Source organism: Corynebacterium sp. HMSC067D03 (assembly GCF_001811185.1).
GTDB lineage: Bacteria > Actinomycetota > Actinomycetes > Mycobacteriales > Mycobacteriaceae > Corynebacterium > Corynebacterium coyleae.
Genome location: NZ_KV803831.1, coordinates 1 through 44374, shown reverse-complemented (window position 1 = coordinate 44374; position 44374 = coordinate 1). Strand labels below are relative to the sequence as shown.

At 62.8% G+C, this 44374-nt stretch carries 45 protein-coding genes; 22 read left to right on the top strand and 23 right to left on the bottom strand.

Annotated elements, in window-relative coordinates:
- Nucleotides 1–566 precede the first annotated feature (566 nt).
- The 5 genes from HMPREF2785_RS11600 to HMPREF2785_RS07895 form a co-directional block, all read right to left on the bottom strand.
- On the bottom strand, nucleotides 567–668 hold the full coding sequence (locus HMPREF2785_RS11600) for a 30S ribosomal protein bS22 (RefSeq protein ID WP_003855542.1): 102 nt from the start codon (nucleotides 666–668) through the stop codon (nucleotides 567–569).
- 211 nt (nucleotides 669–879) lie between these two features.
- Entirely contained in the window at nucleotides 880–1071 is a 192-nt protein-coding gene (locus HMPREF2785_RS07910) for a helix-turn-helix domain-containing protein (protein ID WP_070421497.1), read from the bottom strand.
- Nucleotides 1072–1252: 181 nt separating this feature from the next.
- A complete protein-coding gene (proC, locus tag HMPREF2785_RS07905; protein WP_070421580.1) occupies nucleotides 1253–2065 on the bottom strand; it encodes a pyrroline-5-carboxylate reductase in 813 nt (270 codons plus the stop codon).
- Nucleotides 2066–2076: 11 nt separating this feature from the next.
- Nucleotides 2077–2934 carry a hypothetical protein gene (locus tag HMPREF2785_RS07900; protein WP_070614803.1) on the bottom strand — a complete coding sequence of 286 codons (858 nt, stop codon included), beginning with the start codon at nucleotides 2932–2934 and terminating at the stop codon, nucleotides 2077–2079.
- Nucleotides 2935–3888, bottom strand: coding sequence for a Ppx/GppA family phosphatase (locus tag HMPREF2785_RS07895; RefSeq protein WP_070421581.1), 954 nt, complete (start codon nucleotides 3886–3888; stop codon nucleotides 2935–2937).
- Nucleotides 3889–3921: 33 nt separating this feature from the next.
- Here HMPREF2785_RS07895 and HMPREF2785_RS07890 point away from each other — a divergent pair, with 33 nt between their 5' ends.
- Entirely contained in the window at nucleotides 3922–4821 is a 900-nt protein-coding gene (locus HMPREF2785_RS07890; RefSeq protein ID WP_070453181.1) for a DUF3109 family protein, read from the top strand.
- Here the strand turns inward: HMPREF2785_RS07890 and HMPREF2785_RS07885 are convergent.
- The 3 genes from HMPREF2785_RS07885 to HMPREF2785_RS07875 are packed head-to-tail and all read right to left on the bottom strand — an operon-like array spanning nucleotide 4803 to nucleotide 7430.
- Nucleotides 4803–5492, bottom strand: coding sequence for a response regulator transcription factor (locus HMPREF2785_RS07885; protein WP_070421500.1), 690 nt, complete (start codon nucleotides 5490–5492; stop codon nucleotides 4803–4805). The genes HMPREF2785_RS07890 and HMPREF2785_RS07885 overlap by 19 nt on opposite strands.
- Nucleotides 5489–6673, bottom strand: coding sequence for a sensor histidine kinase (locus tag HMPREF2785_RS07880; RefSeq protein WP_210386104.1), 1185 nt, complete (start codon nucleotides 6671–6673; stop codon nucleotides 5489–5491). The genes HMPREF2785_RS07885 and HMPREF2785_RS07880 overlap by 4 nt, the downstream gene beginning before the upstream one ends.
- A 10-nt stretch (nucleotides 6674–6683) precedes the next feature.
- Nucleotides 6684–7430 carry a phosphoglyceromutase gene (locus HMPREF2785_RS07875; protein ID WP_070421582.1) on the bottom strand — a complete coding sequence of 249 codons (747 nt, stop codon included), beginning with the start codon at nucleotides 7428–7430 and terminating at the stop codon, nucleotides 6684–6686.
- A 40-nt stretch (nucleotides 7431–7470) separates the two neighbouring features.
- On the opposite strand from HMPREF2785_RS07875, the gene HMPREF2785_RS07870 reads away from it, so the two are divergent.
- The gene (locus HMPREF2785_RS07870; protein ID WP_070614801.1) at nucleotides 7471–8571 is read left to right on the top strand and encodes a chymotrypsin family serine protease; all 1101 of its coding nucleotides are present in this window, start codon (nucleotides 7471–7473) and stop codon (nucleotides 8569–8571) included.
- On the opposite strand, the gene mshA is transcribed toward HMPREF2785_RS07870, so the two are convergent.
- Nucleotides 8568–9830: a D-inositol-3-phosphate glycosyltransferase gene (gene mshA / locus HMPREF2785_RS07865; protein ID WP_070614799.1), complete on the bottom strand. Its 1263-nt coding sequence runs from the start codon at nucleotides 9828–9830 to the stop codon at nucleotides 8568–8570. The genes HMPREF2785_RS07870 and mshA overlap by 4 nt on opposite strands.
- 33 nt (nucleotides 9831–9863) lie before the next feature.
- Nucleotides 9864–10157 carry a type II toxin-antitoxin system prevent-host-death family antitoxin gene (locus HMPREF2785_RS07860; RefSeq protein ID WP_246815475.1) on the bottom strand — a complete coding sequence of 98 codons (294 nt, stop codon included), beginning with the start codon at nucleotides 10155–10157 and terminating at the stop codon, nucleotides 9864–9866.
- 69 nt (nucleotides 10158–10226) lie between these two features.
- Between HMPREF2785_RS07860 and HMPREF2785_RS07855 the strand changes: the two genes are divergently transcribed.
- Entirely contained in the window at nucleotides 10227–10496 is a 270-nt protein-coding gene (locus HMPREF2785_RS07855; RefSeq protein WP_070421505.1) for a type II toxin-antitoxin system RelE family toxin, read from the top strand.
- Here the strand turns inward: HMPREF2785_RS07855 and HMPREF2785_RS07850 are convergent.
- Nucleotides 10493–11488, bottom strand: coding sequence for a MinD/ParA family ATP-binding protein (locus HMPREF2785_RS07850; RefSeq protein ID WP_246821201.1), 996 nt, complete (start codon nucleotides 11486–11488; stop codon nucleotides 10493–10495). The two genes, HMPREF2785_RS07855 and HMPREF2785_RS07850, sit on opposite strands and share 4 nt — an antisense overlap.
- 147 nt (nucleotides 11489–11635) lie before the next feature.
- Between HMPREF2785_RS07850 and HMPREF2785_RS07845 the strand changes: the two genes are divergently transcribed.
- Both HMPREF2785_RS07845 and HMPREF2785_RS07840 read left to right on the top strand, forming a co-directional pair.
- Nucleotides 11636–13330, top strand: a complete 1695-nt coding sequence (locus HMPREF2785_RS07845; RefSeq protein ID WP_070614797.1) for a long-chain-fatty-acid--CoA ligase — start codon at nucleotides 11636–11638, stop codon at nucleotides 13328–13330.
- A 24-nt stretch (nucleotides 13331–13354) separates the two neighbouring features.
- A complete protein-coding gene (locus HMPREF2785_RS07840; protein WP_070614796.1) occupies nucleotides 13355–15076 on the top strand; it encodes a long-chain-fatty-acid--CoA ligase in 1722 nt (573 codons plus the stop codon).
- A 155-nt stretch (nucleotides 15077–15231) separates the two neighbouring features.
- Here the strand turns inward: HMPREF2785_RS07840 and HMPREF2785_RS07835 are convergent, their stop codons facing one another.
- A complete protein-coding gene (locus HMPREF2785_RS07835) occupies nucleotides 15232–16233 on the bottom strand; it encodes a UDP-N-acetylmuramate dehydrogenase (RefSeq protein ID WP_141750670.1) in 1002 nt (333 codons plus the stop codon).
- Nucleotides 16234–16257: 24 nt separating this feature from the next.
- Between HMPREF2785_RS07835 and HMPREF2785_RS07830 the strand changes: the two genes are divergently transcribed.
- The 3 genes from HMPREF2785_RS07830 to HMPREF2785_RS07820 are packed head-to-tail and all read left to right on the top strand — an operon-like array spanning nucleotide 16258 to nucleotide 18330.
- Nucleotides 16258–16749 (top strand): DUF2505 domain-containing protein, encoded by a 492-nt coding sequence (locus HMPREF2785_RS07830; protein ID WP_070421584.1) that lies wholly within the window; start codon nucleotides 16258–16260, stop codon nucleotides 16747–16749.
- Nucleotides 16750–16808: 59 nt separating this feature from the next.
- A complete protein-coding gene (locus HMPREF2785_RS07825) occupies nucleotides 16809–17561 on the top strand; it encodes a class I SAM-dependent methyltransferase (RefSeq protein ID WP_371326028.1) in 753 nt (250 codons plus the stop codon).
- Nucleotides 17562–17571: 10 nt separating this feature from the next.
- Nucleotides 17572–18330, top strand: coding sequence for an LmeA family phospholipid-binding protein (locus HMPREF2785_RS07820; protein WP_070421508.1), 759 nt, complete (start codon nucleotides 17572–17574; stop codon nucleotides 18328–18330).
- A gap of 40 nt (nucleotides 18331–18370) precedes the next feature.
- On the opposite strand, the gene HMPREF2785_RS07815 is transcribed toward HMPREF2785_RS07820, so the two are convergent.
- The 7 genes from HMPREF2785_RS07815 to HMPREF2785_RS07785 all read right to left on the bottom strand — a co-directional run bounded on the left by HMPREF2785_RS07815 (nucleotide 18371) and on the right by HMPREF2785_RS07785 (nucleotide 24629).
- Nucleotides 18371–18685, bottom strand: a complete 315-nt coding sequence (locus HMPREF2785_RS07815) for a DUF2516 family protein (RefSeq protein ID WP_083284891.1) — start codon at nucleotides 18683–18685, stop codon at nucleotides 18371–18373.
- An 11-nt stretch (nucleotides 18686–18696) separates the two neighbouring features.
- Complete coding sequence (locus HMPREF2785_RS07810; RefSeq protein ID WP_070614793.1) at nucleotides 18697–19200, bottom strand: CGLAU_01105 family protein; 504 nt, start codon at nucleotides 19198–19200, stop codon at nucleotides 18697–18699.
- Nucleotides 19201–19215: 15 nt separating this feature from the next.
- Nucleotides 19216–20493 carry a DUF445 domain-containing protein gene (locus HMPREF2785_RS07805; protein ID WP_244268664.1) on the bottom strand — a complete coding sequence of 426 codons (1278 nt, stop codon included), beginning with the start codon at nucleotides 20491–20493 and terminating at the stop codon, nucleotides 19216–19218.
- 84 nt (nucleotides 20494–20577) lie between these two features.
- On the bottom strand, nucleotides 20578–20946 hold the full coding sequence (locus HMPREF2785_RS07800) for a hypothetical protein (RefSeq protein ID WP_070421511.1): 369 nt from the start codon (nucleotides 20944–20946) through the stop codon (nucleotides 20578–20580).
- A 66-nt stretch (nucleotides 20947–21012) separates the two neighbouring features.
- Complete coding sequence (locus HMPREF2785_RS07795; protein WP_070421512.1) at nucleotides 21013–21762, bottom strand: succinate dehydrogenase/fumarate reductase iron-sulfur subunit; 750 nt, start codon at nucleotides 21760–21762, stop codon at nucleotides 21013–21015.
- Entirely contained in the window at nucleotides 21762–23834 is a 2073-nt protein-coding gene (locus HMPREF2785_RS07790; RefSeq protein ID WP_070614791.1) for a fumarate reductase/succinate dehydrogenase flavoprotein subunit, read from the bottom strand. Before HMPREF2785_RS07790 ends, HMPREF2785_RS07795 begins: the two co-directional genes overlap by 1 nt.
- A 21-nt stretch (nucleotides 23835–23855) precedes the next feature.
- Nucleotides 23856–24629 (bottom strand): succinate dehydrogenase cytochrome b subunit, encoded by a 774-nt coding sequence (locus tag HMPREF2785_RS07785; RefSeq protein WP_070421514.1) that lies wholly within the window; start codon nucleotides 24627–24629, stop codon nucleotides 23856–23858.
- 257 nt (nucleotides 24630–24886) lie between these two features.
- Between HMPREF2785_RS07785 and HMPREF2785_RS07780 the strand changes: the two genes are divergently transcribed.
- On the top strand, nucleotides 24887–25351 hold the full coding sequence (locus tag HMPREF2785_RS07780) for an SRPBCC family protein (RefSeq protein ID WP_070421515.1): 465 nt from the start codon (nucleotides 24887–24889) through the stop codon (nucleotides 25349–25351).
- Between the two features lie 250 nt (nucleotides 25352–25601).
- On the opposite strand, the gene lpdA is transcribed toward HMPREF2785_RS07780, so the two are convergent.
- A complete protein-coding gene (gene lpdA, locus HMPREF2785_RS07775) occupies nucleotides 25602–27014 on the bottom strand; it encodes a dihydrolipoyl dehydrogenase (protein ID WP_070421516.1) in 1413 nt (470 codons plus the stop codon).
- Between the two features lie 78 nt (nucleotides 27015–27092).
- Between lpdA and HMPREF2785_RS07770 the strand changes: the two genes are divergently transcribed.
- From HMPREF2785_RS07770 to HMPREF2785_RS07715, 12 genes are all read left to right on the top strand, one after another.
- A complete protein-coding gene (locus HMPREF2785_RS07770; RefSeq protein WP_141750669.1) occupies nucleotides 27093–28550 on the top strand; it encodes an alpha/beta hydrolase in 1458 nt (485 codons plus the stop codon).
- A gap of 304 nt (nucleotides 28551–28854) precedes the next feature.
- Complete coding sequence (locus HMPREF2785_RS07765; protein ID WP_070421517.1) at nucleotides 28855–29964, top strand: alpha/beta hydrolase; 1110 nt, start codon at nucleotides 28855–28857, stop codon at nucleotides 29962–29964.
- A gap of 28 nt (nucleotides 29965–29992) precedes the next feature.
- Nucleotides 29993–31207, top strand: coding sequence for a M1 family metallopeptidase (locus tag HMPREF2785_RS07760; protein WP_070614790.1), 1215 nt, complete (start codon nucleotides 29993–29995; stop codon nucleotides 31205–31207).
- Entirely contained in the window at nucleotides 31204–32385 is a 1182-nt protein-coding gene (locus HMPREF2785_RS07755) for a hypothetical protein (protein WP_070614805.1), read from the top strand. Before HMPREF2785_RS07760 ends, HMPREF2785_RS07755 begins: the two co-directional genes overlap by 4 nt.
- A gap of 6 nt (nucleotides 32386–32391) precedes the next feature.
- Nucleotides 32392–33363, top strand: coding sequence for a dTDP-glucose 4,6-dehydratase (gene rfbB, locus HMPREF2785_RS07750; RefSeq protein ID WP_070614789.1), 972 nt, complete (start codon nucleotides 32392–32394; stop codon nucleotides 33361–33363).
- On the top strand, nucleotides 33363–34676 hold the full coding sequence (locus HMPREF2785_RS07745; protein WP_070614788.1) for a sugar nucleotide-binding protein: 1314 nt from the start codon (nucleotides 33363–33365) through the stop codon (nucleotides 34674–34676). The genes rfbB and HMPREF2785_RS07745 overlap by 1 nt, the downstream gene beginning before the upstream one ends.
- A 66-nt stretch (nucleotides 34677–34742) precedes the next feature.
- Nucleotides 34743–35603, top strand: coding sequence for a hypothetical protein (locus HMPREF2785_RS07740; protein WP_070614787.1), 861 nt, complete (start codon nucleotides 34743–34745; stop codon nucleotides 35601–35603).
- Between the two features lie 76 nt (nucleotides 35604–35679).
- A complete protein-coding gene (locus tag HMPREF2785_RS11595) occupies nucleotides 35680–37113 on the top strand; it encodes an ATP-binding protein (protein ID WP_070829323.1) in 1434 nt (477 codons plus the stop codon).
- 79 nt (nucleotides 37114–37192) lie between these two features.
- The gene (gene rfbA, locus HMPREF2785_RS07730; protein ID WP_070614786.1) at nucleotides 37193–38059 is read left to right on the top strand and encodes a glucose-1-phosphate thymidylyltransferase RfbA; all 867 of its coding nucleotides are present in this window, start codon (nucleotides 37193–37195) and stop codon (nucleotides 38057–38059) included.
- A complete protein-coding gene (locus tag HMPREF2785_RS07725; protein WP_070614784.1) occupies nucleotides 38059–38856 on the top strand; it encodes a glycosyltransferase in 798 nt (265 codons plus the stop codon). The genes rfbA and HMPREF2785_RS07725 overlap by 1 nt, the downstream gene beginning before the upstream one ends.
- A 14-nt stretch (nucleotides 38857–38870) precedes the next feature.
- Nucleotides 38871–39560: a glycosyltransferase family 2 protein gene (locus HMPREF2785_RS07720; RefSeq protein ID WP_070614782.1), complete on the top strand. Its 690-nt coding sequence runs from the start codon at nucleotides 38871–38873 to the stop codon at nucleotides 39558–39560.
- Nucleotides 39557–39952 carry a DUF2304 domain-containing protein gene (locus tag HMPREF2785_RS07715; protein ID WP_070614776.1) on the top strand — a complete coding sequence of 132 codons (396 nt, stop codon included), beginning with the start codon at nucleotides 39557–39559 and terminating at the stop codon, nucleotides 39950–39952. The genes HMPREF2785_RS07720 and HMPREF2785_RS07715 overlap by 4 nt, the downstream gene beginning before the upstream one ends.
- On the opposite strand, the gene HMPREF2785_RS07710 is transcribed toward HMPREF2785_RS07715, so the two are convergent.
- The 3 genes from HMPREF2785_RS07710 to HMPREF2785_RS07700 are packed head-to-tail and all read right to left on the bottom strand — an operon-like array spanning nucleotide 39949 to nucleotide 42503.
- Nucleotides 39949–40569, bottom strand: coding sequence for an MBL fold metallo-hydrolase (locus HMPREF2785_RS07710; RefSeq protein ID WP_070614773.1), 621 nt, complete (start codon nucleotides 40567–40569; stop codon nucleotides 39949–39951). The two genes, HMPREF2785_RS07715 and HMPREF2785_RS07710, sit on opposite strands and share 4 nt — an antisense overlap.
- Nucleotides 40570–41667, bottom strand: coding sequence for an S-(hydroxymethyl)mycothiol dehydrogenase (locus HMPREF2785_RS07705; RefSeq protein ID WP_070614771.1), 1098 nt, complete (start codon nucleotides 41665–41667; stop codon nucleotides 40570–40572).
- Between the two features lie 11 nt (nucleotides 41668–41678).
- Nucleotides 41679–42503: a GDSL-type esterase/lipase family protein gene (locus tag HMPREF2785_RS07700; RefSeq protein WP_070614769.1), complete on the bottom strand. Its 825-nt coding sequence runs from the start codon at nucleotides 42501–42503 to the stop codon at nucleotides 41679–41681.
- A 51-nt stretch (nucleotides 42504–42554) separates the two neighbouring features.
- On the opposite strand from HMPREF2785_RS07700, the gene HMPREF2785_RS07695 reads away from it, so the two are divergent.
- Nucleotides 42555–44156 (top strand): AMP-binding protein, encoded by a 1602-nt coding sequence (locus HMPREF2785_RS07695; protein WP_070614767.1) that lies wholly within the window; start codon nucleotides 42555–42557, stop codon nucleotides 44154–44156.
- Nucleotides 44157–44374 lie beyond the last annotated feature (218 nt).

Sequence of the window (44374 nt, the reverse complement as noted above, 5' to 3'; positions counted from 1 at the left end):
ATGCGGTTTAAGGGTGTTTTCAGCCAACACCCACCCTGCCGAATCGCGACCTGGGGAAATGCCGGAGCAACACTTCAAAACAGCCCTAAAACGGTCGGAAGGATTGTTCAACGACTGTGAAAACGGCTCGAAATGGGTGTGACGTGCGGATTGTTCAGCAATCCGCACCACCCACTTACCCCCGGAAATTACCCCCGTTTTCCGAGCGCACACGCCATAACAGGCCTCAAGACACGAAAACACCGTGTTTCAACCCCACGAACACACCAGTCCACCACCCCAACGCTCATCGTCTGGCACCCCGAAACACCAGCTAGACGATCAGCCCCATAACGACAAACAACCCCAACACCACCAGGGCAAACACAGAGGCCAAAACGAGACCGTCTAGCAGCATCACAAGCCCAGCTAGACGATCAGCCCACAGACCAGGAGAACACCACCCCACCATCCGCCCCAACCCCAATCCGACGCCACATCCCAGACACCCCACACCCCACCATCCGCTCCACGGAAGGCAAACAAAAAGCCCGCCTCCACAAAAACGGAGGCGGGCGGCGCTTGGCTTACTTGCCGAGCTTACGACGCTGCACACGAGTGCGGCGGAGCATCTTGCGGTGCTTCTTCTTCGACATACGCTTGCGGCGCTTCTTAATAACTGAACCCATAAGGCTTCCTCTTTTCTAACGTTGCTTCGTACGTACGTGGTCGGCACGACCGCTTGCGCGGAACAGTGGGAGGTGCACACTCCCACAGGTTGTGGCCAACCTGAACACGCCAAGCATACAGGCGTGCAGACCAGCAGCCAAAAACCGAAAACGCCCGTTCCCCCACTGAAATCAGGTGGGAACGGGCGTTTCGTAGGGGTCTGGAGTGGTTTTACCCCACGTCGTAGACGGAGGACTCCAGGTATTCGTTCACCGCGTTTTCGTTGACACGGAACGAACGGCCTACGCGGACGGCAGGCAGTTCGCCGGAGTGAACGAGGCGGTAGACGGTCATCTTGGAGACGCGCATAATCTCCGCGACTTCGGCGACCGTCAGGAACTTTCCTTTATCTTCATTAACCACTTAATTCTTACCTCTCGGCACGCAAACGCGCTGCAGGCTTCCCCTCCCGCAGGACGAACACGCACGTGCTCCAACCACCCTAACGTGAAACATGGGTTGAGTGCGACTTAAGGGAGAGAATTTTTTCAGAGTGCAGGTAGTGAACACACAGCATCAGTTGTGACGGGTGTGACTACCGGGGTTATTCCTCGCCAAGTTCCTTCGACCGGCGCGCACAGGCCTCCATCGCGCGGTAGAACGCACCACGCAGACCGGACTCCTCCAACTCGCGGATCGCACGCGCGGTTGTGCCTGCCGGGGACGAAACGTTGGCACGCAACTGCACGGGCCCATCCTCGCCTTCCAGCATCGCGCCTGCACCGGCCGCGGTGGCCTTAGCCAGACGCTCCGCAAGGTCGCGCGGCAGGCCGAGGGACACGCCCGCGTCCACCATCGCTTCGGTGACAAGGAAGAAGTACGCAGGGCCGGAGCCGGACACTGCGGTCACTGCGTCGATCTGCGGTTCGGTGACGGTGACAACCTCGCCGGCGGCGGCGAGCAGTTCATCGACGGTCTGCCGCTGCTCGTCGTCAACGAAACGCCCGTAGGTCACCGCAAGCACGCCCTTACCGACGAGCATGGGCGTATTCGGCATAACGCGCGCGATCGGGGCGCCTGCGAGCGCCACTGCCTCTTCCATCGCTGCCAGCGTGATACCTGCTGCCATGGAGACCAGGACCGGGGTGTTGTCGGCGTCGCCAAAGCCTTCGCCAATTTCGGCGATGACGTCGAGGATGCCCGCGGGTTTCACGCACAGGAACACGACGTCGGCGTGCTGTACGGCTTCGTGGTTGTCGTTGGTGGTGCGCACGCCGTAGCGCTCACGCAATACTTCGCTGCGTTGCGACGACCTATTCGTCGCCGTGATCTTCTCCGGGTCGTAACCGGACTGGATCAGACCCGACAGGAGCGCTTCGCCGATATTTCCGGCGCCAATAATTGCGATGTTTGCCATGGTTGCCATGTTTAGATCAACGCGGGCCCAAATGCCATAACTGCTGCAGCGATACCTGCAAGCGCCATGTTCAGACCATCACGTCCGGTGCGCATCGCACGCACACCGAAAACCACGCCGACCACTGCGACGATGCCAAGCAGCACCGCAACAACTGGGATGACGTGCGCCCACAGCCACTTGAATGCCAGGAACCCAAGCACACCCAGCAGCACGCCCAGGCCAACGAGCAGCACCATCAGAATCGGGTTGATGGAAGCGTCCTCGACTTCGATGTCGCGGACGTCCTCGTCAGGCAGGTCGTTCTCGAACAGGTCGAGCTCCGCATCCTGCTTATCGACGACTACCTCCTCTACCGGCTTCTCCTCCGACTGAGGAGCCGCCACAGCAGCCGCAGCTGCCGCAGGTGCCGTGGCCTGTGCTGCAGGCTTCTCCGCAGGCTTCTCTACCGGCTTCTCCGCCAGTTTTCCTGCAGGCTTCTCTGCCGGCTTTCCTGCCGGCTTGGCAGCGCCTTCGCGCACGACCGGAATGACGTGGGTGTCGTCCTCGGCAGGCGGAGCCTGAGTCGGCTTCGCCTTGGCCACTGCCTCTTCAGGCTTCTCCTGCTTGGCAGGCTTCTCCGCAGGCTTCTCCCCTGGCTTCTCCTGCTTGACGGTCTTTGCCGGTTCGGCGGGGGCGTCGATAGGCACGCTCGAGTGCTTCGCCTCGACAGGTTTGACGTTGACCTTCTTAAAGGAGTCGGTGAGCTCGGCGACCGAAACGCCACCGTCTTCGAGGCTGCGGCGGCGCCGGGGGCGTCGTGTGGCCGAAGGATTTTCCTTCTCGGCGCGCGCGAGGAGCTCGGCTACCGTGAGCTGCTTGTCGGCCATTTACTCGTCGTCTCCTTTATCGGCATTCAAACCGCCCTGGTCGATGCGTTTCAGAATCACGCCTTCACGCAAGGCCCACGGGCAGATCTCCAACTTATCAATATTTAGTGCGCGCATTGCAGCCTCGGCAACGAGGGCACCGGCGACGATCTGGTGGGATCGGTCCGCATTGATGCCTTCGAGCTCCGCACGGTCCGCTGCTGTCATGCGTGAAATGAACGCGATGAGCTGGCGCAAACCGGGTGCGGTGAGGGTGCGCTGCACGAACGGACCTGCCGACGATGGTGCTGCACCGGTAAGGCGGGCAAGGGAGCGGAACGTCTTCGACGTACCCACCGCCAGGCCTACCTCGCCGAGTGCTTTAAATTCTTCGGCGGGGCCGGCGAGTTCCGCGTCGATGTAGTCGCGCAGCATGTTGATCTTCTTACGCTCTGGCGGGTCGGTGTCGAACCACTCGTGGGTCAGACGGCCAGCGCCGAGGTCCAGCGACACTGCCAGGTCCGGCATTTCTTCGGTGCCTGAGGAAATCTCGAGCGAGCCACCGCCGATGTCCAGGTTGGTGATGCGGCCGGCGGACCAGCCGTGCCAGCGGCGGGCAGCGAGGAAGGTCAGGCGTGCTTCCTCTTCGCCGGAGAGGATCTCTAGGTCCACGCCGGTTTTCTTCTTCACCTGCTTCAGCACGTCCTCGGAGTTCGTCGCGGAGCGCACTGCCGAGGTGGCGAAGGCAAGGACCTCTTTGCACTTGAGATTGTTGGAGAGGTCGGCTGCTTCCTGGCAGGCGTCGACAAGTTTGTCGATGCCTTTTTGTTCGATGTTGCCTTTCTTATCCAGCAACTCGACAAGCCGCAGCGGCTGCTTCCAGTCACTCATCGGGGTGGGGCGTCCGCCACCGTATGCATCGACCGCCACAAGATGGACGGTGTTGCTTCCGACGTCTAATACACCTAATCGCACCACCTCAGCGTAACGGGTCTACGGTGTGCAAGTGTGAATCAACCAGCCCCGAATCCTGTTTTTCTTGGCTTTCCGGCAGATTCCCCGGCAGGTCGCTCCATTGCGGCAGGCAGGGAAACGGCCCAGGAATTCCCGCGCGAATGGTTTGAGTTTGTCCACCCGGAGGACCCTGACCACACGTTTTCGCTAGATCTGACCTGGCTCGAGTCCACCTGGTCGTGCCGCTTTGGCACGTCACAGTGCCTGGGTATCGACGAATCCAACCAGGCGGTCGGCTGCTGCATCCACGGCGCATACATTGCCGACGAAGAAGACCGCGACACCGTATATAACTCCGTTGCGTTGATGCCGGCGAAGTACTGGCAGTTGCGTCCGGCCGACACGGATGAGTTCTTCAAGGCCGACGACCCCACGTGGCTCGAGCCGTGGCTGGTGTGGGACGACAGTGACGAAGAGGACGACGGCCCACACATCAAGACGAAGGTGGTCGACGGTGCCTGCATCTTCGCCAACCGCCCCGGCCACCCGACCGGTGCGGGCTGTGCGCTGCACCAGTGGGCGATGGCGGAAGGCCACAACATCGTTGGCACTAAGCCGGAAGTGTGCTGGCAGGTGCCGTTTTCCCGCGAGGATGAATGGCAAGAGCGTAGCGACGGCCACGAGATCCTGCGCACCACCATCGGTGAGTACGACCGCCGCCAATGGGGCGACGGCGGCGAGGACTTCGACTGGTGGTGCACCGCCTCACCGCAGTGCCACACCCCGAACAACGGCAGCCTCAAGCCGATTTGGCAGTCCATGAAGGACGAGTTGATTGCGCTGATTGGTGAGGTCCCGTATGCGATCGTCGCAAAGCATTGCGAGGCTCGCGCGAACCTGCCGCGGGAGGCGAAAGCCACCCACCCCGCGACGGATCAGGCCTCGAACTTGTAACCCAGGCCGCGCACGGTAACCAGCTGGGTGGGGCGCTTCGGCTCAGCCTCGATCTTGGAGCGCAGGCGCTTGACGTGCACGTCCAGGGTCTTGGTGTCGCCCACGTAATCGGCGCCCCAGATGCGGTCGATCAACTGGCCGCGGGTGAGCACGCGGCCGGCGTTGCGCATGAGGTACTCGAGCAGGTCGAACTCTTTGAGCGGCATAGGCACCGGCTGGCCGTCCACCAGCACCGTGTGGCGGTCGATGTCCATGACCACCCGGCCGCCCTTCAGCAGCTGGTCGTCGGCCTCCTCCACACTTTCCGCCTCCGGACCGCGGCGCAGCACCGCGCGGATGCGGGCGACGAGTTCGCGGGTGGAGTACGGCTTGGTCACGTAATCGTCCGCCCCCAGCTCCAGGCCGACAACCTTATCGATCTCACTGTCACGCGCCGTGACCATAATGATCGGCACCGACGACTCCGCACGCAGCTTTCGGCACACCTCCGTGCCACTCATTCCCGGCAACATGAGATCCAGCAGAACCAGATCGATGTCTTCAGAGTCGAAGAGCTGCAGCGCCGTCGGACCGTCCGGCGCGATCTTGGTCTCAAACCCTTCCTTGCCCAGCAAAAACGCGAGCGGGTCCGATAAGTTCTCTTCGTCCTCGACGATAAGGATGGTCGTCACTGCTGCTCAAGTTCCTTTCTGCCAGCAGAGGCGTGAACAGATTCCGGGTCAAAGATCGGCAACTCAATGGTGAACGTTGAGCCGGTGCCGGGCCTAGACCACACGGTTATGTTACCGCCATGGTTGGCAACCACGTGCTTGACAATCGCCAGTCCCAGGCCAGTGCCACCTGTCGAGCGAGAACGGGCCTTATCCACCCGGTAGAACCGCTCAAACACGCGTTTTTGGTCCTCGGGCGCAATGCCGATGCCGCGGTCCGTGACACGAATCAGCACCGCTTTGTCGCGCACCGTTTTCTGCGTGATGCTCACCGGCTGCCCATCCGGCGAGTAGTTGATCGCGTTGGATATCAGGTTGGCCACCGCCACTGTGAGCATCGACTTGTCGCCGAGCACGTACAGCCCAGTGGGGGCGCCACGGTTGATCTCAATCTTGCGGTTTTCGGCGGTGACATGGTTGCGGATGACGGCTTCGTCGATGATGTCGTCGACACGCACTGGCGCCATGTCGGGCAGCGCTTCCGCGCCTTGCAACTTCGACAGCGCAATCAGGTCCGTGATCATCTCCCCCATGCGGTGCGCTTCCTTGTGCAGTTTCCCGCCGAAGTATTCGACCATCTCCGGGTCAGTCGGATCTTGTAGAAGCGCCTCCGCCAGCAGCGACATGCCACCGACGGGGGTTTTGAGCTCGTGCGAGACATTTGCGACGAAATCACGCCGCGCGTGCTCCATCCGCACATTCTCAGACTCGTCGGAGCCGTAAATGATCACCGACGAGTTATCCGTCAGCGTCAACGGAGCAACTACCGCGCGCACGTTACGGATGCGGTTACCGGTGGTGCGCTGTGGCATCTCCATGTCGATGACACGTTGCTCCGCATCGTCCATCACCTGCTCCGCAACGTCGAGTACGCGGGGGTTGACGGTGCCGTCGTGCACAAGCGACATGTCGTGGGCACGCGCGTTGGACAGTTGCACCTTGCCATTTCTTCCAACGACGACGATGCCGGTGGGCGATCCCTGTGTCACCAGGTGCAACATATCGCTGACAGTGCTCACGCCTGTGTGTTCATCGTGGTCGTCCGCACTGTTTCGGGCATACCAACGCAATGCCCGCCGCCCGAGATGGGCAGCGGGGACGGCGACGAGCGCGCCGAGAATAAACGCAAGAACTGGCGACACAGCCTAAGCGCTACTTCTTGCCCTGGTTAGCCACAGCGGCAGCGCCAGCAGCGGCAGCCTCCGGGTCGAGGTAGGTACCGCCCGGGTTGAGCACCTTGCCGCGCTCGCCGATTTCGTACAGCAGCGGCATGCCGGTCGGGATGTTCAGCGCCGCAATGTCCTCGTCGGAAATGCCGTCGAGGTACTTCACCAGCGCACGCAGAGAGTTACCGTGCGCTGCGACCATGACGGTCTTGCCCTGCAGCAGCTGCGGCAGGATTGCCTCCTCGTAGTACGGCAGGAAGCGACGCACAACGTCCTGCAGGCACTCGGTGCGCGGCACCTCCGGCAGGAACGCGTAGCGCGGGTCGTTGGTCTGCGCGTACTCGTTATCGATGTCAATCGCCGGCGGCGGAGTGTCGTAGGAACGACGCCACTCCATGAACTGCTCATCGCCGTACTTGTCGCGGATCTCCGCCTTGTTCAGGCCCTGCAGCTTGCCGTAGTGGCGCTCGTTGAGGCGCCAGTTGCGCACAACCGGGATCCAGTGGCGGTCCGCTGCGTTCAGCGCAATGTTGGCGGTGCGGATCGCGCGACGCAGCAGCGAGGTGAACACGATGTCCGGCAGGACACCCTTTTCAACCATGAGCTTGCCGGCGTTGACGGCTTCGCGCTCGCCCTGCTCTGTCAGGTCGACGTCCACCCAGCCGGTGAACTGGTTCGACTTGTTCCACTCACTTTGACCGTGACGTACAAGAATCAACTTTCCGTTACCCATGACTTTAAGCATGCCACGAAAGAGGTTTAGTGTCGTGGGCATGCTCAAGGTTTTTCGCTACGCCGCCGCGGTTGCTGTCGCCGCGGCACTGACCACTGCCCCATCTGCTGCCGCAGCGCCTGCGCTTGCCGCCCCCGGCGCGCCTGTGGCCACGCTGTTTCAGGGCTCTGATTCCTTTGCCAACACCTCGCGCTGCAGCCAGGGCCCTTCCGGTGTGGTGCGCACCCCTGACGGGCAGACGAAGCGGATCATGATCACCGCCGCGCACTGCTTCGACGTGGACGATAAAACGGTGCGCCCGGAGGTGTACGCGCCGGTACGAAGTGGTGGCGGGGTGCGCTACCCGCACGTGGGCACCATTGATACGCAGCGCAAGAAGTTCGAGCTGGGCAACGGCGAATTGATGGACTTCTACCGCATTATCGACGAGCCCGACTGGGCCATGGTCCGCCTCGACCCAGGCGTTTCTGCCTCCGGCTGGTCCGCCTCCCGCGACCAGTGGGGTTCTGCACCTTCCCGGAACGTGGCGATCACCGGGGTGAAGGACTACCGCAGCCTGGGCAACGAGCTGATCAGCTTTGACAACTTTGGCCAGCCCATCTGCAAAGACGGCATGCGCACCGGCCGCTCGTGCGGCACCCAGGTGTTCCGTACACAGAACTTCATCTGGCACGTCGGGTTGAACTACGCCTCGGGTGATTCCGGCGGCATCAACTACGACCCGCGCACGGGCGAGGCCATCGGGTTGACCGTCATTGGATACGGCCCCTTCGGCAACTCCCAGCAGATCGACCATGCGCTCGAGTCCGCCTACGGCATCCCCGACGGTCAGGTAAATCAGGCGTTTACTCCTGCTGAGCCGGCGCCGCGCGCGGAGTTTGCGACGCTTCGCGACGAAATCGCCCAGCACAACCCAGCCGCCGCCAACAAGCCCGCGCCGGCACCGTCGAAGTTCCACAAACTCACCGGCGCAGTCAACGGTGCCCAGGCTGATGCTGCTCGCCTCGCCGGGGAGGCGCAGCGTCTTCCCCAAGCAGCAGACCCGGTTGCCGCAGCGCAGGAGCTTGCCGGACGTGCGGGTGCCGCAGCCAACCAGCGTGCAGGTGAGATCAGCGCCGCCGTGAACGCGATCATCCGCTAGTTGCCGCCGGGGATCCGGGGAGCCTCACAGGGGTCGTAACCGTCGAGCGCTTGCTTATAGACGCCCGCGAGCTGGTCTGCCGACGCCGCCCAGCTAAACCGGGCCGCGTGGCGGACGGCGGATTCGCCCATGTGGATGCGCGTGGAGTCGTCGATAAGCAACCGCTCCAGCGCGTCCGCCCACTCGTTGGTGTCGTGACTGCCCGCCAGCAGGCCGGTCTCCCCGTCACACACCGCGATCGGGAGCCCGCCGACCTTCGCCGCCACCACCGGCGTACCTGTGGCCTGCGCTTCCACGGCGACCAGGCCGAAGCTTTCGTTGTAACTCGGCACCGCCACAATGTCCGCCGCCTGGTAGATGCTGACAAGTTCCTCCGGCGGGCGCGGGCCAAGGAAACGCACGGTGGCACCCAGCGCCTCCTCGTCCGCGATCGCACGGTAGTGCTCTACCGACGAACCGGACCCGCTCGCCCCACCACAGATGATCACGCGCAACGGACCTTCGACGCGAGCGCGGCGCACGACCTCCCCCATCGCACGCAACAACACCTGCGGACCCTTGAAGTCCTGCAACCTGCCCACGAACGCCACCACCTTCGCATGCAGCGGAATACCCAGGTGGCGGCGCGCAAGTTCCGTGTTGCGGTTCGTGCCAGGGGTGAACAGTTCCGTGTCCGCACCAGGGCTGACTACGTCGATCTTCGACGGGTCCACGTCGTAGAAGCGGGCAAGCTCGCTGGTTTCATCCTCGGTGTTGACCACGAGCGTTTCGGCGTTGTCCACGAGTTGCTGCTCACAAATACGGCGCGCCTCCGACTCCGAGCCACCCACACCGTAGGCGTTTTTCACCGCCGCCCACGTATGCCCGGTGTGCACCAGTGGCACCCCAGCAAGGTCGGCGAGCAACCACCCCACCTGGCCGGAGAGCCAGTAGTGGGAATGGATCAGGTCGTAGGAGCGCTCGTCTGCTCGGCAGAACTGCACCACCCCGCCGGCGAACGCCGCGAGTTGGGTGGGCAGGTCTTCTTTCTCCAGCCCCTCATACGGCCCGGCGACGATATTGATCACCCGGTAGCCTGGCTCGACCTCGACGATCTCGCCCTGGCTGGGCCGCGTCGCACGGGTGAACACATCCACCTGCGTGCCCTGGCGGGCCAGTTGGGTCGCAATGTTGTGAACGTAGACGTTCATGCCACCGGCATCACCGATTCCCGGCTGCTCGAGCGGAGAGGTGTGCATTGAAATCATGGCGACGCGCATGCGGGCCAGATTAGCGCGGCGCAAAACCCTGCGTCACTGCGCGTTGGTATGGCTTTGCAAGTCTTCCTCAGCGAGCTGTTTGAGAACCACCTCGAGCGGTGTCCTCGTTCCGTCGTCCTCCTCACGGGCACGGCGTAGCAGTTCGCGGTCAGCGACCTGCTCTAGCTCTTCCAACAGCACCAAGTCTTCAACCGGCACGATAGCTGCAGCAGACTTCCCGTTCCGGGTAATCAACACCCGCTCACCTGCATAATTCGCTCGGTCAACCGTCTCACCTAAGCGATTCCGCAATTCAACAAGCGCAATTGCGTCTTCCGGCGCTTTCACAGTGCACCACCCCTTCATCCATACTGTGTACAGTTGGTACACACTGTACACATTTTCTAGGGGGTGTCAATGAAATACCAAGTCGAGCTCACCAACCAAGCCAGTCGTGACCTCAGAAAAATTCGACGAAGCGACCGAAACACCTTCGAGCGAATTACCGAAGCCTTACAAGCGCTCTCCGCTAATCCATTCCCCGCCGGTTGTGTCCGATTAACCGGCTACGACGATTTCCGAATCCGGGTTGGCGGGTTCCGGATCATCTACTCAGTTCAGCAAAAAGTCGTTCTAGTGGAAGTACTGCGCATCGCGCCGCGTGGCGAGGTCTACAAAGGCCTTTAGTGCGCCGCGTGCCGGTGCCACGCACCGAAGTCCGCCGCCACCGTAGCCGCCAGGTGCTGATAGGACTTCAGGGTTGCCGGGGCCATGCGCTCCAAATCGACGACCGCACCTTCCGCCAGGTGCCTGTCGTACGGGATCGTGTGCACCGCCCGCGTGCGCGAGGCGAAGTGTTCGGTGACCTTGCCCATATCGATGGTCGGCTTGCCCGGTGCGGATGAGGAAACGACCACGACAGCGTTGGCGGCCAACTGGTCGTAGCCGTGGAGGTTGAGCCAGTCGAGGGTCGCGGATGCGGACTGCGCGCCGTCGAGAGCAGGTGAGGTGACCAGCACAAGCGCGTTGGCCAGGTCGAGCACGCCCGCCATCGCGGAGTGCATCAGGCCGGTGCCACAGTCGGTGAGAATGACGTTGTAGTGGTGCTGCAGGATGTCGATGGCGTGGCGGTAGTCGGCTTCCGAAAACGCCTCGGAGACCGCCGGGTCACGCTCGGAGCCGATCACCTCGAGCCGCGATGCTGCCTGGTTAGTAAAGGCACGGACCTGCGGGTAGCGGTGCGTTTCCGGCGCGTGGAGCAGGTCACGGATGGTGGCCGGTGGCGCGGTTGCTGCGCGTTGGGCAAGTGTGCCCAGGTCCGGGTTGGCGTCGATGGCGATGACGCGATCCCCGCGGGTCTGTGCAAACACGCCTCCAAGGGCAACGGTGGTTGTGGTCTTACCGACGCCACCTTTCAGGCTCATCACCGCAATGCGGTAGTCGCCGCGCAGGGGCGCACGGATGGCGTCGATAAGCTGCTGCTCCTCGAGCTCTTTGCGCGAACCGCCCGGGTTGATGCGACCACGAGTGGCGGTGTGGATCATTTTGCGCCAGCCCTGTTTCGGCGGCGATTTCACCGGATCCACCAGGTTGGTTTGATCGAGCACCTCAGGTGGTGTGAGTTCAAGCTCCGGCATGGCAACAGCGTCGCGAAGCGTGGCGTCATGGAACGTGGTCATGAAAAATCCCCCCGTATTTCCCCAAATATGTGATGCGGGCAAGTGTAGATGATCAATTTCTTGTGCGCACCCATTCACAACCTACGCAAGAGTAAGTTATACTCCGCAACACACTTGTATACACCTGACCACAACCGAGAGGATGCAATGGGCGCCGCAGACACACAGGCCTGGATTGAGCAATACGCCGAATGGACGAACCCGCGTCCCGAAATCGGCACAGATACGCTCGTGAGCTGGTTCAACCGGGCCGTGGCCACCCAACCGCGCAGCGCCGCAACATGGTTTATGGGCAAGGAGCTCACCTACGCCGAGCTCAACGATCACGTCGGCAGCGCGGCAGCCGGCTTGGCCAAACTCGGCGTCCAGCCTGGGGACCGCGTGGCGGTTGCGCTCCCCAACTGCCCGCAGCACGTCATCGCAGTCACGGCGATCCTGCGGCTGGGCGCGGTCGTCGTCGAACACAACCCGCTCTACACCGCAGACGAGCTCGAGCCACAGTTCAACGACCACGGAGCGAAGATTGCGATTGTCTTCGACCGTGAGGCGGACACCTTCCTCTCCCTGCGCGGACGCACCCCGCTGGAAACCGTTGTGGCCGTCAACATGATCGACGAAATGCCAACGCGCCTCAAGGCATTGCTCGCGCTGCCGATTCCGCCGGTAAAGAAGAAGCGCGCCGAGCTCAGCGCCCCCGCCCCCGGGGCAATGAACTTCACCGACCTACTGCGGACGCGTTCGCGCACGGTGCACTTGCCACCGATCGAACCGGAAACCACCGCCTTTATCCTCTACACCTCGGGCACATCCGGGAAACCGAAGGGCGCGCCGCTGACGCACCGCAATATCGTCTCGGTCCTCAAGGCGGGCATCGAGTGGCTGGAGGACTGGGGTGCGGTGCGCGAAAAGGTGCTCGCCGTGCTGCCGATGTTCCATATCTACGGCCTTGCGTTGAACTACGGCCTGCCACTGACGGTCGGCGGGCAGATCGTGCTCGTGCCCGCACCGCAGCCGCAGTTGTACCAGTCGGCGATCCTGAAAACGCGGCCTACGATGCTGCCGGGTGTGCCCACGCTGTACGCCAAAATCATCGAATGGGCGAAGAAAGACAACGTCGACCTTTCCTCGATTCACACGTCGATCTCCGGCGCATCCACCCTGCCTGCAGAGACGATCGAACTGTGGGAAAACACCACGGGCGGGCGCCTCATCGAGGGCTACGGCCTGACGGAAACCTCGCCGATCCTCGCCGGCAACCCCCTCGACGGCACACGTCGTCCGGGCTACATCGGTCTCCCCTTCCCCAATACGGAGATCCGCATCGCTGACCCGGACGACCCCTCTCGCACCATGCCCGACGGCGAGCCAGGCGAGCTGCTCGCCCGTGGCCCGCAGGTCTTCGCAGGCTATTTGAACAACCCGGAGGCGAACGAGAACGCGTTCCACGATGGCTGGTTCCGCACCGGCGACATGGCCGTCATGGAGCCGGACGGCTGGATCAAGTTGGTGGCGCGCATCAAGGAGATGATCATCACCGGTGGCTTCAACGTGTACCCGGACGAGGTGGAGGGCGTACTTCGCCGCCATCCGGATATCGACGACATCGCAGTCGTCGGCCGCCCCCGCGAGGATGGCGCCGAGGACGTTGTCGCGTGCATCACACTTGTCGACGGCGCCGCGCTCGACCCCGAAGGCCTCAAGGCCTACGCCCGCAAGCACCTGACGCGCTACAAGGTGCCGCGCGAGTTCTACCACTTCGAGGAGCTGAACCGGGACCAGACAGGCAAGATTCGTCGCCGTGAGGTTCGCGACACTCTCGTCAGTCTTCTTACCCAACCGTAGGTAGATGGGCGTAGGGTGGTCACCATGACTTCACCCTCCCCAACCAATGGAGACGCCCCCTGGCTGCAGTACTACCCCGAGTGGACCGCCCACTCGCTGGAGTACGGCAACCGCACGCTGAACGATCTTTACGACGACAACCTGGCCACCAACGGCAACAACACCGCCACCAGGTTCTTCGGCCGCACCCAGACCTTTAGCGAGCTCGACCGCGAGGTGCGCCGCGCCGCCGCAGGTCTGAAAGCCTTTGGCGTTCGCCCGGGTGACCGCGTGGCGATCATGCTGCCGAACTGCCCGCAGCACGTCGCCGCCTTCTTTGCTGTGCAGAAGATCGGCGGTGTTGTCGTCGAGCACAACCCGCTCTACACCGCCCACGAGCTGCGCCCACAATTCAAGAACCACGGCGCCCGTGTGGCAATCGTGTGGGACAAGGCCGCCGACACGCTCGAGCAGCTGCGCGCCGACACCCCGCTGGAAACCGTGGTCAGCGTGAACATGATCAAGGCCATGCCACGCGCCCAACAACTCGCGCTGCGCCTGCCGCTGCCGAAGGTGATGGAGGCCCGCGCAGCGCTCACCGGCCCGTGCAGCAACACGGTGCCATGGGAGTCATTGACCAGCTCCGCCATCGGTGGGCTGGGCACTGACCTGGAACCCCCAGCGGAGATCACTCCGGAAAGCCCCGCAGTGATCCTGTACACCTCCGGCACGACCGGCGCGCCGAAGGGCGCGGCACTGTCACACGCGAACCTGGTTGCCAACCCGCTGCAGGGCCAGGCGTGGGTAAAGGAACTCCAAGAGGGCAACCAGCGCATGTTGGCAGCCCTGCCGTTCTTCCACGCCTACGGCCTGACGTTCTCGCTGACACTGACCATGCTGATCGGCTCCGAACTCGTGCTCCTGCCTGCCCCGCAGATGCCTCTTGTGATGAAGGCCATCAAGAAAACCCCGCCAACATTCATTCCGGGTGTGCCCACCCTGTTCGAGCGCATCCTGCAGGCTGCGGAGAAGAAGAACATCGACCTGTCCCCGGTCCAGATTGGCTTCTCGGGTGCGTCGTCGCTGCCGAAGGAGATCATCGAGGAGTGGGAGCGCGCCACCGGCGGCCGCCTAGTGGAAGGCTACGGTCTGACGGAGACGTCACCGATCATCGTCGGCAACCCGCAGACCGCGGACCGTCGCCCCGGCTACATCGGCATCCCCTTCCCCGACACCGAGATCCGCATCGTCGACCCGGACAACCCGGACAAGGACATGCCCTACGGCGAGGACGGCGAAATCCTGGCGAAGGGCCCGCAGGTGTTCTCCGGCTACTTCAACAACCCTGAGGCCACCGAGAAGGTCTTCCACAACGGTTGGTTCCGCACCGGCGACATGGGTGTGATGGAGGAGGACGGCTTTATTAAGCTCGTCTCCCGCATCAAGGAGCTCATCATCACCGGCGGGTTCAACGTCTACCCTGCGGAGGTTGAGGAGGTCATCCGCACCCACAAGGACGTCGAGGATGTCGCCGTGGTCGGCCGTCCGCGCTCCGACGGTTCGGAGGATGTTGTCGCCTGCGTCGTGCTTCGCGACGGCGCCGCCCTCGACCCCGACGGCCTGAAGGACTTCGCCCGCGAGAACCTCACCCGTTACAAGGTGCCGCGCACCTTCTACCACTTCGAGGAGCTGGCCAAGGACCAGATGGGCAAGCTACGCCGCCGCGAGGTCCGCGAGGACCTGCTGTCCAAGCTCGAGCAGCGCTAAAGGCTCGGTCCGGACACCCGCGCTGCTTTGTTGGTCTCGCGGCGGCCATCCGCCGCTCCTCTCACAGATGGTGAGAACCAAATGGTGAGCTCGGCAAAATTTTGGCGTTCTCCCCGTTTGATTCTCACCATTTGCTCGTGCGACGGGGGTTCGCGCTAAAGGCCCACCCAGACCGGCTCGGGGTGCAGCTCAACGCCAAACTGCTTGTCGACGACCCCCTGCACCCTCCGAGCCAACGCCACGATGTCGTCCGCCGTGGCGTTACCCCTGTTCGTCAGCGCAAGGGTGTGCTTGGTGGACAGGCGTGCTGGCGCGTCCTCCCCGGGGAATCCGCGGGGGCAGCCGGCGCGCTCGATCAGCCACGCCGCAGACAACTTCTCTTGGCCCTCACCAGCGGCAAAGCGTGGCATGTGGTCTTCGCCGACCTTGGCCTCGATCTCATCCGCCAGTGCGGTGGGCACGACCGGGTTGGTGAAAAACGAGCCCGCGGACCACGTGTCGTGGTCGCCGGCGTCGAGCACCATGCCCTTCGCCCGGCGCGTCTCCAGCACGGATGCGCGGGCCTCCGCCAGCGACACACGCTCCCCGCCCAGGTGGCGCAGCGGGATCGACTGGTCGGTCTTCTCCAGCGCCAGCTCGATCTCCAGCACCACGGCACGCGAGGTGAACTTCAGGTTGGAGTAGCGATACGCCAACTCCAGTGACTCGGCGGACACCCACTCGTCCGCACCCGTCTGGCGGTTGTAGAGGCGCACGCGGGTGAGCACGTCCGAAATCTCGGAGCCGTACGCGCCGACGTTTTGCACCGGAGTGGCACCAGCGGAACCCGGAATGCCCGACAAGGCTTCGATACCACCGAGGCCATGGTCGACAGCAAAGGCAACCACGTCGTCCCAGACGGTGCCGGCTTGGATGCGCAGCGTGGTGTCGTCGATAAGCGAGATGCCCTCGTTGCGCACCAACACAGCAGTCAGATCGAGCGCACCTTCCGCAACAAGCAGGTTGGACCCGCCGCCAACAACAAGCAGCGGCGAACCGGCGCGATCAAGGCGCGCAACGGTCTCGGCGAGTGCTTCGGCGCTGGTGCACTCGATGATCTCGGCCGGCGAACCGCCGACGCGCAACGTGGTCAGAGAGGCAAATGATGGGGTTGACACGCCAACAACGGTAGTCTGTGACCCATGACTGCACGTAGTGAGATCACTGTGACCATCAACCAGCCGATCGAAAAGGTCGCGCAAGCCTACGCCACGCGCGAATACTGGGAGTTCATCGCAGAGAAACTCTCCCCGGAACCGGGCGAGCTCAACGAGTTCGCGGACAACACCGCAACCCTCTTTGAGATTCTGCCGACCTCTATCCTCCCGCCGGCAGCACAGGCGATGGTGTCCCAGGACCTGAAGCTCAAGCGCGTCGTCACCGTAGGCGCGCTCGACGGCGACACCGCCAAGCACACCATGACCGGCGACGTCAAGGGCACCCCGGTGGACCTCGGCGCCGAATACACCGCAACCCGCGACGGCGACAACACCAAGCTCGACTACGAGCTCGAAGCCAAGGTCAACATCCCGTTTATGGGCGCTGCCCTCGAGCCGAAGGTCGCCGAGGCACTCGAGGAGATCGTGGAAAACGAAGCGAAGCTCACCGAGCAGTGGATTAGCGAGAACCTCTAATCCCCCACTATCACAATCTCCGCGCCGATAACCCGGGTGCGGCGGGCAAACCCTACGGGGTGATCACCCGCGGCACGACCGGGTTTAATCGTCTGCGCAGATCTGATCGCTGGACCCGCTTTCACCCGCGGGTCCAGTCCCTGTTGCGAGCCGTACCCGACCCGCTGGCCGTGGATGTGGGCTACGGCGCCTCGCATGCCACCACCGTCGAATGGGCCGGGTGGCTGCGCCAGATCCGTCCCGACATCGAGGTCGTGGGACTCGAGATCGACCCCGAACGCGTCCTGCCGCCCCGCGACGGCGTGCGTTTCGAGCTCGGCGGGTTCGAACTCGCCGGCTACCGCCCCCACCTCGTGCGCGCCTTCAACGTGCTGCGCCAATACGACGTCGACCAAGTCCCCGACGTGTGGGACACCGTCTGCTCACGCCTTGCGCCAGGCGGCCTGTTCGTCGAAGGCACCTGCGATGAGATCGGGCGCCGGTGCGCATGGTTGCTTCTCGACGACACCGGCCCCGTCTCCTTAACCCTCTCCTGGGATCCCTTCCACACCGCAACACCCTCAGAGGTGGCGGAGCGCCTCCCCAAAGCGCTGATCCACCGCAACGTACCCGGCGAGGCCATCCACGCATTTCTTACCGACGCCGATACCGCCTGGGAACACGCCGCCGGATGGGAACCCCACGGCCCGCGCGTGCGCTGGCGCCACGCCCTCGACGACCTGGCCGCAAAATGGCCGATCACGCCCCAGCGGCGCCGCTTTTCCGACAATTCCGTGACCGTCGAGTGGAACGCCATCGCCCCAAGTTCCTAAACTGGCCCGCATGACCAAAGCCTGGAAAGTCACCCTCTCCATCATCGTCGGAGTACTCCTCCTGTTCGCCGTTGCGGAAGGAGGCATCCGCGCGTTCGTGTCCCACCAGGTCACGTCCGAAGCCCCGGAAGGCACCTCGGTGTCCTTCGGCCCAAAGCCAGTCACACTCGGCCTGCTGGGTGGAAAGTTCCCCCACATGAAAATCGACCAGGACTCCACCCTGGTTGTGGACGGCAACACCTTCACCGGCGCGCCCGCCGCCGTCGTGGAGATGGACAACGTCCACATCGCAGGTGGCGACCCGGTCGCCGAAACCCTCCACCTGACCTCCGATCTGCCCACCGACTACGTCCGCGCCATGCTCAACCAGCAGTTGGAGCAGCAGATGGGCGAGGACGCCGGATTCCTGGCCAACTTCATCAACGTCAGCGACGTCACCGCGAACCCCGAGGCCGGTACCTTCACCGTCGAGTTCAGCGGCGGTGTCGCAGGCATCGAACTGCGCCCCTCCATGCGTGACGGCCAACTCGCGCTCGAGGCCGAGAACACCTCGCTGTTCGGCTTCGACCTGCCCGACGGTGTCGCCGACGCCATCAGCGGCGCCCTGTCCAACGGCATGGCCCAGGAAGCCAACAGCACCATGCGTATCGACGACTTCCGCGTCATCGACGGCGGCCTCCAAGTCTCCATGGTGGGCACCGACGTGAACTTCAACGAACTGCAGATGATGCAAGAAAACCCCGCCGGGTTCACGACCCAGCAGGGTTAAGCGGTGCCGCTGCGGCGGCGCTGCGGCGGCGCGGGCGGTGTTACCAGCCGCCGTTGCCCTCCAGAATGTTTTTGATCTGGGGGCGGATGTCGAAGTAGTAGATACCGATCGCCACCGCACCAAACCATGCGATGAACGGCAGGCCGAGCATGCACGCCACTGCAGACAGCGCCAGGATGCCAATCCAGGCGCCCTTCGACTGGCGGCCTGCTGCTTCGAACGCGTCGGGGCGGGTCGTCGCCACGAGCCCGGCAGCCACAAGGCCTGCGATGCCGACCGCGAAGAGCATGAGGAAGCTCGCGCGTGACGGGAGCGTCGTGATGAACTGGATCTGCTCAAGAGCCGCGGTATCCATATCCCAACCTTCTAGTTAGCGGTGTTGTTGGAGTCGGTTTCGTCCGTCTCCAGAATCTCGCCGTCGATAATATCGCCGTCACCGGTGGTGTTGGTGAACTGGTCTTGGAGGCGCTCCACCAGGCCGTCGAAACGCGAGCGGACATCGCTCATAACACCCTTGTCATCGACACCGTCAAGAGCCTTATCCAGACGCTCGTTGAGCGCAGCGCGCACCTCATTCACCTTCGTAGTCACAGTCTCCTTGAGGTCGTCGGAGATCTGCAGATCACGCTCACGCAGGGAGTTAAAGAGCTTCTCCGCCTCGTCGACGAAGTTGTTGGCCACGTTGCGCACGTCACCCTCCGACGTCGCCGCGTTCAAGTTCGTGCGAGCCTCATCGGACGTGGATTGGAAACGCTCAGAGAGCTCGCCGGCTACCTTGCCCAGCGCCGCGCCGAGAGAAGAGCCCGCCAGCAGCAGGGCCTCGCCAGCGTCGCGCAGGTTATTACGGATCTCGCCATTGTTGTCAGCCACAGTTTTACCTTTCATCTAAAAGAACAAGAGCTGTGTCACAGTGTAAATAACCAAACCGGCCAGTGCACCGACCACAGTGCCGTTCAGACGAATGAACTGCAGGTCACGGCCCACCATCAGCTCGATCTTCTCCGCTGCTTCCTCCCCGTCCCAGCGCTCGATCGTCTCCGCGATGATGCCCACGATCTGTTCCGCGCCGTTCTCGGCCGCGTAGTGGGTGATCTTTTCCAGGCGTGCTTCGGCATCGGCGCGGACTGTGGGGTCGTCGCGAAGCTTGGTGCCCCATTCCATCGACGCATCCGCGACCTTCCTGCGCAGCGTGCTCGACGGATCCGAGGCCGCCTCCACCAACGCTGTGGACAACTGCGCCCACATCCCGGCAGACGCCGAACGCACCGCGTTCGACGCCATGATGTCGCCCTTCAACGCCTCCACGCGCGAGATCATCTCCCCATCAAACTGCAGGTCCTGCGCGAAGTCGTTGATCTGTCGGCGCAGCGCCCGCCGCGCCTCGTGCTGCGGGTCCGCGTCCACGTCCGCCATGAACGACACCAACTCGTCGTACACGCGCTGCCCCACGAGGTCTTTGGCGAATTGGGGTGCCCAGCGGGGCATACGTTCGTCGATAAGTGAAACGACCGTGTCCTCCATGCCATTTACTTTGCGACGACCCCACGCCACCATGTCATCCACCACCGGCTCCACCTTGCCATCCGCAATCAACCCCTCCAGCGCACGGCCCAGCGGCGGGCCCCAAATCGGCTCCGCAAAGCGGTCGATCACCTGCGAATCGATGAACCGCTCCGCCTCCTTCGGATCGATGCCCTCAACCATGCGCACCACGAACGTGCCCACCTCTTCGCTGACACGCTCCGCGTTCGCCGGCTGCGCCATCCACGTGCCTACCCGCTCCGGGATGCCCGCATCCATCACCTTCTGCGTAATCGTGCGCGCATTCAGGAAGTTCTCGCTGACAAAGTCGCTCAGCGCCCCCGCAACCTGATCCTTCTTGTTCGGAATGATCGCCGTGTGCGGAATCGGAATCCCCATCGGGTGCTTAAACAACGCCGTCACCGCAAACCAGTCGGCCAAACCACCCACCATGCCGGCCTCCGCCGCAGCACGCACGTAACCAATCCACGCCGCCGTTGCGCCTTGGGATTGCGCCCACGAGCACGCAAGGAAGATCACCGCAGCAACCCCAAGCAAACTTGTCACCGCGATCTTGTGGTTTCGCAGGACGCGGCGCCGCTCCGCCTCATTGGTTGGGCTTGGCATCAACTGATCAGTCATGCCCCCGATTAAAGCAGCCCGGCCGACATGGGCACGAAAAATGCCCCCTTCGCCGAAACGAAGAGGGCAAAAGCGTCCAGCGCGTTAGTTCACGCGGCCAGTGCGCTTGCGGTACTCCTTGTAATCCTTCCGGCCAAGGCCGATGAAGATGAAGGCGAGCACCGTGGTGATCACTGCCTCAGCGACGCCCAGGATGAGCAGACGCTCTGCCAGGCCGTGAGTCTGCGAGCCAAAGCCGTAGACCATCGCGCCCCAGCCCCACACTGCCAGGCCAACACCGAACAGTGCGGACAGGAGCAGACCCATCGCAACCCAGGTGAAGTTGCGGTTCAGGGACGAGTGCGGCGCACCCAGGGATACCGGGTCGTAGCCCTCGATGTACGTGTCCTCAATCCTGCTCTGGTACTCAGGGAAAGACTCGCTGTGGATATCTGCAACTGCATGAGAACCCATGATGATGTTTCCTTCTACTACTGCTGGTTCTACCAGGACTCCAATACCTCGGAGTATACGGCAGATCTAGTCGTCGCCACCCTTGAAGGCAGCACGGGCACGCTCAGCGTTGATCGCACCGACTGCATCAAGCGGGATACCGGCCGGGCAAACATCAGCACACTCGCCGTACAGCGAGCAGTGGCCGAAGTTCGTCTCCAGCTCATCAACCATGTTGCGGGCACGGCGGCCGCGCTCCATCTTGCCCAGCGGCAGCAGCTTCAGGTGCTTGAGCTTCGCGCCAGTGAACAGGTGCGCAGCACCGTTCGGGCACGCAGCCACACAAGCGCCACAACCGATGCAGGCCGCGTAGTCAAGCGCGGTCTCTGCATCCTTGTGGTTCACAGCCAGCGTGTCAGCATCCGGCGCGGTACCGGCGTTGACCGAAACGTAGCCGCCCTGCTGCATGACGCGGTCCAGAGCGGAACGGTCCACAGTCAGGTCCTTGATCACCGGGAATGCACCGGAGCGGAACGGCTCAATCTTGAGCGTATCGCCGTCGTTGTAGTTAAACAGGCGCTGCAGGCAGGCCGTCGTGTTCTGGCCAGCACCGTGCGGGCGACCGTTGACCAGTACGCCACAGGTGCCGCAAATGCCTTCGCGGCAGTCAGAGGCGAACACGAACGGTTCTTTGCCCTCTTCGACGTAGTTGTTGTTGACGTGGTCGAGCAGCTCCAGGATGGACATCTGCTCCACAGCGTCGTCGACCTGGACGGTCTCGAAGCTGCCCTCAGTGTCAGGACCAGCCTGGCGCCAGATTTCAAGTGTCAGTTTCATTACTTGTAGTTCCTTGCCATCAGCGGGATCGAATCGAAGTACAGGGGTTCAGCGTGGCGGATGAACTGGCCTTCGCCGGCCGGCTCCCACGCGGAGACGAAGCACCAGTTGTCGTCGTCACGCTCTGCCTCGCCGTCATCGGTGAGGTGATCCATACGGTAGTGAGCACCGCAGGACTCGTCGCGGTCGAGAGCGTCGATGCACATGAGCTCGCCGAGGTTGATGTAGTCAACCAGGCGCAGCGCAGCCTCGAGGGTCTGGTTCATGTCATCCGCGGTACCCGGGATGGAGATGTTGGTCCAGAAGTCCTCGCGCAGTGCACGGATCTTACGGATGCCCTCTTCCAGGCCCTCCACGGTGCGGGCAACGCCACAGTGCTCGTAGAGGATGTCGCCGAGCTGCTCGTGGAAGTGCTCCGGGCCGTGCGGCTCCGGACCACGGATGGACATGATGCGCGCGATGCGCTCCTCCACCTCAGCAACAACGTCCTTGGCTTCCTGGGAGTCCTCGGAGAGCTTCTCCTCACCGAGGTGGTTTGCCAGGTAGTTCGGGACGGTGAACGGCAGGGTGAACCAGCCGTCGACGGATGCGGACAGCAGCGAGTTAGCACCCAGACGGTTTGCACCGTGGTAGGTCCAGGAGCACTCACCGGCGGCGAACAGGCCGTCGATGGAGGTCATCTCGTTGAAGTCGGTCCACAGGCCGCCCATGGTGAAGTGGACGGTCGGTGCAATACGCATCGGAGCCTTGTACGGGTCGTCGCCAGTGGAGTCCTCGTACATCTCGAACAGGTTCGAGTAACGCTCACGGATGGTGTCCTCGCCGAGGCGCTCAATCGCGTCGGAGAAGTCCAGGTATGCGGAGTTGTGCAGCGGGCCAACACCGTAGCCGGCATTGAGCTGCTGGGAGATCGCACGGGACGCAACGTCACGCGGCACCAGGTTGCCGAAGGCCGGGTAGCGACGCTCCAGGAAGTAGTCGCGCTCGTCTTCCGGAATGGTGTTCGGGTCGCGGTCGTCGCCCTTTTCCTTCGGGGTCCAAATGCGGCCGTCGTTACGCAGCGACTCCGACATCAGCGTGGTCTTTGCCTGCCACTTCGCGTTGACCGGAAGACCGGTCGGGTGGAACTGGACGAAGCACGGGGACGCCAGGTAGGCACCACGCTCGTACGCACGCATCATGGCGGAAGAGTTGGAGTTCTTCGCCAGCGTGGTCTTGTGGTACACGTTGCCGTAACCGCCGGTAGCCAGGATGACTGCGTGGCCGGTGAACGGCGTGATCTCACCGTTGATCAGGTTACGGGTCACAATGCCGGAGCAGTGCTTCTTGCCGTCCTTCTGGGTGATGATCAGATCCATCAGGTCGTGGTGAGTGAAGATCTCAACGTTGCCCAGGTGGATCTGGCGCTGCAGAGCCGAAGCGGTGGACAGCTGCAGCTGCTGGCCTGTTTGGCCACGGGTGTAGTAGGTACGGGAGACCTGCACACCACCGAACGAACGGGTGGCCAGGGTGCCGCCGTACTCACGAGCGAACGGAGCGCCAATGGCGTTCATGTGGTCGATCACGCGGACCGACTCGACAGCCAGGCGCCAGCAGTCGGACTCGCGGCAGCGGTAGTCGCCGCCCTTCACGGTGTCCTTAACGTGGCGGTAAGCACCGTCGTTATCCACCTTCTTGCCGCGGGCGGAGTTGACGCCACCCTGTGCAGCAATGGAGTGCGCACGACGCGGAGCATCGTGGTAGGTGAAGGACTTGACGTTGTAGCCGAGCTCGCCAAGTGCCGCAGCAGCTGCGCCACCGGACAGGCCGGTACCAACAACGAGGACGGTGAACTTACGACGGTTCAGCGGCGACACCAGGTTCATGTGGTCCTTCTGGAACTCCCACATGTCCTTCATGCGCACTTCGTCGCGGTTTGGCTCGTTGGACTGCAGGATCTCACCCGGGGTGACACCAGCAGCAGCCGACTCCGGCTGACGGAACGCCTGTGCCTGGGCCTGGCCAGCAGCCGGCGTCTCGGTGGAGGCCTGCTCGCCGTGCGAACCCTGATTCGAGGAAATAGAGGTAGTCATATTGTTTCTCCTATTTGGCCATTACCGAACGAAGTCCGGGACCCAGCCGGCCGCAAGAGCGATCGGCATGATGACGTTTCCGGCGACGACGATGAACGGAAGGATGTACGCGAGCACGACCATGAGGCCCTCACCGCGCTTGCCCAACCAGCCAAGGTCAGACACAGCGAGGTAGATGCCGTGGGTCAGGTGCAGCAGCAGTGCCAGGTTCGCGACAACGTAAACCAGGGTGACCCACCAGCGACCTGGGCCAAAGGTAGCCAGCAGGTTGTTGCGGACTGCGCCGTGGACGAACTCGTCGGAAGCCACAGCAACACCCATGGTGAGGTCCAGGATGTGGAACACGATGAACAGCAGCAGGATGACACCCGTGACCAGCATTGCGCGGGTCGCGGTGGACTGCCAGCCACCCATCAGGCCCGTGCGCTTGAAGCGACCGCGGGACTTCTTCGAACGGCCGTGCAGGGCGAATGCTCCCCAAACGTGCAGCACCAGGCAGGCGAGCAGCACGATGCGAATAATCCACAGGAAGCCCTCACGCGGGAACAGCGGCTCGCCGATCGTGCGGAGGAACTCGCCGTAGTCGTCGATCGGCGCGGAGCCGTCGGCGTGCAGCGGCATAAAGATCTTCAGGTTGCCCACCATGTGGCCAAGCACGAAAAGACCGAAGATGAGGCCGGTGATGGCCATGGTCAGCTTGATGGCCCATGTTGGGTAGGACGGCCGCTCGCGCAGCGGCTTTTCAGTAATTTTTCCGTGACGAATGGCTTCACGGTCTGCGTTTTGTACAGTCATGGCACCTCCAGTGTCGCTAATACTCTATGAGAATCGCGCCGGTTACACACACCTGAATTGCAGGCCGATCCATGTTTTTCCCAAGTTTCAACCGACACTTGACCCCTCTCCCCAGTACGCACCGCACTTTGTGACCTTCCTCACTGCGGGACATTGATGGTGGATAGCCAACAATCCTCACCCCGTTAAGTGTCAATCTTTGGTTGGTTAGTTTCACCTAACTGCCAGCTCGGGGCGAAATCGGTACGCTGGCCCCCATGGCTATTGACAAGAACACCGAGAACTCTGCAACCCGTCAGATTGATGCCCCTGCGGCCGCGATCTTCGACATCCTGTCCAACCCCGAGCGCCACGCCGAGACCGACGACTCCGGCATGGTTGTCTCCGCCGATCAGGCCGAGCGCCTCAAGGCAGTCGGCGACACATTCACTATGAACATGACCAAGGAGGACGGCGACTACCAGACCGTCAACGAGGTCTTCGCCATCCAGCCGGACCGCATCATTGGCTGGAAGAACGTGGAAAACACCACCGCCCAGGTGAAGGTTGGCGCGAAGTGGCTCTACGAGCTCGAGCCGATCGACGCCGACAACACCACCGTGAAGCTCACCTACCAGCGCGATGAGCTGGAGGAGAACCTGCTGGGCATGACCGAGAAGTTCAACGACGACTTCCTGGCTAAGTCCCTGGACAAGCTCGCAGCAGCAGTCGCAGGCGCATAAGCACTCGCTAATCGACGCCCCCACGCGGCACCCCGCCAGCCGGGGCGCCGCGTTCTGCTTTTGCTGATCGTCTAGCTTCCTTGGCAGCACAACCAGACGATCAACGCACCTCGCCCGCGTTTTCCCAGGTGATAACGCAACCCATGTTCAATATGGCGCGGATCGTCTAGTGGCAGCTAGACGATCCGCACCACAACATAAAAAAGGGGCGCGACCTGTGCGGTCGCGCCCCTTTTTATGCGGCGATCAATTAAAGGTTGATCATGTGGCCTTCGACGCCGTGGGCGACTTCCTTGAGCACCTCGGACAGGGTCGGGTGGATGTGGATGGAGCGAGCGATCTCACCAGCGGTCAGATCGAAGCGCTGTGCAAGCACAACCTCCGGCAGAAGCTCGGAAACGTTCGCGCCAACGAGGTGGGCGCCGAGGATCTCGCCGAACTCAGCGTCGGCGACGAGCTTGCCAAAGCCAGCGGTCTCAGCCAGGCCAACTGCCTTGCCGTTTGCGGTGAACGGGAAGGTCGCGACCTTGATGTCGCGGTCCGGCCACTTCTCCTTGGCCTGCTCCTCGGTGTAGCCCATGGAGGCAACCTGCGGGTTACAGAAGGTGGCGCGCGGGGTCATCATGTAGTCCTCGATTTCGAGGGTCTCTGCACCCGCGATGGTCTCGGCGGCGATGATGCCCTGTGCCTCTGCGACGTGGGCGAGCTGGAGCTTCGCGGTGACGTCGCCGATGGCGTAGATGTGATCGACGTTGGTGCGCATGCGCTCGTCGATAGCAATGGCGCCACGGTCGGTGAGCTCGACGCCGGTGTTCTCCAGGCCGTAGCCCTCGGTGCGCGGTGCGAAGCCGACGGAGATCATGACGCGGTCGGCCTTGAGGGTCTCGGTCTTGTCGGAGCCGTTCTTCTTTACGTCGACCTCGACGGAGTCGCCATTGTCGCGGACCTCGGTGGTGGCGTGGCCGGTGAGCAGCTTCACACCAAGCTTCTTGTAGGCCTTGGCGATCTCCTTGGATACGTCCTTGTCTTCGTTCGGCAGGACGCGGTCCTGGTACTCGATGACGGTGACGTCAACGCCGTAGTTGGACAGCACGTAGGCGAACTCCATGCCGATGGCACCTGCGCCGACGATGACCATCTTCTCCGGAGCCTCAGGGTTGAGGATCTGCTCTTCGTAGGAGACGACGTTCTCGGACAGTTCGATGCCCGGCAGGGTGCGCACGACGGCGCCGGTGGCGATGATGCAGTCGTCGAAAGTGACGGTCTTGCCCTTGTCGTCACCCTCGGTGATCTCGATGGTCTTGGCGTCCTTGAAGGAGCCCAGGCCGTTGATTTCCTGGATCTTGTTCTTCTTCATCAAGTAGTGCACGCCACCGACGATCTTCTGGGAGACCTGGCGGGAGCGCTTGTGGGCGTCGGTGTAGTCGAACTCCACGTCACCCTTGATGCCGAAAGTTTTTGCTTCGTGGTTGAAGATGGAGGCGACTTCAGCGTTCTTGATAAGCGCCTTGGATGGGATGCAGCCTACGTTGAGGCAGACTCCGCCCCAGTACTGCTTCTCAATGACAGCAACTTTCTTACCCAGCTGAGCTGCACGGATGGCGGCGACGTAGCCACCGGGGCCCGCGCCGAGGACAACAACGTCAAAATGTTCTTTACTCACGATGCATATGGTACGTCCCCGTCTGGCAAAATGTGGCGGAGGATCTCCCCAAGTCTTTAGGAAAGCGAGCACAGTTCCGTGAAACTCACGCGTCCGGCCATCGCCGCAGCCGCTGTCGCCCTTGTTACAGCAGGTGCCGTTCCCGTTGTCCATTACGCATCTTCGCTTGACGACGACACCCCCGCCGTCCTCAGCGCTGCCCAGTCGACAGTGAACACAACACTGCCCGAGACCACCACCTCGGAGACGACCGAGCCGACTGAGAAGTCGACCACGTCGGAAACGTCGGCAACGTCGACCTCGAACGAGCCCACCCCCACCACGTCCGAGCTGGTACCGGAGGGCTCCAGCAAGGACACGACCAACGAGGACCTCACCTCGAAGGATGACTCAGCCGCTGACGCGGATGCGGACGCCACGGTGCTTTCGGAGGATGCGGCGAAGCTGAACCCGATGGGTGAGGATATGCAGCAGCACCCTGCGATCAAGGAACTCGGTGAGGTGCCGAAGACGATGAGCGGCGCGGAGCAGCGCTGGGTCAAGCGTCTGGCCGACAACCAGCACGTGTGGAAGAACGAAGCGCTGCGCGTGTACTCGGAATCGATGGGCCGTTACATCCCGGTCGCGGTGTTCTACGCCACCAACGACAAGGGCGAAACGGTCGAGAACGCCCCGACGGTTTACCTACTTAACGGCGCTGGTGGCTCCGAGCAGGACACCGACTGGGTTTCCCAGGCACTCGAGGAAGTCCACGAGGTCTACGGTCACTCGGGCGCGAACGTGGTCATCCCGATGGAGGGCGCGTTCTCGTACTACGTCGACTGGGCTGCAGAGCCACCGACGAAGGACAACGTGTTTTACAAGGGCAAGCAGATGTGGTCGACGTTCCTGGCCAAGGAACTGCCGCAGACCATCGAGCCATACATCAAGGCTGACCCGAACCGCCGTGGCGTGATCGGCATGTCTATGTCCGCCACCTCGTCGCTGCTGCTCGCTGAGCACAACCCGAACATGTTTAAGGCCGTCGGCTCGTTCTCCGGCTGCCCGGCAACGTCGCGTCCGCTGCCGAGCTTCTTCATCAACCTCACGGTGGACCGTGCTGCACCGGGTGTCATGACGCCTGAGTACATCTTCGGCCCGATGGGTTCGGACTACAACCGCCGCTACGATGCCCTAGTCAACGCACCAGCTCTGGCGGGCACTGACACGAAGGTGTACATCTCCACCGGCACCGGCCTCGCAGCGGAGACCGACATGCCGGGCACGTTGCGGAAGCGCCTCGAAGATGCGGGCCTGGACTCCTCCGACGCGTTTGTGAAGGGTTCCGCGAACGCCGCGACCCTCCTGGTCGAAGGTGGCGCGATCGAGGCCGCGATGAACGCCTGCACCCACGACTTCCTGGTCAAGGCGCGTGCCAACGGTGCGGAGGTCGCTCACGCTGAGCTGCGCCCGGTTGGCACCCACTCCTGGCCGGTGTGGCGCGATGACCTGAAGCGCTCCTACGAGACCGTGTTCAAGTCGGCGCTCGGCCTGTAACCGCGCCTGTAAAAAACAGGCAACAAAAAAGAGGCACCCTGCCACAGGGTGCCTCTTTTTCTAGCTTTTAGAACATGCCCAGGCCGTAGGCGATCGTGGAGGACGTCGAGGAGCCGAAGTGGATGAGCTGGCCGAGGACCTCGTTGATCTGCAGCTGGACGGATTCGATCGGGTTCATGTCGCTTTCCTTTCAAAACGTGGAACATCTGTAACAATAGCCACAGGTTTAACGTATGTACCGTACAATGACGCTTCGAATGTCGTCAGGCAACACACTTTCGTTACAGAAACGGGGACCCGCCTCATGAAGACCTTGAAGAAAGCTGCGCTCGCAGCACTCACCGCCGTCGCCCTCGCATGTGGTACGACTCCCGCGGTGGCGCAGCCGGTTGGCGTGGTCAAGGCGTGGGACGCCACGGCAAACCCGCCGACTGTCATCCACACCGGCAAGCCGCAGTCCTGGGTGAAGCAGGTCGACCACAAAACGGTCCTGTCCTACAACGTGTTCTCCCCGTCAATGAACCGTGACATCCCCGTCGCCGTCATCCCCGCCACCAACCCGGCTGGCCAGCGCGTCCAGGGCGCGCCGACGCTCTACCTGCTCAACGGCGCAGGCGGTGCGGAGCAGGACCAGGACTGGATCCACCTGCACACCACCAAGGACTACTTCGCGGGCAAGGGCGTCAACGTGGTCATCCCGCAGGCTGGCGCATTTTCGTACTACACCGACTGGGTCGCCCCAACCGTGCGCTCCCGATACCTCAACGGCCCGCAGAAGTGGGAGACGTTCCTGACCAAGGAACTGCCTGGTCCGATTGAGCGCACCCTCGGTGCAAATAACAACCGAGCGATCGCCGGGTTCTCCATGTCGGGCACCTCGGCGCTCGTCCTGCCGCAACACAACCCGGGCATGTACAAGGCGGCGGCATCGTTCTCCGGCTGCGCGGCGACATCCTCGCCAGCCGGTTACAACTTCGCCCGCATCACCGTGAACCGCGCGTCGGCTACCCAGGACTTCAAGACCGTCACCCCGGAGATGATGTGGGGTCCGATGGGCGGACCCTACAACCGCTGGAACGACGCCCTGCTCAACGCCGAGAAACTGCGCGGCCTGAAGCTCTACGTCTCCGCGGGCACCGGCCTGGCGGGGCGCAGCGACCAGGTCAGCTACCTCATCGGCCTCGGCGCACCGGACCCGATCGCACACATCGGCGCGGCAACGCTGCAGGTAGAAGGCGGCGTGATCGAGGCTGCGATCAACACCTGCACCCACGACCTCAAGGCAAAGCTCGACGGGTTGAACATCCCGGCGCACTTCGAGCTGCGCAACGTGGGCACCCACTCCTGGCCGTACTGGCGCGACGACCTGGACAAGGCCTGGCGCACCACTATCGCACCGGCACTCGGGGTGTAAGCACGCGCTGGACTAGACTTCGCAGGCGATGAAACGCCGCAGCGACAACTACACGGGCGTGGAACCCAACCGTGGGTTCCACGTCACGCATTACGACCTGGATTTCGACTACATCGTCGGACCCAACCGGCTCAACGCCACCGCAACGTTGACGCTGACCACCACCGAAGCCCTGCACCACCTGACGTTGGATGTGGCGGAGGGGCTTGCGGTTCGGCGCGTGGAGTCGTCGATAAGCAGTGGCATCAAGCGCTTCCGCCAGTCGGGTGGAAAATTGCGCATCTCGCTTCACGACGACCTCCCGGCCCACACCGAATTCACCCTCACCATCCGCTACGGCGGCAACCCCCGCCCGCGACGCACCGCGTGGGGTGAACTCGGCTGGGAGGAACTGGACAACGGCGCGCTGACCGCCAACCAGCCCAACGGCGCGCCCACCTGGTTCCCCTGCAACGACACCCCCGACGAGAAGGCGACCTACACGTTTAACGTGCGCACCGACCGCGACTACGTCGCAGTAACCAACACCACCGCGCACCCGATGCCGACGTACCTGGCCACGGTGCAGGTCGGCCAGTTCCAGCGCGTGGAGCTCGGCCGCAACGTCGTCGCGTGGCTGCCCGGCGCGCAACCCGGCGACCTGAACAAGCAGCAGGCGATGCTGGACTACTTTGAAACCGTCTTCGGGCCATACCCGTTTGAGAACTACCAGGTAGTCGTGCACGAGGAGGCGCTGGAAATCCCGCTCGAGGCGCACGGTTTGTCCATCTTCGGCATCAACCACCTGCGCCGCAACGAGCGGCTGATCGCGCACGAGTTGGCGCACCAATGGTTCGGCAATTCGCTCGGCATCGGCCATTGGCGCGATATCTGGCTCAACGAGGGTTTCGCCTGCTACGCCGAGTGGCTGTGGGCGGATCACGCAGGACAGATGCCTATCGACGACTCCGTGCGCACCCACTACGACAAACTCACCCCCATGCGGTTTACCCTGGCGGATCCGGGCCCGCGCGACATGTTCGACGACCGCGTGTACAAACGCGGCGCGATCACGCTGCATGCTTTACGACGAAGCGTCGGCGACACCGTCTTCTCCAACACCGTGCGCGATTATGTGGCTGCGAACGCGGACGGGATCGTGGATACGCAAACGCTCATTGACGCCTTTGCCCGCAACGGCGCCGACATTGCCCACATCTTGGACGCGTGGGTGCAGCGCGCCGAACTGCCGGAGTGCCCGTGAAACACCTCTCGCTGGCGACAGTGTTCGCCGCCATCAGCGGGCTGGTCGTCGTCTGGGTCGCCGGCTGGGCGCTGGACGTAGAAACCGGCTACCGGTACTTCCTGGCCTACTGGGGGTTGTTCTTCGCGTGCGCCGGGATCGTGGACGGCATCACCCACGAAACCACCCGCGCCGTCGCCGCCGCCCGCGAGGACGGCACCCACGGCAACGCCAACCCGTGGCGGATGGGTGCGGTCATCGGCGGGGTGGCGCTGGCGCTCGTGGCGGTGTTCGGCCTGTTCGGCATGGGTACGATCGTCCCCTCCGACCCGACGCTGGCCACCGCGCTGCTGGCGTTCGGCCTGCTGTCCTACGCGTTCCAATCGGTGCTCTCCGGCGTGCTGTCCGGCGCGGGACTGTGGGAGCGCTACGCCGCACTCGTGGCGTTGGACTCCGGCGCGCGCCTGGTCCTCGCCGTGCTCACGCTGCTGCTTGGCGGTGGGCTTCGCGAGTTCCTCATCATCACCGTCATCGGCGCCCTGAGCTGGGTGGTCATCCTCGCCGTCGACCCGGTGCGCGTCGCCTTGGACGTGGACCGCGCCACGTTCGTGCGCCGCGTCCTCTCCGCCATGACCGCCTCAGGCGCCTCCGCAGCGCTGATCACCGGCTTCCCCACCGCCGTCAGCGCCGCGTTTCCCGACGACCCGCAGACCTCCCTGACCGTCGCCGCGATCTCGAATGCCGTCATGCTCACCCGCGCACCCGTGCTCGTGCCGCTGCAACGCTTCCAATCGGCGCTGGTGGTGCGGTTCGTGGAACACCGCGACCGTATTTACAAGGCGCTGGCCGCCCCCATCGGCGCGGTGCTCGCCCTCGGCGTGGTGGGGTTCGCCGCCGCATGGCTCATCGGGCCGTGGATCCTGCGCCTCGCGTTCAAACCGGAACTGTTCGTCGCCGGCATCACGCTCGGGCTGCTCACGTTCGCGTCGGCGTTCATGGGCATGCTCATGATCACCGGCGTGGCAGTGCTCGCACAGGAGCGGCATGCGTTTTACGTGGCAGGCTGGGGCGCGGCAACCCTGAGCGCCTTCGCGGTCCTCTTCATCGCGCCGTGGGGCGTGGCCACCTCGGTTACCGTCGCCCTGTTCGTCGGGCCGGTTGTCGGTGCGCTCGTGCACCTCGCAGGCCTTGTAAGGTAACGCGATATGGAATCTTTGCTGGTCACCGGCGGCGCCGGTTTTATCGGGTCGAACTTCGCACGCATGGCGGCGCAGCGCTACCGCGTCGTTGTGGTGGACAAACTCACCTACGCCGGCAACCGCGCCAACGTCCCCGAGGGCGTCGAGTTCGTCCAGGGGGACATTTGCGAGCAATCGCTTATCGACGACCTGGTCAACCGCACCGACGCCGTCATCCACTTCGCGGCAGAATCCCACAACGACAACTCCCTGCGGGACCCAAGTGCGTTCGTGCAATCCAACGTGGTGGGCACCTTCACCCTGTTAGAAGCCGTGCGCAAATTTGATAAGCGCCTCCACCACATCTCCACCGACGAAGTCTTCGGCGACCTCGAACTCGGCGGCAACGACGCATTCACCGAAACCACCCCCTACAACCCGTCGTCGCCCTACTCCGCAACCAAAGCCGGCTCCGACCACCTCGTACGCGCATGGGTACGCTCCTTCGGCATCAAAGCGACGATCTCGAACTGCTCCAACAACTACGGCCCCTACCAGCACGTAGAAAAGTTCATCCCCCGCCAGATCACCAACATCCTGTGCGGCCAACCCGCGAAGCTCTACGGCACCGGCGCCCAGGTGCGCGACTGGATCCATGTCGACGACCACAACGACGCCGTCCTCACCATCCTCGAGCACGGCCGGCTCGGCGAAACCTATAATATCGGCGCAAACCAGCCACACACCACAAACAAGCAGGTCATCGAAACAATCTGCGAAATCATGGGCGGCACCTACGAACACGTCGCCGACCGGCCCGGCCACGACCAGCGTTACACCATGGATGCCACCAAACTCCGCAACGAACTCGGCTGGACACCCAAGCACGACTTCGACACCGGACTGCGCGACACCATCGACTGGTACCGAGAGAATCGTCGGTGGTGGGAGGACGGTAAGGGTGTCGTCGAGAAGCAATATGCGCAAAGGGGACAGTAATGATCGCAGGACTTGAAATCCACGACCTCACACTGCACAAAGACAACCGCGGCTGGTTCAAAGAAAACTGGGCCGGCCAAGCACTCGTACCGCAGCAACAAAACGTGAGCTACAACGCCCGACGCGGCGCCACCCGCGGTATGCACGCAGAACCCTGGGACAAATGGGTCTCCGTCGCCACCGGACGCGTCTTCGGCGCGTGGGTAGACATGCGCGCCGGCTCCGAAACCTACGGCGAAACGTTCACCTGCGAAATCGGACCCGACACCGCCGTGTTCGTCCCCCGCGGCGTAGCCAACGGCTTCCAAGCGCTTGAAGACGACACCACATACATCTACCTGGTCAACCAGCGCTACAGCCCCGGCGGTGCGTACTGCTCCTACCGCGAGATCGACTGGCCGCTCGAACCCACCGAACTCTCCGCCGCCGACCAAGCACACCCCATGCTTGCCGACGCCACCCCACTACCACCCCGCCGCATCCTAGTCACCGGCGCCAACGGGCAGCTCGGCCGCGCGCTGCGTGCAATCTGGTCCGACGAGGAGGCGTTGTTTGTCGGCCGCGACGACTTCGACATCTGCCACGCCGCTGACGCGACGGGCAGCGTGAGTATCGACTGGTCCGAGTTTTGGGCCGTGGTCAACTGCGCCGCATACAACGACGTCAACGGCGCCGAAACCGACCGCGCCACCGCCTGGGCCGCCAACGCCACCGCCCCCGCCGCGCTCGCCAGGCTTGCCGACGAGCACGACCTCACCTTCGTCCACGTCTCCTCCGACTACATCTTCGACGGCACCGTCGAGGTCCACGACGAAACCGAAGTGCCCTCGCCGCTGTCCGCCTACGGAGCCTCCAAAGCCGCCGGCGACACCGCCGCGCAAACCGCCCGCAAGCACTACGTCATCCGCACCTCCTGGGTCTTCGGCGACGGCGCCAACTTCATGGAAACCATGGCCCAACTCGCCGAAAAGGGCGCCACGCCGAAGGTGGTATCCGACCAGCGCGGGCGCCCCACCTCCGCCGAAGACCTGGCCAAAGGCATCGCGCACCTGCTTCGCACCGGTGCCGAATACGGCGTGTACAACATCACCTCCGACGGCGACACCGTCGGCCGCGACGAAATCGCCATGGCCGTCTACATCGCCATGGGCGGCAACCCCGCCGACGTCCACCCCGTCACCACCGAGGAGTACGGCCTCGACGCCGCCGTGCGCCCCCGCGAATCCACTCTGTCGCTGGACAAGATCAAGGCCACCGGGTTCGCGCCGACGAACTGGCGGGCAGCACTCGCGCTCTACGTCGCCATGCGATAGCCCAGCTGAGGGGGTGAATCCCGCTTATACTTCCGGAAGTCCCCACCCCGTTCCCAGGAGATTTCCATGAAAACGTCGCGCTTCCTTGCTCTTGCTACTGCCACCGCTGTGGCCTTTTCCGCTGTCACGCCTGCGCAGGCAGCGCAGATCGGCCCCCTCAACCAAAACAAATGCAAGGTGACCTTCACCGCGGCGGAGAAGGATTTCCTGACATCGATGGAACAGGACGTGGCGAGCCGACTCGACTCGACGTTTGCACGCGACATCAACCTGTCGCTCGAAGCCGCATACCCGTCCGCTCGTCCCGTTGGCAATGACTTCGTCGACGCCAACAAGCAACCACTCACCGGCCACAAGACTGTCGATGCCTTCGACGCAGCATTCGACGCCCTGAACAAGGACTCGTACCTGAACCGACTGGGTATGGCAGGTATGAATGAGTCGACCGCGAAGTTTTATCTGCAGCTGCGCGCGCGAGCTGCCTATGGGCAGAACCTCGCCGGCGGCACCGAATCCGAGGAAACAGACTGGGATAATTACTACGTCGAAGCGAGGAAGAAAGAGGGCGATATCGAAGGCAACTTCGCTGGCGCCCTGCTAGCTCTCTTGTTTGGTCTCACCGATGTCCTTGGCAACGAGGCACAGATGGAGAAGTTCTACTCCACCTTCGAGAAAACCTCCGCTGGCAAGTACTTCGAGGGCCTGAACGCCTTCCTCAACGCCAACGCGGACGCTGAGGAAGCTTGCCTCGGTGAAGGCAACACCACGGTTGCGTTCCCGACGAAGCCCGCGAGCCAGCCGAGCAAGGAAGACGGCTCCTCCACCGCTGGCATCGTGGTCGGCGTGATCGCCGCTGTCCTCGCAGTCGTCGGTATCGCGGCGGCTTTCGCACCGCAGTTGGGTCTCCAGATCCCGGGCCTGCGCTAACTGAGGTCGCAGGCAACTTACCAATCAACTTCCCAACTACTTACCAACATGGGAAGTTGATTGGTAAGTTGGTGGCATGTTGCCGGTCGATCTTGCTCAGCTGCTAGACAAACTCCGCATAATCGGTACTGAACAGCAGCACGTAGAAGTTAAATCCGGCGCCGGCAAAAACATGTTGGAAACACTCAGTGCTTTTTCTAACAAAGACGGCGGAATCATCATTTTTGGAATCGACGAAGAATCGGGTTTCACCCCGGTTCCCAACTTCGATTCCCGGAAAACTCAAGACTCTCTAAATTCATTTTGCGAGAAGCTCACTCCGCCAGTCCGTCCAACGGTCGAAGTCATGCCATTCGAAGGTTCCAGTGTCGTCGTTGCACATTTCAAAGAAATGGCTCCGTTTGATAAACCGTGTTATATCACCGCACGTGGGCCCTACGGTGGCAGCTATATCCGTTTAGGCGAAAGCGAACATCGCCTTACCGCGTATGAAGTGGATCGATTGCGCGAGGAAAGCCACCAACCACGCTGGGATCGCACTCCCGTCGAAGAAGCACGCTTAACCGACTTAGATGAAAATATTCTTCGGTCCTACCTTCAGCAACAACGCAATTCACGTCCGAAGACCTTTAAGGACGGGGAAGACATCGCGCTCCGACGGCTTCAAGTGCTCCAAGGCGACTCCCCTACCTTCGCAGCACTGTTAGCAATGGGCGACTTTCCTCAAGAATTCTATCCACGACTGACAGTCACTTTCGCCCTCTATCCAGGTGCCGAAAAAGGCGAGGTAGGAGAAGGAATTCGACTGCTGGATAGTGCGCGACTTAGAGGCCCTATCCCCGAGCTGGTAGACGAAGGTGTCCGTCTAGTTGAGAAAAATATGCGAACTGCTGGTCTTATAGAAGGAGTTTTCCGCCGAGATTTACCGGACTATCCTCAAATCGCAGTTCGCGAGGCACTCGTCAACGCACTTATGCATCGCGATTATTCCCCGACTGCACTCGGCACACCAGTACAGATCGACATGTTCGTGGACAGGCTAGTCATATCTAATCCTGGCGGACTTTACGGCGGTGTTACTAAGGAGAATTTGGGAACCCCTGGTGCGTCTTCTACGAGAAACCAACAGCTAGCAACTTTTTTGGAAGACCTTCATTTCGATGACGGGGGTCTCGTCGCTGAAAATAGAGGTACGGGTATCGCGACGATGACACGAGCGACCGCTGATGCGCTTATGCCGCCTCCTGTTTTCAGTAATTCTCTCACGCATTTCTCTGTGACTTTTCATAAGAGGAAAGTCGCTGCTGAAGAAACTCATGAAACGGCTTACCAACAGGTTCTCCGACTTTTCGATGAACAACATTCCTGGTCAAGCACTGAACTAAGAAATGCAACGGGGAGAAGTCGCAGCGCAATCCAGTTGGCTTTGAATCAGCTGATGGAAGAAGGGCGAGTTGAACGCACTGAGCCTTCTCGAAGCCCGAAACAGCGGTACCGGCTTACGAAGTAGAGCTTCCCAATCAACTTCCCAACTACTTACCAACATGGGAAGTTAGTGGGAAGTTGGCTGCCCACTAGACTTCGGGGCTATGAAAGGCATCATTCTGGCGGGCGGATCGGGTACGCGGCTGTACCCGATCACGCAGGGCATCTCGAAGCAGTTGATGCCGATTTACGACAAGCCGATGATCTACTACCCGCTCTCCACGCTGATCAGCGCGGGTATTCGGGAGATTCTGATCATCACCACGCCGGAGGATCGGGCGAATTTCGAGCGTTTGCTTGGCGACGGCTCCCACCTCGGCATCATGCTCCACTACGCCGAACAGCCGAAGCCGGAAGGCCTCGCCCAAGCGTTTCTGATCGGCGAAGATTTCATTGGCGACGACGCCGTCGCCCTGGTGCTTGGCGACAACATCTTCGACGGCGCCGGCATCCTGGAAGCGCTCGGCCAGGTACGTGAGATTGAGGGCGGGGCGATCTTCGCCTACGAGGTGTCGGACCCGCAGCGCTACGGCGTGGTGGATTTCGACGCGGACGGCACCGCCCTGTCCATCGAGGAGAAACCGCAGCAACCGAAGTCGAACTTCGCGGTCGTGGGGTTGTATTTCTACGACAACAACGTGGTGGAGATCGCGAAGAACATCACCCCCTCGGCGCGCGGCGAGTTGGAAATCACCTCGGTCAACGAGGCCTACCTCAAGCGCGGCGACCTGAAGGTGCACCGCCTGCACCGCGGGGATGTGTGGCTGGATACCGGCACGATCGATTCGATGAGCGAGGCCAGCTCCTACGTCGAAGTGCTGCAAAAACGCACCGGCACCGTCATCGGTTCGCCGGAGGTCGCCGCCTACCGGGAAGGCTTCATCGACGCCGCCCAACTGCGCGCACTCGGCGAGGCCGTGCTCAAATCCGGCTACGGCCGCTACCTTATCGACGCCGCCGAGGAGGCCTAATGCCCACCCTTTCCGCCCTCATGAGCGTCTACCACGCCACCGACGCCGCCGAACTCGAACTCACGCTGAACTCCCTCGACGCCCAGACGCGCCCCGCCGACGAGGTTGTGGTGGTCTTTGACGGGGAGGTGTCTGGGGCGGTGCGTGGGGTCGTCGCAAAGCATGGCGCTCGCGTGGTCGAGCTACCCGAAAACGTCGGCCTAGGCCGGGCGCTCAACGCAGGCTTAGCGACGATCAACGCCACCTACACCGCACGCATCGACTCCGACGACGCCGCCAAACCGGAGCGCTTCGCCAAACAGCTCGCGTACCTGGAGGCGCACCCGGACGTGGCCGCACTCGGCAGCGCCATGGAAGAGTTCGAACACACCCCCGGCGACCGCGGCACCATCCGCGCACTGCCGCGGGATCCGAACGCGTACGTGAAAATCAACTCCCCGCTCAACCACCCCGCGGTCACCTTCCGCACCGACGCCGTCAACGCCGTCGGCGGCTACCAGCACGTGCCGTTCATGGAGGACTACGACCTGTGGGCGCGCCTCATCGCCGCCGGCCACACCCTGGCCAACCTCGACGAGCCACTGACCTACTTCCGCGTCACCGACGACCAGCTGCGACGCCGCGCCAGCGCCGACACCCGACGCGCCGAGCGCACCATGCAGGCCAACCTCGTCGAATACGGGCTGATCTCGCGGCCGCGCGCGCTGGTGAACCTCGCCGTGCGCAACCTGTACCGCGCCCTGCCCATCGGGCTAACCAAGCGCGTCTACTCCGTGCTCTTCCACCGCGGCGAGTAACCTCTTTAAGCGACATGACCGGATTTTCAGACACTTGGCTGATCGTGCCTTGTTACAACGAGGGCACGGTCATTTTCGACGTGCTCAGCCACGCCCGCGAAACCTTCCCCAACATCGTCGCCGTCAACGACGGATCCCACGACAACTCCGCCGAACAAATCCGCGCCGCCGGCGCCCACCTGGTCAACCACCCGGTGAACCTCGGCCAAGGTGCAGCGATCCAGACCGGCGTGGAGTACGCGCGTGCGCAGCCCAGCGCGAAGTACTTTGTCACCTTCGACGCCGACGGCCAGCACCAGGTCAAGGACGTGGCGCGCATGGTTGAGCGGTTGCGGACGGAGCCGCTGGATATTGTCGTCGGTACGCGGTTTGCGGGCCAAGACAACTCGCAGGTGCCGTGGATTAAGCGCGTCGTGCTGAAAACGGTGGTGATGCTGTCGCCGCGCACCCGCAAACTCGGCCTGTCGGACGCGCACAACGGGCTGCGCGCGTTTAACAAGAAGGTCGCCGACGAGATGAACATCCGCATGAATGGGATGTCGCACGCTTCGGAGATCGTCACCATGATCGAGAAGTTCGGCTGGCGCGTCGACGAAGAGCCGGTGGATATTCTCTACACCGAATACTCCATGTCCAAGGGGCAATCGTTGATCAACGGGGTGAACATCCTCGCGGATGGGCTCGTGGCAAGGAGGCTGCCATGATTCAGGCGTTGTTACTGCTGGCCATTGTGGCGCTGGCGTGGTTCTTCTTCGCTAACCGCCGCAAGGCGAACGCGAAGGCGTGGGTGAAGTTGGGCTTCGTGCTGATGGTCCTCGCCGCCGTGTGGGCGATCGTTCGCCCCGACGATGTGACCGTGCTGGCCAACTGGCTCGGCGTGGACCGCGGCACGGACCTCATGCTTTATCTGCTGGTCATCGCATTTTTCTTTACGACGATCTCCACCTGGACCCGCTTCCGCGAACAGGAACTGCGCTACGCGCGCCTCGCCCGAGCGGTAGCGCTGCAAAACGCCGAAGCGCCCGACACAGCGCCGGGTAGCGCAGCGGGCGCTGCGACAGGCACAGCGCCGGGCGCAGCGCCGGAGCGGGATTAGAACCCGCGGCGGATCCACTCCTCTAGGTGCGGGGCTTCGTCGCCAATCGTGGTGTGGTCGCCGTGGCCGGTGCGCACGACCGTCTCCGGCGGCAGGTCCAGGACGGACTTCTGCAGGGAGTGGATGATGGTGTCAAACGACGAGAAGGATCGTCCCGTCGCGCCCGGCCCGCCCTGGAAGAGGGTGTCGCCGGAGAAGAGTTCGCCGGCTTCCTCGGCGTAGATGACCACGGAGCCCGGCGAGTGGCCTGGGGTGGACATCACGCGCAGGTCGGTGCCGGCGATGGTGAACGTGGCGCCGTCGAGAAGCTGGCGGTAGTGCGCGCCCGGGTTCTGTCGCTGCCACAAGAACCCGTCGGTGGGGTGCAGGTACACCGGGGCGTCGACAAGCCGCGACAGCTCGGGCGCGGCGTCGATGTGGTCGGAGTGGCCGTGGGTGGCCAGGATGCCCTTGACGCGACGGTTGCCCACGGCGTCGGCGATGGCTTGGGCGTTGTGGGCGGCGTCGATGATGTAGACCTCGGAGTCGTCGCCGACGATCCAGACGTTGTTGTCCACCTCCCATTCGCCGCCGTCGAGTTTGAACAGGCCGGATGTGATGACGTTGTCGATACGCATTTAGAACTCCACCACGCTTCGCAGCACGTCGCCGCGCTTCATCTTTTCAAACGATTCCTCGATGTCCCCGACACCAATGCGTTCGGAGACGAACTCGCCGAGCGGGAACCGTCCCTGCTTGTACAGCTCAACGTACGTGGGGAAGTCGCGCTCCGGCAGGCAGTCGCCGTACCAGGCCGGCTTGATGGAGCCGCCTCGGGCGTACAGGTCGATCGCGGGGATGTCCACGTGGTCGGTCTGGTTGGGCACGCCGACCATGACCATGCGGCCGGCGAGGTCGCGGGAGTAGAACGCCTGGCGCCAGGTGGGTTGGATGCCCACGGCGTCGATGGCCACATCCGCGCCGAAGCCGCCGGTGAGGTCGCGCACGGCCTCGATGACGTCGTCTTCGCTCATATCCTTGGAGCAGATGGCGTGGGTTGCGCCGAACTTCTCGGTCGCAACATCGCACTTACGCTTATCGACGTCCACCGCCACCACCGTCGACGCCCCCGCCAACGCAGCACCCGCCACGGCCGCAAGACCTACCCCGCCGAGGCCGAACACGACGACGGACTCGCCACGCTGCACCTCACCGGTGTTCACCGCGGCGCCCAGGCCGGCCATGATGCCGCAGCCGAGCAGGCCCGCCGCGGCCGGGTCGGCTTCCGGATCCACCTTGGTGCACTGCTTCTCGTGCACAAGGGTCTTCTCGGCGAAGGAGCCGATGCCTAAGGCTGGGGTGAGCGGGGTGTCGTCGTCAAGCGTCATGCGCTGGGACGCGTTGTGGGTGTTGAAACAATTCTTCGTGTCCCCCTTGCGGCAGGCGCGGCACTCGCCGCAGACTGCACGCCAGTTCAGCACGACGAAATCGCCGGGCTCGACGTGGGTGACATCTTCGCCGACCGTCTCCACGACGCCAGCCGTTTCGTGGCCGAGCAGGAACGGGAACTCGTCTGCAATATCACCGTCGCGGTAGGCCAGGTCCGTGTGGCACACACCGGTGGCCTGAACCTTGACCACAACATCGTTTGGGCCGGGGTCGGGGATCACAATGTCCACAACCTCGACGGGCGCGCCCTTGGAACGGGCGATTACTCCTTGAACAGTCTGTGTCATGCCCTCCCAGACTAGGAGCGGGCGATGATATTTGCCACGTGCTCGTGGCCACGCTGGTTCACGTGGATCGGCAGGTTACCCGGCCCGCCGTAGAAATCGACCAGGCCAGCCCACATGCGCTGGTTATCCGGGGCGCACATGTTGTTGTTCATCGTGGACGGTTTCAGGTCCAAAAACTCGACGCGGGCGGCGCGAGCGGCGTCGACCTGCATCCACTGGGCGAGGTTCTCCCAACGCTGAACTTCCTGGAAGCGCGTCCAGTCGGAGGCGTTCGGGGCGATGTGGAACAGGCACACGCGGTCGCCGGCGGTGACCTTCGGGTAGCCGACGATCTGGATGCGCGCGTTCGGGGCGGCGGCGCGGATGCGGTTGATCTGCGGGACCATGTAGCGGGTGAAGTCGCGACGGATGTCGGCATCGGGGCGTGAATTGTTGTTGTACGTGTCGTTGAAGCCGACGGAGATGATCACGCGCGCGGTTGCCGGCGACAGGCCGCGGTCCGCGATCGCGCGGTCGACCTGTTGGAAGAAGCCCGGCCCCTTCGAAATGGTGACCACGCCGGTGCAGGAGTAGTCACGCGCAGGCAGGCCAAGTTTCGCGGCGGAGCGCTTGCCCCAGTTCGTGGCGGAGGTCGGGCACCAGGTGCCGTTGTCGGAGCGCCCGCGCGGGTCGAGGCCGAGTTTGCCGGCGGCCCACTGGCCCATGTTGGGGTCGGAAATAACGGAGTCGCCGAAGATGACCATGTTGCGCTCCTGCGCGTGGGCGGCCGGGGTCAGTGGGGCGACGAGGGCGGCAGCGGCCACAAAGGCGGCTGCGAGACGTCGGAAAACAGACACGAAAATCCTTTCACGCGAGACACTTACGTATCGGTAGGCTACATTATCCTCATGCGCCCCACCCATCGTCCGCTGTTCTTACTGAAGTCTTTCGCGCGATTCGTGCCCGCCGTTACACGCGCCGGCATCATCAGCGCCGAAGGCGGCCCCCGCGCAGCGCTCGCACTCATCCCGAATCTCGCGCGCTACTGGTTCACCACCGCCCGCGAAATCGAACAAGGCGCCGCAGCAGTGCCCGATCGCCTCGCTCTTATCGACGACACCGGGGCGCTGACCTACCGCCAACTGCGCGAAGACTCCCGCACCGTAGCCAAGTGGCTGCTGGCCCAGAAAGAAGAGCGCGGCCTCGACGAACTACGCATCGGCGTCATGGCCCGCAACGGCCGCGGCATCGTCCTACCCCTCGGCGCCAAGGGCTACACCGGAGGCCACATCTTCCTACTCAACATCGGCTCCTCCACCGAGCAACTGCGCGGCATCATCGCCGAAAACGACATCAACATCCTCTTTATCGACGACGAGTTCGCCGACCGCATCCCCAACGACATCCCCCACATACCCGTGGTGCGCGCGTATGAGGACGTGGTGGTGAAAGGGGTCGTCGATAAGCGACTGCCCCTCTGGCCCAAACACGGCAACCTCGTCCTGATGAGCTCCGGCACCACCGGCATCCCCAAAGGCATCGTGCGCCCCGAACCACGCCTGCCATTCGTGGTCGCCGGATACCTCGAAGCAATCCCCTGGCGCGCTGGCGACACCATCCAACTCACCGCCTCCATCTTCCACACCTGGGGCTGGTCCGCCCTGCAAGTCGCGCTGGCGACCCGCTCCACCATCGTGACGCAACGCGAATTCGACCCCGAAAACTGCTTCCGCCAAATCGAAGCATTCCGCTGCGACGGCCTCATCTCCTCGCCGATCTTCTTCAAACACATGCTGGACCTCGACGAAAACTACGACACCTCGTCGCTGCGCTACCTCGCCACCGCCGGCAACGCCGTCACCCCGTCGCTACTGCGCCACACCACCGAACGCTTCGGCCCCATCCTGGCCAACATCTACGGCTCCACCGAACTCGCCCTCGCCGCCGCCGCCTCCCCCGAACAAATGCAGGCAGACCCCACCACCGTCGGCAAAATTGCGCCAGGCACCGTTCTCAAAATTTACGACGACAACGGCCGCGAAACCCCCACCGGCCAAACCGGCCGCATCTTCCTCCACAACGAAACCGCACTGCGCGGCTACACCAACCCGAACACCCCCACCGTCGAAATCGACGGGCTCATCGAAATGGGCGACCTCGGCTACATCGACGCCGACGGCTATCTCCACGTGCAATCGCGTAGCGACGACATGATCATCGTCGGCGGCGAAAACGTCCACCCCCAATCCGTGGTGGAAGTCCTCGAAGACATGCCCGGCATCGGCGAGGTCTACGCCCACGGCGTCGACGACGACGACACCTTCAAACGCATCGCCGTCTGGGTCGTCAAAACCGCCGAAATCACCGAGGAAGCCGTCCGCGACTGGGTGCGCTCACGCTTGGCCGATCACTCGATCCCCCGGGACGTGCACTTCGTCGACAAGCTGCCGCGCAACGCCGTCGGCAAAGTCGTACCGCGCTTCCTGCCCGGGCTAGGGCAAAAAAATTGAGCCACCCAGGCTCGCCCCTCTTGTGCCAACCAATGGCTTTCCATTACTGTTCGAAGCGTAGAGATTGCACGTCGTGTGCAACTCCACATTGCCGGAGACCCCGCCTAGTGCGGGGTTTTTGTGCACCTAGGGCCAGACCCTTTGTATCCCGAGCTGTGCAATGTGGGTTAAGCGACAACCCGGAGCGGGTTAAGCGACAAAATGTGTGTCTGCTATCG

Bases quoted from the DNA above. Each gene is read 5' to 3' on its own strand.
- HMPREF2785_RS07790 (WP_070614791.1), bottom strand. From the start codon at position 23,834: ATGACTACCTCTATTTCCTCGAATCAGGGTTCGCACGGCGAGCAGGCC.
- HMPREF2785_RS07805 (WP_244268664.1), bottom strand. From the start codon at position 20,493: ATGACTGATCAGTTGATGCCAAGCCCAACCAATGAGGCGGAGCGGCGC.
- HMPREF2785_RS07765 (WP_070421517.1), top strand. From the start codon at position 28,855: ATGAAGACCTTGAAGAAAGCTGCGCTCGCAGCACTCACCGCCGTCGCC.
- HMPREF2785_RS07845 (WP_070614797.1), top strand. From the start codon at position 11,636: ATGGGCGCCGCAGACACACAGGCCTGGATTGAGCAATACGCCGAATGG.
- proC (WP_070421580.1), bottom strand. From the start codon at position 2,065: ATGGCAAACATCGCAATTATTGGCGCCGGAAATATCGGCGAAGCGCTC.
- HMPREF2785_RS07815 (WP_083284891.1), bottom strand. From the start codon at position 18,685: ATGGATACCGCGGCTCTTGAGCAGATCCAGTTCATCACGACGCTCCCG.
- mshA (WP_070614799.1), bottom strand. From the start codon at position 9,830: ATGCGCGTCGCCATGATTTCAATGCACACCTCTCCGCTCGAGCAGCCG.
- rfbB (WP_070614789.1), top strand. From the start codon at position 32,392: ATGGAATCTTTGCTGGTCACCGGCGGCGCCGGTTTTATCGGGTCGAAC.
- HMPREF2785_RS11595 (WP_070829323.1), top strand. From the start codon at position 35,680: ATGTTGCCGGTCGATCTTGCTCAGCTGCTAGACAAACTCCGCATAATC.
- HMPREF2785_RS07830 (WP_070421584.1), top strand. From the start codon at position 16,258: ATGACTGCACGTAGTGAGATCACTGTGACCATCAACCAGCCGATCGAA.
- HMPREF2785_RS07740 (WP_070614787.1), top strand. From the start codon at position 34,743: ATGAAAACGTCGCGCTTCCTTGCTCTTGCTACTGCCACCGCTGTGGCC.
- HMPREF2785_RS07715 (WP_070614776.1), top strand. From the start codon at position 39,557: ATGATTCAGGCGTTGTTACTGCTGGCCATTGTGGCGCTGGCGTGGTTC.
- HMPREF2785_RS07780 (WP_070421515.1), top strand. From the start codon at position 24,887: ATGGCTATTGACAAGAACACCGAGAACTCTGCAACCCGTCAGATTGAT.
- HMPREF2785_RS07800 (WP_070421511.1), bottom strand. From the start codon at position 20,946: ATGGGTTCTCATGCAGTTGCAGATATCCACAGCGAGTCTTTCCCTGAG.
- HMPREF2785_RS07855 (WP_070421505.1), top strand. From the start codon at position 10,227: ATGAAATACCAAGTCGAGCTCACCAACCAAGCCAGTCGTGACCTCAGA.
- HMPREF2785_RS07725 (WP_070614784.1), top strand. From the start codon at position 38,059: ATGCCCACCCTTTCCGCCCTCATGAGCGTCTACCACGCCACCGACGCC.
- HMPREF2785_RS07840 (WP_070614796.1), top strand. From the start codon at position 13,355: ATGACTTCACCCTCCCCAACCAATGGAGACGCCCCCTGGCTGCAGTAC.
- HMPREF2785_RS07760 (WP_070614790.1), top strand. From the start codon at position 29,993: ATGAAACGCCGCAGCGACAACTACACGGGCGTGGAACCCAACCGTGGG.
- HMPREF2785_RS07705 (WP_070614771.1), bottom strand. From the start codon at position 41,667: ATGACACAGACTGTTCAAGGAGTAATCGCCCGTTCCAAGGGCGCGCCC.
- HMPREF2785_RS07795 (WP_070421512.1), bottom strand. From the start codon at position 21,762: ATGAAACTGACACTTGAAATCTGGCGCCAGGCTGGTCCTGACACTGAG.
- HMPREF2785_RS07875 (WP_070421582.1), bottom strand. From the start codon at position 7,430: ATGGGTAACGGAAAGTTGATTCTTGTACGTCACGGTCAAAGTGAGTGG.
- HMPREF2785_RS07870 (WP_070614801.1), top strand. From the start codon at position 7,471: ATGCTCAAGGTTTTTCGCTACGCCGCCGCGGTTGCTGTCGCCGCGGCA.
- HMPREF2785_RS07820 (WP_070421508.1), top strand. From the start codon at position 17,572: ATGACCAAAGCCTGGAAAGTCACCCTCTCCATCATCGTCGGAGTACTC.
- HMPREF2785_RS11600 (WP_003855542.1), bottom strand. From the start codon at position 668: ATGGGTTCAGTTATTAAGAAGCGCCGCAAGCGTATGTCGAAGAAGAAG.
- HMPREF2785_RS07720 (WP_070614782.1), top strand. From the start codon at position 38,871: ATGACCGGATTTTCAGACACTTGGCTGATCGTGCCTTGTTACAACGAG.
- HMPREF2785_RS07710 (WP_070614773.1), bottom strand. From the start codon at position 40,569: ATGCGTATCGACAACGTCATCACATCCGGCCTGTTCAAACTCGACGGC.
- HMPREF2785_RS07785 (WP_070421514.1), bottom strand. From the start codon at position 24,629: ATGACTGTACAAAACGCAGACCGTGAAGCCATTCGTCACGGAAAAATT.
- HMPREF2785_RS07695 (WP_070614767.1), top strand. From the start codon at position 42,555: ATGCGCCCCACCCATCGTCCGCTGTTCTTACTGAAGTCTTTCGCGCGA.
- HMPREF2785_RS07745 (WP_070614788.1), top strand. From the start codon at position 33,363: ATGATCGCAGGACTTGAAATCCACGACCTCACACTGCACAAAGACAAC.
- rfbA (WP_070614786.1), top strand. From the start codon at position 37,193: ATGAAAGGCATCATTCTGGCGGGCGGATCGGGTACGCGGCTGTACCCG.
- HMPREF2785_RS07900 (WP_070614803.1), bottom strand. From the start codon at position 2,934: ATGGCCGACAAGCAGCTCACGGTAGCCGAGCTCCTCGCGCGCGCCGAG.
- HMPREF2785_RS07850 (WP_246821201.1), bottom strand. From the start codon at position 11,488: ATGACCACGTTCCATGACGCCACGCTTCGCGACGCTGTTGCCATGCCG.